The 56,799-nt window shown below is 75.0% G+C and carries 53 protein-coding genes, 2 pseudogenes and 1 riboswitch (1 of these 56 only partly in view); of the genes and pseudogenes, 22 read left to right on the top strand and 33 right to left on the bottom strand.

All coding sequences use genetic code 11. From position 1 onward, the window contains the following. From LCD33_RS09595 to LCD33_RS09585, 3 genes are all read right to left on the bottom strand, one after another. A protein-coding gene (locus tag LCD33_RS09595; protein ID WP_224956736.1) for an NAD-dependent formate dehydrogenase crosses the window boundary here: on the bottom strand, positions 1-288 show its beginning. Its footprint begins 729 nt before the window's first position; 288 of the gene's 1,017 nt are visible here — the first part of the coding sequence; it begins with the start codon at positions 286-288; its stop codon lies beyond the left edge, outside the window. Positions 289-462: 174 nt separating this feature from the next. After that, positions 463-1,674 (bottom strand): AGE family epimerase/isomerase, encoded by a 1,212-nt coding sequence (locus tag LCD33_RS09590; RefSeq protein WP_224956738.1) that lies wholly within the window; start codon positions 1,672-1,674, stop codon positions 463-465. A gap of 189 nt (positions 1,675-1,863) precedes the next feature. After that, positions 1,864-2,985, bottom strand: a complete 1,122-nt coding sequence (locus LCD33_RS09585) for an epoxide hydrolase family protein (RefSeq protein WP_224977739.1) — start codon at positions 2,983-2,985, stop codon at positions 1,864-1,866. Positions 2,986-3,068: 83 nt separating this feature from the next. Here LCD33_RS09585 and LCD33_RS09580 point away from each other — a divergent pair, with 83 nt between their 5' ends. From LCD33_RS09580 to LCD33_RS09565, 5 genes and pseudogenes are all read left to right on the top strand, one after another. Further along, entirely contained in the window at positions 3,069-3,623 is a 555-nt protein-coding gene (locus tag LCD33_RS09580; RefSeq protein WP_224956741.1) for an ABATE domain-containing protein, read from the top strand. 150 nt (positions 3,624-3,773) lie between these two features. Beyond that, positions 3,774-4,181: pseudogene (locus LCD33_RS28825) on the top strand (SMP-30/gluconolactonase/LRE family protein); the annotation flags it as partial. A gap of 67 nt (positions 4,182-4,248) precedes the next feature. Next, positions 4,249-4,677, top strand: coding sequence for an SMP-30/gluconolactonase/LRE family protein (locus LCD33_RS28820; protein ID WP_308011255.1), 429 nt, complete (start codon positions 4,249-4,251; stop codon positions 4,675-4,677). A gap of 271 nt (positions 4,678-4,948) precedes the next feature. Further along, positions 4,949-6,742 carry an acyclic terpene utilization AtuA family protein gene (locus LCD33_RS09570; RefSeq protein ID WP_224977738.1) on the top strand — a complete coding sequence of 598 codons (1,794 nt, stop codon included), beginning with the start codon at positions 4,949-4,951 and terminating at the stop codon, positions 6,740-6,742. Then, positions 6,729-8,210, top strand: a complete 1,482-nt coding sequence (locus tag LCD33_RS09565; protein WP_224956743.1) for a CoA transferase — start codon at positions 6,729-6,731, stop codon at positions 8,208-8,210. Before LCD33_RS09570 ends, LCD33_RS09565 begins: the two co-directional genes overlap by 14 nt. A 128-nt stretch (positions 8,211-8,338) precedes the next feature. Here the strand turns inward: LCD33_RS09565 and LCD33_RS09560 are convergent, their stop codons facing one another. The 10 genes from LCD33_RS09560 to LCD33_RS09515 form a co-directional block, all read right to left on the bottom strand. Beyond that, a complete protein-coding gene (locus LCD33_RS09560; protein ID WP_224966553.1) occupies positions 8,339-9,595 on the bottom strand; it encodes an MFS transporter in 1,257 nt (418 codons plus the stop codon). Beyond that, positions 9,592-10,695 carry a PLP-dependent cysteine synthase family protein gene (locus tag LCD33_RS09555; protein WP_224977737.1) on the bottom strand — a complete coding sequence of 368 codons (1,104 nt, stop codon included), beginning with the start codon at positions 10,693-10,695 and terminating at the stop codon, positions 9,592-9,594. Before LCD33_RS09555 ends, LCD33_RS09560 begins: the two co-directional genes overlap by 4 nt. After that, a complete protein-coding gene (locus LCD33_RS09550; protein ID WP_224977736.1) occupies positions 10,692-11,549 on the bottom strand; it encodes a hypothetical protein in 858 nt (285 codons plus the stop codon). Before LCD33_RS09550 ends, LCD33_RS09555 begins: the two co-directional genes overlap by 4 nt. Positions 11,550-11,702: 153 nt before the next feature. Continuing rightward, positions 11,703-11,888: riboswitch (cobalamin riboswitch) on the bottom strand. Between the two features lie 194 nt (positions 11,889-12,082). After that, positions 12,083-12,607 (bottom strand): DUF3558 family protein, encoded by a 525-nt coding sequence (locus LCD33_RS09545; protein WP_224956747.1) that lies wholly within the window; start codon positions 12,605-12,607, stop codon positions 12,083-12,085. 242 nt (positions 12,608-12,849) lie between these two features. Beyond that, a complete protein-coding gene (locus tag LCD33_RS09540) occupies positions 12,850-13,824 on the bottom strand; it encodes a 2-hydroxyacid dehydrogenase (RefSeq protein ID WP_224956749.1) in 975 nt (324 codons plus the stop codon). A gap of 76 nt (positions 13,825-13,900) precedes the next feature. Continuing rightward, on the bottom strand, positions 13,901-14,572 hold the full coding sequence (locus LCD33_RS09535) for a GntR family transcriptional regulator (RefSeq protein WP_224956751.1): 672 nt from the start codon (positions 14,570-14,572) through the stop codon (positions 13,901-13,903). Between the two features lie 22 nt (positions 14,573-14,594). Continuing rightward, positions 14,595-15,503 carry a ribokinase gene (locus LCD33_RS09530; protein ID WP_224956752.1) on the bottom strand — a complete coding sequence of 303 codons (909 nt, stop codon included), beginning with the start codon at positions 15,501-15,503 and terminating at the stop codon, positions 14,595-14,597. Next, positions 15,496-16,371, bottom strand: coding sequence for a dihydrodipicolinate synthase family protein (locus LCD33_RS09525; protein WP_224956753.1), 876 nt, complete (start codon positions 16,369-16,371; stop codon positions 15,496-15,498). The genes LCD33_RS09530 and LCD33_RS09525 overlap by 8 nt, the downstream gene beginning before the upstream one ends. Positions 16,372-16,394: 23 nt before the next feature. After that, positions 16,395-17,435, bottom strand: a complete 1,041-nt coding sequence (locus LCD33_RS09520) for an Ldh family oxidoreductase (RefSeq protein WP_224966556.1) — start codon at positions 17,433-17,435, stop codon at positions 16,395-16,397. Beyond that, a complete protein-coding gene (locus LCD33_RS09515) occupies positions 17,432-18,766 on the bottom strand; it encodes an MFS transporter (protein ID WP_224956755.1) in 1,335 nt (444 codons plus the stop codon). Before LCD33_RS09515 ends, LCD33_RS09520 begins: the two co-directional genes overlap by 4 nt. A 196-nt stretch (positions 18,767-18,962) precedes the next feature. Between LCD33_RS09515 and LCD33_RS09510 the strand changes: the two genes are divergently transcribed. Continuing rightward, complete coding sequence (locus tag LCD33_RS09510) at positions 18,963-19,856, top strand: hypothetical protein (RefSeq protein WP_224956756.1); 894 nt, start codon at positions 18,963-18,965, stop codon at positions 19,854-19,856. A gap of 269 nt (positions 19,857-20,125) precedes the next feature. Here the strand turns inward: LCD33_RS09510 and LCD33_RS09505 are convergent. Together LCD33_RS09505 and LCD33_RS09500 are read right to left on the bottom strand one after the other, a co-directional pair. Continuing rightward, positions 20,126-20,300, bottom strand: a pseudogene (locus tag LCD33_RS09505) (manganese catalase family protein); the annotation flags it as partial. Between the two features lie 3 nt (positions 20,301-20,303). Further along, positions 20,304-21,482, bottom strand: a complete 1,179-nt coding sequence (locus tag LCD33_RS09500; RefSeq protein ID WP_224956757.1) for an aromatic acid exporter family protein — start codon at positions 21,480-21,482, stop codon at positions 20,304-20,306. A gap of 139 nt (positions 21,483-21,621) precedes the next feature. Between LCD33_RS09500 and LCD33_RS09495 the strand changes: the two genes are divergently transcribed. From LCD33_RS09495 to LCD33_RS09475, 5 genes are all read left to right on the top strand, one after another. Beyond that, positions 21,622-22,881: an FAD-dependent monooxygenase gene (locus LCD33_RS09495; protein WP_224956758.1), complete on the top strand. Its 1,260-nt coding sequence runs from the start codon at positions 21,622-21,624 to the stop codon at positions 22,879-22,881. Continuing rightward, positions 22,874-23,572, top strand: a complete 699-nt coding sequence (locus tag LCD33_RS09490; RefSeq protein ID WP_224966557.1) for a TetR/AcrR family transcriptional regulator — start codon at positions 22,874-22,876, stop codon at positions 23,570-23,572. Before LCD33_RS09495 ends, LCD33_RS09490 begins: the two co-directional genes overlap by 8 nt. Before the next feature lie 134 nt (positions 23,573-23,706). Then, complete coding sequence (locus tag LCD33_RS09485; RefSeq protein ID WP_224977735.1) at positions 23,707-24,159, top strand: SPW repeat protein; 453 nt, start codon at positions 23,707-23,709, stop codon at positions 24,157-24,159. After that, positions 24,156-24,842, top strand: coding sequence for a HemK2/MTQ2 family protein methyltransferase (locus LCD33_RS09480; protein ID WP_224966558.1), 687 nt, complete (start codon positions 24,156-24,158; stop codon positions 24,840-24,842). The genes LCD33_RS09485 and LCD33_RS09480 overlap by 4 nt, the downstream gene beginning before the upstream one ends. Continuing rightward, positions 24,829-25,035: a CDGSH iron-sulfur domain-containing protein gene (locus tag LCD33_RS09475; protein ID WP_224956764.1), complete on the top strand. Its 207-nt coding sequence runs from the start codon at positions 24,829-24,831 to the stop codon at positions 25,033-25,035. The genes LCD33_RS09480 and LCD33_RS09475 overlap by 14 nt, the downstream gene beginning before the upstream one ends. A gap of 167 nt (positions 25,036-25,202) precedes the next feature. Here the strand turns inward: LCD33_RS09475 and LCD33_RS09470 are convergent, their stop codons facing one another. The 3 genes from LCD33_RS09470 to LCD33_RS09460 all read right to left on the bottom strand — a co-directional run bounded on the left by LCD33_RS09470 (position 25,203) and on the right by LCD33_RS09460 (position 28,338). Further along, the gene (locus LCD33_RS09470; RefSeq protein ID WP_224966559.1) at positions 25,203-26,219 is read right to left on the bottom strand and encodes an iron-containing redox enzyme family protein; all 1,017 of its coding nucleotides are present in this window, start codon (positions 26,217-26,219) and stop codon (positions 25,203-25,205) included. Next, complete coding sequence (locus LCD33_RS09465; protein WP_224977734.1) at positions 26,216-27,367, bottom strand: glutamate--cysteine ligase; 1,152 nt, start codon at positions 27,365-27,367, stop codon at positions 26,216-26,218. The genes LCD33_RS09470 and LCD33_RS09465 overlap by 4 nt, the downstream gene beginning before the upstream one ends. Before the next feature lie 86 nt (positions 27,368-27,453). Next, on the bottom strand, positions 27,454-28,338 hold the full coding sequence (locus tag LCD33_RS09460) for an MBL fold metallo-hydrolase (RefSeq protein WP_224966561.1): 885 nt from the start codon (positions 28,336-28,338) through the stop codon (positions 27,454-27,456). Between the two features lie 138 nt (positions 28,339-28,476). On the opposite strand from LCD33_RS09460, the gene LCD33_RS09455 reads away from it, so the two are divergent. From LCD33_RS09455 to LCD33_RS09445, 3 genes are all read left to right on the top strand, one after another. Further along, positions 28,477-29,547 (top strand): NAD-dependent epimerase/dehydratase family protein, encoded by a 1,071-nt coding sequence (locus LCD33_RS09455; protein WP_224966562.1) that lies wholly within the window; start codon positions 28,477-28,479, stop codon positions 29,545-29,547. 62 nt (positions 29,548-29,609) lie between these two features. Beyond that, complete coding sequence (locus LCD33_RS09450; protein WP_224956769.1) at positions 29,610-29,807, top strand: DUF2188 domain-containing protein; 198 nt, start codon at positions 29,610-29,612, stop codon at positions 29,805-29,807. Between the two features lie 44 nt (positions 29,808-29,851). Beyond that, a complete protein-coding gene (locus tag LCD33_RS09445; protein ID WP_224956772.1) occupies positions 29,852-30,100 on the top strand; it encodes a DUF6480 family protein in 249 nt (82 codons plus the stop codon). A gap of 3 nt (positions 30,101-30,103) precedes the next feature. Here LCD33_RS09445 and LCD33_RS09440 read toward each other — a convergent pair whose 3' ends face one another. From LCD33_RS09440 to LCD33_RS09375, 14 genes are all read right to left on the bottom strand, one after another. Then, positions 30,104-31,549: an MFS transporter gene (locus tag LCD33_RS09440; protein WP_224966563.1), complete on the bottom strand. Its 1,446-nt coding sequence runs from the start codon at positions 31,547-31,549 to the stop codon at positions 30,104-30,106. Between the two features lie 286 nt (positions 31,550-31,835). Beyond that, a complete protein-coding gene (locus tag LCD33_RS09435) occupies positions 31,836-33,152 on the bottom strand; it encodes a UDP-glucose/GDP-mannose dehydrogenase family protein (protein ID WP_224977733.1) in 1,317 nt (438 codons plus the stop codon). Positions 33,153-33,167: 15 nt separating this feature from the next. Continuing rightward, on the bottom strand, positions 33,168-33,815 hold the full coding sequence (locus tag LCD33_RS09430; protein ID WP_224966565.1) for a UDP-glucose 6-dehydrogenase: 648 nt from the start codon (positions 33,813-33,815) through the stop codon (positions 33,168-33,170). Next, positions 33,812-34,756, bottom strand: coding sequence for a glycosyltransferase family 9 protein (locus tag LCD33_RS09425; RefSeq protein WP_224966581.1), 945 nt, complete (start codon positions 34,754-34,756; stop codon positions 33,812-33,814). The genes LCD33_RS09430 and LCD33_RS09425 overlap by 4 nt, the downstream gene beginning before the upstream one ends. Further along, positions 34,753-35,442 carry an SDR family oxidoreductase gene (locus LCD33_RS09420; RefSeq protein WP_224977732.1) on the bottom strand — a complete coding sequence of 230 codons (690 nt, stop codon included), beginning with the start codon at positions 35,440-35,442 and terminating at the stop codon, positions 34,753-34,755. The genes LCD33_RS09425 and LCD33_RS09420 overlap by 4 nt, the downstream gene beginning before the upstream one ends. A gap of 18 nt (positions 35,443-35,460) precedes the next feature. After that, on the bottom strand, positions 35,461-36,822 hold the full coding sequence (locus tag LCD33_RS09415) for a PfkB family carbohydrate kinase (protein WP_224966566.1): 1,362 nt from the start codon (positions 36,820-36,822) through the stop codon (positions 35,461-35,463). A 2-nt stretch (positions 36,823-36,824) separates the two neighbouring features. Then, positions 36,825-37,400: an SIS domain-containing protein gene (locus tag LCD33_RS09410; RefSeq protein ID WP_224966567.1), complete on the bottom strand. Its 576-nt coding sequence runs from the start codon at positions 37,398-37,400 to the stop codon at positions 36,825-36,827. Then, positions 37,397-38,614, bottom strand: coding sequence for a glycosyltransferase (locus LCD33_RS09405; protein ID WP_224966568.1), 1,218 nt, complete (start codon positions 38,612-38,614; stop codon positions 37,397-37,399). The genes LCD33_RS09410 and LCD33_RS09405 overlap by 4 nt, the downstream gene beginning before the upstream one ends. Next, positions 38,611-39,576, bottom strand: a complete 966-nt coding sequence (locus LCD33_RS09400; protein ID WP_224966569.1) for a glycosyltransferase — start codon at positions 39,574-39,576, stop codon at positions 38,611-38,613. Before LCD33_RS09400 ends, LCD33_RS09405 begins: the two co-directional genes overlap by 4 nt. After that, positions 39,564-40,589: a glycosyltransferase family 9 protein gene (locus tag LCD33_RS09395; RefSeq protein WP_224966570.1), complete on the bottom strand. Its 1,026-nt coding sequence runs from the start codon at positions 40,587-40,589 to the stop codon at positions 39,564-39,566. Before LCD33_RS09395 ends, LCD33_RS09400 begins: the two co-directional genes overlap by 13 nt. Further along, complete coding sequence (locus tag LCD33_RS09390) at positions 40,586-42,076, bottom strand: HAD-IIIA family hydrolase (protein WP_224977731.1); 1,491 nt, start codon at positions 42,074-42,076, stop codon at positions 40,586-40,588. The genes LCD33_RS09395 and LCD33_RS09390 overlap by 4 nt, the downstream gene beginning before the upstream one ends. Continuing rightward, the gene (locus tag LCD33_RS09385; RefSeq protein ID WP_224966572.1) at positions 42,073-43,704 is read right to left on the bottom strand and encodes a carbamoyltransferase C-terminal domain-containing protein; all 1,632 of its coding nucleotides are present in this window, start codon (positions 43,702-43,704) and stop codon (positions 42,073-42,075) included. The genes LCD33_RS09390 and LCD33_RS09385 overlap by 4 nt, the downstream gene beginning before the upstream one ends. A 199-nt stretch (positions 43,705-43,903) precedes the next feature. Continuing rightward, entirely contained in the window at positions 43,904-44,812 is a 909-nt protein-coding gene (locus LCD33_RS09380) for an alpha/beta hydrolase (protein WP_224966573.1), read from the bottom strand. Between the two features lie 118 nt (positions 44,813-44,930). Then, positions 44,931-45,920, bottom strand: coding sequence for an NAD-dependent epimerase/dehydratase family protein (locus tag LCD33_RS09375; protein ID WP_224977730.1), 990 nt, complete (start codon positions 45,918-45,920; stop codon positions 44,931-44,933). 258 nt (positions 45,921-46,178) lie between these two features. Here LCD33_RS09375 and LCD33_RS09370 point away from each other — a divergent pair, with 258 nt between their 5' ends. The 3 genes from LCD33_RS09370 to LCD33_RS09360 are packed head-to-tail and all read left to right on the top strand — an operon-like array spanning position 46,179 to position 48,421. Beyond that, positions 46,179-47,096 carry a polysaccharide pyruvyl transferase family protein gene (locus LCD33_RS09370; RefSeq protein WP_224956789.1) on the top strand — a complete coding sequence of 306 codons (918 nt, stop codon included), beginning with the start codon at positions 46,179-46,181 and terminating at the stop codon, positions 47,094-47,096. Positions 47,097-47,099: 3 nt separating this feature from the next. After that, a complete protein-coding gene (locus LCD33_RS09365; RefSeq protein ID WP_224956790.1) occupies positions 47,100-47,558 on the top strand; it encodes a GAF domain-containing protein in 459 nt (152 codons plus the stop codon). Further along, positions 47,555-48,421, top strand: coding sequence for a glycosyltransferase family 2 protein (locus LCD33_RS09360; RefSeq protein ID WP_224966575.1), 867 nt, complete (start codon positions 47,555-47,557; stop codon positions 48,419-48,421). Before LCD33_RS09365 ends, LCD33_RS09360 begins: the two co-directional genes overlap by 4 nt. 22 nt (positions 48,422-48,443) lie before the next feature. Here the strand turns inward: LCD33_RS09360 and LCD33_RS09355 are convergent, their stop codons facing one another. Next, positions 48,444-49,343 (bottom strand): glycosyltransferase, encoded by a 900-nt coding sequence (locus tag LCD33_RS09355; protein ID WP_224977729.1) that lies wholly within the window; start codon positions 49,341-49,343, stop codon positions 48,444-48,446. A gap of 328 nt (positions 49,344-49,671) precedes the next feature. On the opposite strand from LCD33_RS09355, the gene LCD33_RS09350 reads away from it, so the two are divergent. From LCD33_RS09350 to LCD33_RS09330, 5 genes are all read left to right on the top strand, one after another. Further along, entirely contained in the window at positions 49,672-50,958 is a 1,287-nt protein-coding gene (locus LCD33_RS09350) for an acetyl-CoA carboxylase biotin carboxylase subunit family protein (protein ID WP_224977728.1), read from the top strand. Beyond that, positions 50,955-52,976, top strand: coding sequence for a CocE/NonD family hydrolase (locus LCD33_RS09345; protein ID WP_224956795.1), 2,022 nt, complete (start codon positions 50,955-50,957; stop codon positions 52,974-52,976). The genes LCD33_RS09350 and LCD33_RS09345 overlap by 4 nt, the downstream gene beginning before the upstream one ends. 31 nt (positions 52,977-53,007) lie before the next feature. Then, entirely contained in the window at positions 53,008-53,871 is an 864-nt protein-coding gene (locus tag LCD33_RS09340; protein ID WP_224966578.1) for an SDR family oxidoreductase, read from the top strand. Between the two features lie 61 nt (positions 53,872-53,932). Next, on the top strand, positions 53,933-55,267 hold the full coding sequence (locus tag LCD33_RS09335) for a cytochrome P450 (protein ID WP_224966579.1): 1,335 nt from the start codon (positions 53,933-53,935) through the stop codon (positions 55,265-55,267). A 4-nt stretch (positions 55,268-55,271) separates the two neighbouring features. Then, positions 55,272-56,798: a phosphatidylserine/phosphatidylglycerophosphate/cardiolipin synthase family protein gene (locus tag LCD33_RS09330; protein WP_224977727.1), complete on the top strand. Its 1,527-nt coding sequence runs from the start codon at positions 55,272-55,274 to the stop codon at positions 56,796-56,798. Position 56,799 lies beyond the last annotated feature (1 nt).

Here is a 56,799-nt window from a genome sequence, read left to right as displayed (position 1 = left end):
GTCGGAGCCGACGCCCGCGGTCAGCACCAGCTTCAGCCGCGGCGCGCGGCGGAGGTCGTCGCCGGAGAGGTAGGTCGGCCAGAACGGGGTCGTGATGAACACGTCGGCGTCGGGCAGGTGCTCGCGCAGCGCCTCGTCCCGATCGCTGAGCACGACGTACTCGTGGCCTTCGGATTCGAGCTGCTTGCGCAGCCCCAGCGCGCCTTCGGTGCTGCCGAGCACTTCCAGCCCGGAGTGGTCGACGTGCTGCTCGGTGGGGCCGGGGTACAGGACGGCAACGATCTTCACGGCCGCCTCCTTCGCGGGGTGGACGTCATCGCGCCCTCCCGGCTACCCGCTGCGCGCGGATCGACCCCGGCCGCCCGCGGATTTGATTTCAGTTGACACTGAACGAATTCGGATCGCAGAGATCTTCGGCCGAGAAGAACGCCCTGCCGCACGGGCAGGGCGTTCAGCAGGCGATCAGCCGGTCAGCGCGCCGATGAACGACGCGGCAGGCCGCAGCCGCGGCAGCAGCGTCGCCTGGTACGCGTGGTACAGGTCGGGCTTGCCCTCCCAGACCGTGGCGGCCGGCCGGTTGTGCTCGTCGAGCTCGTGGCGCCAGGACCCGAGCTCGCGGTCCACGAAGTGGCGCTCGGCGTGCTCGGCCCAGGTGGTGAACCAGCGGGCGTACTCCTCGTCGCCGGTGGCCTGGTGCAGCGCCCACGCGGTGGCCAGCGCCTCCGCGATCACCCAGTGCAGCCGGTTGCGCACCACCGGGGCGCCGTCGAAGTCGGTGGTGTAGACGAAGCCCGCCGCCCCGTCCACGTCCCAGCCGTCGCGGACGGCGGTGGCGAACAGCTCCCGCGCGTCGTCGAGCAGCCAGGCGGGCGCCCGCTCCCCCAGCGCGTGCCGCACGTGCAGGGCCAGCCGGGACCACTCCAGCAGGTGGCCGATGGTCACCCCGTACGGGCGGAACTGGTCGGCGGGCTTGTCCCGGTTGTAGTCCAGCCGCACGTTCCAGCTCGGGTCGAAGTGCTCCGGCAGCCGCCAGCCGCCGTCGCGGGCGAAACCGTGCACCACGTTCTCGACGATGCGGGCCGCGCGGTCGGACCAGCGGCGGTCGCCGGTGACGTCGGCGGCGGCCAGCAGCGCCTCCACGGTGTGCATGTTCGCGTTGACGCCGCGGTAGGGCTCCAGCTCGGTCCAGGAACGGTTCCAGGAGTCGGCGACCAGGCCGTGCTCGTCCTCCCAGAAGTGCGCGTCCTGCACCGCGAGCGCGTCGTCCAGCAGCTTCCGCCCACCGTCCGCGCCGATCGCGGCGGCGCTGGCGGCGGCGAGCAGCACGAACGCGTGCTCGTAGGCGCCCTTGTGGTCGGCGACCGGACCGGCGGCGGTGGCCGAGGCGAACCAGCCGCCGTGCTCGTCGTCGTGCAGCAGCCCGCGCAGCGCCGCCACGCCGTGCTCGACCCGCGGCCGCAGGTCGTCCCGGCCCTGCGCGACGGCGAGGGCGAGCACGTGCGTGGTGCGGCAGGTGATCCAGGTCTCCACCGGCCGCTCCGGCACCGGCGCGCCCGCGGAGTCCAGCCAGGCGAAGCCGCCGTCGGGGTGCGCGGCGGCCTCGGCGAAGGCGAGCACCCGCTCCGGCTCGACGCGCACCCACTCCGGCACGAACGCCTGCGATTGTTCGGTCACGACGCCTACCTTCCGACGTTTCGGGCGCGGGGCCCGTTCGATCCGACCGGTCCCGGGTTCCGCCGGGCGGTCGGTGGTCCGAACCACCAGCTTCGCACAGCGAAACACCGCGGCACCACGCCACCTCCGGCGGCGGACGCGTTCTGTCCACAGTGGATTAGTGAGTCGCGGCCGGGTGGCGACGGGCGGTCAGCGGACGAGGCGGAAGAAGCCGCGCACCTGCTCGACCAGCGACTCCGGCTGCTCCAGTGCGGCGAAGTGGCCGCCTCGCGGCAGTTCCTCGAACCAGCGCAAGTCGGTGAACCGCAGTTCGGCCTCCCGCCGCGACGGGCGGGCGAGGTCGCGCGGGTAGACCGACAGCCCGGACGGCGCCGTGACCACGTCCCGGAAACGGGCGAAACCCTCCCAGTACAGGCGCGCCGAGGACGCGGCCGACGCGGTGAACCAGTAGACCGAGATCTCGTCGAGGAGCTTCTGCAGCGGCACCGCGTCCTCGATGTCGCCGCTGTTGTCCGTCCACGCCCAGAACTTCTCGGCGATCCAGGCCGCCTGGCCCGCCGGGGAGTCGGTGAGCGCGTAGCCGAGGGTCTGCGGCCGGGTCGACTGGAGCGCCGAGTACCCCCGGCCGGTGCGCTGGAACTCCTCCGCGGCGGCGAGGTTCGCCAGCTCCGCGGGTGTCGGGTCGTCGAACGCGCCCGCCGCCACGGACCCCATGTTCAGGTGGACGCCGGCGACCCGCTCGGGCGCCACCTCCCCCAGCGCGCCGGACACCGCCGAACCCCAGTCGCCGCCCTGCGCGCCATACCGGCCGTACCCCAGCGACACCATCAACGCGTCCCAGGCGCGTGCGATGCGCGTGATGCCCCACCCGGTCGTCGACGGCTTGTCGCTCCAGCCGTACCCGGGCAACGACGGCGCGACCACGTGGAACGCATCCGCCGGGTCCCCGCCGTGCGCGCGGGGGTCGGTCAGCGGGCCGAAGACGTCCAGGAACTCGAGCACCGAGCCCGGCCACCCGTGCGTGAGCACCAGCGGGAACGCGTCCGGCTCCGGCGAGCGGACGTGCAGGAAGTGGATGCCCAGCCCGTCGACCACGTCGCGGTACTGCGGGAAGGCGTTCAGCCGCTCGGCGAACCCGAAGTCGTAGTCCTCGGCCCAGCTCCGGCAGAGCTCCTGGGCACGGGCCAGCGGCACTCCCTGCGACCAGTCGTGCACCGGCTCGGGTTCGGGCCACCGCGTCCGGCGCAACCGGTCGCGCAGATCGTCGATCTCGGCTTCGGTGATGCTGGCCCTGAACGGCTCGGCGGCCACGGCGGGCTCCCTCCCCGGATGCTGCGTGACAGGTGAAAGCGATGACGCGTGTAACATTAGGGCGTCGCGAGGAGGCACGCCAGATGCTCGATGGGCAGCACGATCCGGCGATCCGGACGGCCGTCGACCTCGCCAACACGGTCAAGCCGATCACGGGCGCGGACGAGCTGGAGACCGTGCAGCAGCTCGCGGACTTCCTCGACCGGCACGCCCCGGCCGCGCCAGGCCCGCGCCGCCCCACCCGCGCCGACCTGGCGGAGGTCCGCGCGCTGCGCGGGACGGTGCGCGCCGTGCTGGAACGGGCGAGCACCGACGCGGCCGGAACCGCGGCCCTGATCAACGACGGCCTGCGCCGCAGCCGAGCCACCCCGGCACTGCGCCACGAGCAGGGCCGCTGGTGGACCGAGACGACCTCCGACACCGACCGCTGCGCGGCGCACCTGGCCGCGACCACGCTCAGCGCACTGGCCGCCGTGATCGCCGCGCACGGATCGGCCCGCCTCGGCGCGTGCGCCGGGCTGCGCTGCCGGGCCGTGTTCGTCGACCTGTCGCGCAACGGCTCGAAGCGGTACTGCACCCGGAACTGCGCGCACCGGGCCGGCGTCGCGGCCTACCGGAGCCGGCAAGGCCGGGGCTGAGCACCGGCGGCGGATCGGATCCGGCTTCCGGCCGAGGTGAGCAGGGGCGGGCGTGCGGAGCGCCGCGGAACCTCCGCCGTCGCGGTCGAGGACACGGCGCGAGTCTGGGAGCGTGGTGATCGGCCACCAGGAGAAGAGGAGTCCCGCCCCATGCCCGAACTGCGCACCATCGCCGAAGGCCTGCGGTTCCCCGAAGGCCCCGTCGCCCTCGCCGACGGCTCCGTGCTGGTCGTGGAGATCCGCCGCGGCACGCTGTCCCGGGTGGCCCCGGACGGCGCGATCTCGGTCGTCGCGGACTGCGGCGGTGGACCCAACGGCGCGGCCATCGGCCCCGACGGCGCCGTGTACGTGTGCGACAACGGCGGGTTCCGCTGGCACGACCGGGACGGGCTGAGCGTGCCCGGCGGCCAACCCGACGACTACTCCGGCGGGCGCCTGCAGCGCGTCACCCTCGACGGCGAGGTCACCGACGTGCGCACCGAAGTGGACGGACGACCGCTGCGCGGGCCGAACGACCTCGTGTTCGACGCCGACGGCGGCTGCTACTTCACCGACTTCGGCAAGACCCGCGCGCGGGAGATGGACCTGGGCGGGCTGTACTACGCGCTGCCGGACGGCTCCCGGGGTGGAGGAACTGGTGTTCCCGCTGCACCAGCCGAACGGCGTCGGCCTGTCCCCGGACGGAGATCGGGTGCACGTCGCCGAAACCGGGTCGGGCCGGGTGTGGAGCTGGGAGGTGCTGGGACCTGGCCGGGTGCGCCGCGGTGCCGAGCTGCTGCACGGGTTCTCCGGGGCGCGGATGCTGGATTCGCTCGCGGTGGACTCGGCGGGCAACGTGTGCGTGGCGACGCTGAACACCGGCGAGATCAGCGTGCTCAGCCCGGACGGCGAGCTCGTCGAGCAGGTGCCGGTCCCCGTGCCGGACCCGCTGGTCACCAACATCTGCTTCGGCGGACCGGACCTGCGCACCGCCTACATCACCTCCTCGGGCCGGGGCGTGCTGTACGAGACCGAGTGGCCGCGCCCGGGCCTGCCTCCGCACTTCACCGCTTGATGCTCCGCCGCTCCCGCCGCGCAGCACCAGCTGCCCCCCGGGCCGGGATGGATTCCTGGTGCGCCAGTCCGCTCGCCCGCTCAGCGGCAGGCGGGCAGCGGCGTCGCCGCCGACCGGGGACCACCGGGCTCGCGGCGCAGGCGGCCGGGCGGGCGGCGTGCCGACCCGGCGGCGTGACCGAGGCGATCACGGCGGCCTTCGCCGAACGGTCGTGGCCGCGGCCCGGGGCCGGTCGTAGCGTGGAAACCGAGGAACAGCGAGGTGCACTGCCATGTCCGAACGCGCGATCCGCATCGGCGGGTTCTCCGGCTACCTCGGGGACCGGTTCACCGGAGTGGCCGAGGTGCTGGCCGGAGATCCGGTGGACGTGCTGATCGGCGACTACCTCGCGGAGATCACCCTCGCCGCGCTGTCGGTGCGCTACCGGCGCGACCCGGCGCGCGGGTACGTGGAGCACTTCCTCGACCAGCTGCGCCCGCACCTGGGGGTGCTCGCCGAACGCGGCGCCAAGGTCGTCACCAACGCGGGCGGCTTCCACCCGGCGGGGCTGGCCGCGGCGCTGCGCGAGGTGATCGCGACCGACGGCGCCGACCTGCGGGTCGCGCACGTGGACGGCGACGACGTGCTCGACCGGTTGCCGGAGCTGCAGCGGGCCGGGCACCGGCTGGAACACCTGGACACCGGGCGGGACCTGGCCGGGTGGGCGGCGGCGCCGATGGCCGCGAACGCCTACCTCGGCGGGTGGGGCATCGCCGAAGCCCTCGCCGCCGGGGCCGCCGTGGTGGTGTGCGGGAGGGTCACCGACGCCTCGCTGACCGCGGGCCCAGCCGCCTGGTGGCACGGCTGGGGCCGCGAGGACTGGGACGAGCTGGCCGGAGCGGTGCTGGCCGGGCACGTCATCGAGTGCGGCGCGCACGCCACCGGCGGCAACTTCTCCGGCTTCACCCGCATCCCCGGCATGGCGGTGCCCGGGTTCCCGATCGCCGAGGTCGCCGCCGACGGGTCCAGCACCATCACCAAGCACGCCCGCGACGGTGGCGCGGTCACCACCGACACCGTCACCGCGCAGCTGGTCTACGAGATCCAGGGCCCGACCTACCTGAACCCGGACGTCACCACGCACCTCGACGCGGTCGCGCTGGCGCCGGACGGCCCGGACCGGGTGCGGATCACCGGTGCCACCGGTTCTCCCCCGCCGCCGACGACGAAGGTCGCCGTGTTCGGCGGGATCGGGTACCAGGTGGTGAACACCGCGTTCGTGACCGGCCTGGACGTGGCCGCGAAGGTCGAGCTGCTGCGCACCCAGCTCGCCCGCGACCTGCCCGAGGGCATCACCGAGCTGGACGTCACCCCGCTCGGCACGCCCGCCGCCGATCCGGCGACGCAGTGGGCCGCGACGGTCCCGGTGCGGGTGATGGCGACGGCGGCCGAGCGGGAACCGCTGGAGCGGTTCGACGCGGCGGCGCGGCTCGGGTCGCTGTACTTGCAGGGCCTGCCCGGTTTCTTCCACGACGGCGCCGCCGGGCTCACCTCGACGCCGCGGCCGCGCATCGACCACTGGCCGGCGCTGCTGCCGATGTCCGAGGTGCCGCACCGGGTCGTGCTCGCCGACGGGTCCGAAGTGGACGTCGCGCCGCCCGTCCGCACCGAAGCCGCGGGCGCCCAGCCCGTCCACCCGGAACCGGCCGCGCCGGAGCTCGGCGAGGCCCGGTCGGCACCGCTGGGGACGCTGGCGCACGCGCGCAGCGGTGACAAGGGCGGCAACAGCAACGTCGGCGTCTGGGTCGCCGAGGACCGGGCGTGGCCGTGGCTGCGGGACACCCTGTCCACCGCCGCGCTGCGCGAGCTGCTGCCCGAGTGCGGCGGGCTGGACGTGGTGCGCCACGAGTTCCCGGAGTTGCGGGCCGTGCACTTCGTGCTGCGCGGACTGCTCGGCACCGGTGGCTCGTCGAACCTGCGCGTCGACCAGGTAGGCAAGGCGGTGGGCGAATACCTGCGGGCCAAGCACGTGCTCATCCCGGTGGAACTGCTACCGGACGGAGGAGGGAACCATGTCGCTGACTGACCGCGTCACCAAGGCGGTGGCCGAACCGTCCACTTCGGACGAGTTCGATCCGGCGGGCGAGCTGGCGGAGGTGCTCGGCGGCGTCGGCATGAGCGCCGCGGACACCGGCGGCTCCATCACCTTCCACGGCGCGGACCCGGTGGTGCCCAGCACCCTGCGCCTCGGCGGGGGTTCGGCGATCGCACTGGCCGCGAAGTCGGCGGCGATCGCGAAGCTGTGGCGGCTGCGCGGCGGCGAGGGCCAGGACATCGAGGTGGACCTGCGGTCCGCGCCGCACCGGCTGTGCCCGTTCTACGACCGCCGGTGGGAGCTGGTCAACGGCTACCCGGCGGCCTCGGCGGCGAACCCGTCGAACGCGCTCGGGTTCGCCTTCTACCGCACCGCCGACGACCGCTGGGTGATGCCGCTCAACCCCTACCCGAAGATCAAGATCGCGGCGCAGAAGCTGCTCGGCGTCCCGGACGACGCGCAGGCCGTCGCGAAGGCGATCTCCGGCTGGAACGCGCTCGACCTGGAGAACGCGGCCGTCGAAGCGGGCACCGTGCTGCCGATGCTGCGCAGCACCGAGGAACTGCTCGCCGAACCGCACTACCGCGACGCCCTCGCCGACCTGCCGCTGATCGAGATCACCAAGATCGGCGAGAGCGAACCGGAACCGCTCACCGGCGGTGGCTCGCCGCTGGACGGCATCCGCGCGCTCGGCATGGGCCACGTCATCGCCGGAGCCGGGGTGGGGCGCGCCCTCGCCCTGCACGGGGCCGACGTGCTGAACCTGTGGCGGCCCGGCGAGATGGAGCACGACACCACCTACGTGACCGCGAACGTCGGCACCCGCTCCGCGACCGTCGACCCCTACGGCGCGGACGGGTCGCGGCGCATCCGGGAGCTGCTGGCCGGAGCGGACGTGTTCTTCGCCAACCGCAGGCCCGGTTTCCTCGACTCCATCGGGCTCTCCGCCGAGCAGGCCGCCGAGGCCCGGCCCGGCATCGTCCACGCCACCACCACCCTCAACGGCGAGCGCGGGCCGTGGGCGGGGCGCGTCGGCTTCGACCAGACCGCGGGCAGCCTCACCGGCATGATGAACCTGGAGGGCGACGGGGAGACGCCGGCGCTGCCGCCGATCCTGGTGGTCAACGACTACATCGTGTCCTGGCTGATGGCGACCGGGGTGGCCGAGGCGCTGGCCCGCCGCGCCGTCGACGGCGGCAGCTACCGGGTGCACGTGTCGCTGACCCGCGCCGCGCTCTGGATCCTGAGCCTCGGCGTGTTCGACAAGGAGTACGCGGCGGCCACCGCGGGCAGCGACGCCCGGCACGCCTACCTCGACCCGGAGACGTTCACCGCCGAGACGCCGCTGGGCCACTACCAGGGCGTCACCGACCAGGTCCGGATGTCCGCGACCCCCGGCCACTACCGCACCGTTCTGGTCCCCCGAGGCTCTTCCCGCCCGGAATGGCTAGACCGCTGAGCTGCGGGTGGTCGAACTCGGGTTGCTCAGCACTCGGGTGGCGGGTGGTCGACCTGCGTACGTGGTCGGCGGCTCAGCGGCTTCGCCGCTGACAGGAGAGGGCCGAGACCCGCTTGGTCCTCGGGCGGTCAGGCCTCGGCCGGGGTGGTGGGGGTGAGCGCTCCCCGGCGTTCCAGCAGGCGGGTGCCCGCGCTGCCGGCCAAGCCCACCAGCACCAGCACCGCCCACGGCAGCCAGCGCATCCCCGGCTCGGCGAAGGCGTCCAGCAGCGCGCCCGCCAGCCAGCTGACCGCGGCCGCGACCAGGCTGGAGACCAGGTAGTAGAAGCCGTAGTAGGTGCCGGCGAGGCGTTCGCTGCCGACCGCGGGAAGCAGTTCCATCGCGAACGGGTTCGTCATCGCCTGCCCGACGGTGAACAGCACGATCGCGAGCACCACGGGCACGAACGCCAGCACCGTCCCGGCGATGCCGCCGACGGGCAGCCGTTCCGGCAGCACGGGTGCGGCCAGCAGGATCGGCACGAACGAGCCGCCCATGCAGGCCAGGCCGACCACGATGGACCGGCCGGAGCTCCACCGCGCCCGGCACCACTCGGTGATCCGCACCTGCCCGAACACGCCGATCAGCGTGGACACCCCGAACACGACGGCGATGGACCACGCCACCCCGGACACCCGCTGCGCCTCCAGCGGCAGCGTCAGGTAGAGCTGGTTGTAGAGCGCGAAGTACGCCGACAGCGCCAGGGTGAAGCCGAGGAACCGCCGGTTCAGCACCACTTCCCGCCAGCTGCCCAGCACGCTCTGGCGCTGCGGCTCGACCTCGCGGTGCGGCAGCACCAGCAGCTGCGCGCCGGTGAGCACCGCGAAGGCCACGCACGCCACCAGTGCGATGACCCGGAAGTCCACCGCCAGCAGCGCCGCGCCCAGCAGCGGCCCCACCAGGGTGCCCGCGTGCTGGAACACGTTGAACACGGCGAAGACCTCGGCGCGCCGCTCCCCCGCCTCGTGCATCAGGTAGGTCCGCACCGCCGGGTTGAACAGCGCCCCCGCCAGGCCGGTGAGGATCGCGGCGGCGAACAGGCCGGGCAGCGTGGTGAACACGGCGAACAGGCCGAACGACACCACGCGCAACGCGCAACCGGCGATGATCATCGGCCGGCAGCCGAGGCGGTCCGCCGCGGTGCCGCCGAGCAGGAACATGCCCTGCTGGCTCAAGTTGCGGACGCCGAGCACGAGCCCGACCACGGCGGCGCCGTAGCCGAGGTTCCCGCTCATGTACGCGGCCAGGAACGGCATCAGCATGTAGAAGCCGACGTTGATGCCGAACTGGTTGATCACCAGCAGCTTCGCCGCCGGGGACAACCGGGCGAACGCGGCGCGGTTCACGGCCGCACCTCGCAGACCGGGCATTCCGCCGGGCCGTCGGCTCGCCGGGCACACGGATCGACCACCTTGCGCGACCTCCTCCACGTCGTTCTGCTGTCCACTTCGGACGGTATGCCGTCCGCGTCCACCGGTTCGGCGGCGGGTTCCGGGAAGTCCTGCGCGGCGAGGAAGTCCGGGTCGTAGATCGTCCCCCAGTAGCGGTGCGGCCCGTCCGGGAACACCGCGGCCACCTGGTCCGCGCCGAGCTCCCGGGCGCACCAGGACGCCACCAGCGCCACCGCGCCGGTGCTCCAGCCGCCGGTGACGAACGCGCCGGCGGCGAGCCGGTGGCAGGCCGCGACGGACTCCGCCGCGCCGACCAGGTGCACCTCGTCGAACGCCGCGTAGTCCACGTTGCCGGGGTGGATGCTGCTGCCGAGGCCGCGCATCAGGCGCTTCGCCACCGGGTCGCCGAACACCGCGGACCCCGCCGCGTCCACCCCGACCAGCCGCACCCTGGGGGCGCGCTCGCGCAGCGCCCGCGCGATGCCGGCGCTGTGCCCGCCGGTGCCGACGCTGCACACCACGACCTGCGCGTCCGGCAGCTGGTCCAGCAGTTCGTGGCCGAGCGCGCGGTAGCCGGTGACGTTGTCCGGGTTGTTGTACTGGTCCGGCCAGTACGCCCCGGGCAGCTCGGCCAGCAGCTCCCGCACCCGGTCCAGCCGCGGGGGGGGCCAGCCGCCCACCGGGTGCGGGTCGCGCACCAGCTCCACCCGCACCCCGTGCGCGGTGAGCAGCGCGCGGGTCTGCCCATCGAGCTCCGCGTCGGCGACCACGACGACCGGGTGGCCCAGCGCGGTCCCCACGTATGCCAGGCCGATGCCCAGGGTGCCGCTGGTGGACTCGACGACCGTCCCGCCGGGGCGCAGTTCTCCGCGGGCCCGGGCCGCGGTGAGCATGGCGTGCGCGGCGCGGGCCTTCATGCCGCCCGGCGCGGTGCTCTCCAGCTTCGCCCAGAAACCCGGGTGCGGGAACGCGATCGGTGCGGCGACCCGCAGCAGCGGGGTGCCTCCGATCAGGTCCAGGGCCGAGTCGCAGCGGGCGGGCGCGCGACCCGTCACCGCACGACCTCGGTGGCGCGGGCGGCCTCGTAGGTGTGGATCGTGGTGTCCTCGCCGGAGAGCCAGAAGAACGGGTAGGGCTCCGCCGACAGCGCGCGCACCGGGCCGCCGAGCAGTTCCCGCAGCACAGCGGATCCGGTCTGCGCGAACAGGGTCAGCGGCAGGTCGCGGGCCGCGCAGGTCGCGGCGATGTCGTCGAAGGTGCCGTTGCCGAGGACCATGCCGGAGGCCAGCACCGCGTCCGCGCCGTCGATCGCGGCGGCGTGGTCGGTGCGGATCGGCTCGTCCCACTCGGTGCGGCCGCCCTTGAGGTCGCAGGGCACGTAGTCGAGCCCGCGGTCCCGCAGCGCGTCGAGCAGCGAGTTCACCACGCCGATCACCGCGACCCGGCCGCCATCGGGGACCGCGGTGATCGCGGCGACCGCGCGGGCGCGGGCGGTGGACTTGACCAGCGAGTCGCCCGTCGGGATCACCACCTGCCGGGACAGCGGGTGCGCGGCGTGCGGGGTGAGCGCGGCGAGGTAGGCGTCCAGCGCCGCGACCCGCACCGGCAGCAGCGGGTGCCGCAGCAGCTCGGCCGCGGTGCGGCCCACGGCGTCGCGCACCGCGTCCTCGTCCAGGGCGCCGGGTTCGACGGCGCACGAGCCGACGGCGTCGGCGATCCGGACGCTGAGCACGGTGTTGGTGTAGCCGGTGCCGCGCCCGGTGTGCCGGGCGGCCTGCACGGTCAGGAACGCGACGGCGGCGGAGAGCTCCGCCGGGCCGTTCCCGTCCGCATCGCGGACGTGGCCGGACAGCGCGGACTCGACCAGCGAGTCCACGTAGGACTGATCAGTGGTGGTGGCAGGACGCACGTGTCTCCCCGAGCTGGAACCGGAACGGAACGCACAGCGGCGGGACGAACCCGCGGGGACGACTAGTGTCCGATGTGGACGGTTTGCCGGACTTCCCGGCGCGATGCGGCGATGCGCGACACCACGTACCTCCTCCGGGGCTCCGCGACCCCGCACGAATCGGCACGACGGTGCCAGTCTCCTGGCTCGCGGATCGGCACCGGCCTCCGGCCTTCCCGCCGGGGACCGGCAGTGGCTCGGGTGGAGGACGACTCCCCACTCACAGTGGCGGGACCGCGCCGGATTCGCACCGGCTTCCTGCACACCGTCGTTCGAACGGCTCAGAAGTTCGCAGCCCCGGTGGCCGATGTCAAGGCCGCGGCCACCGCCCGGAACCCGCACCGCGGTCGGCGGAACCGGTGTCGCCGCAGGTGGCGGACACCGGCGCACGCATCGCCGTTCGCGAATATGACATCGGCGACTCCGGCTCCCGCGCCCGGTGCTGCCACCTCACCGGACGCGGGATCACCGCGACCTCGCCGTGCGCCCGGCGGCTAGGCGGCGGGCCAGGAGGGGACGGCCGCGTCGAGGGCCCGCTCCACCAGCTCGCACGGGTCGGCGGTGGCACCGCTGGGGATCTTCGACTTCGCCGACACCGCCTGGTCCGAGTCGGCGGCCACGACCAGTTCGCAGGTGCCGTCGGCCTTCGGGTCACCGGAGTTCGCGCGCACCGCCGGGTGCCCGCCGATGGTCAGCTCGCCGAAGTCGGAGTACTCCTCGGCCGCGTCCTGGAAGTCCTGCAGCGACCGGTCCGCGACCACACCGACCTCCAGCCGCACGCTGTCCCGCGGGGTGCTCCAGGTGCACGCGCCCGCGCTCTCCTTGCCGCCCAGGTGGAATCCCAGCTCGTGCACCGTCTGCTCGGGCACCAGGTCGCAGGGCTTCTCCCCGCTCGCGTCCTTCGGGGAGTCGACCTGCACGCCGCCGCATCCCGCCAGCGACAGCGCGGCGACGACGGCCAAGCCGACCGAGCCGAGCCGAACCGCGCCGATGCGGGGCACCGCAACCTTCTCGTTCACACTCATCACGCCTGCCGTTGATCCGGTCCGGATCGGGTCGATCCGGAGAACTCGCGCCCTCCCCGCTGGACGCGCTGATCATGTCCCGTGCGTCCAGCGCGCGGCTCCGGCAGCAACGCGGTTTCGGCCGTAGCGCCCAAGAATCGAGCGACCGGCCCGGCGCACCGGCTGCCCCGAGCGGACCAGGACCACCGGCGCTCCCACCCCCGAAAACAGCCCCCGATGACGAGAACCCGCCAACTTCAGCGGGGGCGCGGCTCGACCCCGTTGACCACGTCGGCGGGCCGCTCCCCGGTCAGCACGGCGGCGAGCTTCGCGAACAACCTCCCGCGGAGGTTGTGGTAGGCGTCCCAGGTCACGCCCGCGGTGTGCGGATTGAGCAGCACGTCCGAGCGGCCCCGCAGCGGCGAGTCCGCGGGCAGCGGTTCCTGCTCGAACACGTCCAGCGCCGCGCCCGCCAGCTGCCCGGAATCCAGGGCCCGCACCAGCGCCCGCTCGTCCAGGACGCCGCCACGCCCCGCGTTGAGCACGTAGCCGCCGCGCCGCATCCGCGCCAGCAGCTCGTCACCGACCAGGCCGTGGGTGGCGGTGTTCAGCGGCAGGTGCAGGCTCAGCACGTCCGAGGCGGCCACCGCCTCGGCCAGCGGCAGGTACTCCCGGCCCGGCTCGGACGGCACCGGGTCGTGCACCACCACCCGGGCGCCGAAGCCGTCCAGGCGACGGGCCACCGCGCGCCCGATGTTGCCGAAGCCGAGGATGCCGACCGTCAGCGCCGCCAGGTCGCGGCCGCGCAACCCCTCCGGTCCCCAGCCGCCGGATTCCACCTTGCGGTGCCCGGCCGCGTAGTGCCGCAGCAGGTACAGCAGCGAACCGACCGTCCAGTCGGCGACCGCGTCGGCGTTGAACCCGGGCAGGTTCGCCACCGGGATGCCGCGCTCGGCCGCGGCGAGGTGGTCCACGCCGTCGAAGCCGACCGCGACGGACTGCACGAGCTCGCAGCGCGGCATCGCGTCCAGCAGCTCGGCGCCGATCCGCCGCTCCTTCTCCAGCGGGGCCAGCACGATCGTCGCGGTGGCCAGCGCGTCCAGGTGGGCGGCGGGGTCCTGCTCCGGCCCGATCTCGGTGATCCGCAGCCCGGGCAGGTCCGGCAGGTGCTCGCGCAACGACGCCTCGGTGATGTCGTTGAGGTCGTAGAAGCTGACGATGTGACCGGTCATGGTTCCTCTCTCGGGGTGTTCCGGGCGCGCGGAACCCGCTCCCCGCCGGTGGCGAGGAGCCGGGTTCCGCGTGGTGTCAGGAAGTGGCGGCCCAGATGCGCTGGAGCGCGGCGAGCATCCGCTCCTCGGAGCCCGCCAGGTGCGCGGTGAGCAGCGAGGTGGCGCGCGCCGCGTCGCCGTCGGCGATCGAGGACCGCAGCTGCTCGTGCGCGGTGCACACCGGGCCCAGGTCCTCGTCCTCGCTGTTGGTGACCGCAAGCATGCTGGCGAACAGCGGCTCGATCTGCAGCCAGATCGTCAGCAGCCTGCGGTTGCCGCTGGCCTCGTAGATGCCGCGGTGGAACCGCAGGTCGTGCTCGGCGAACTCGGCGGCCCGGGGCGGCGTGGCCGTCTCGGACATGCCGCGCAGCCCGCGGAGCATGCCCGTCTCCGAGCGCTGCTCGCCGAGACCGATGGCGCTGGTCACGGCGAGCGTCTCGATGGCCTGCCGGATCGCGTAGAGCTCGCGGACGTCCGCGGCGCTCAGCCCGACCACGTGCACCCCGCGGCGCTGCGGTTCGACCAGGTTCTCCAGCCGCAGCAGCTTCAGCGCGTCGCGGACCGGGCCCCGGCTGACGTCGAAGCTCTCCGCCACGGAGTCCTCGACGAGGTGCGTGCCCGGCGAGATCTCCCCGCGCACGATCCGGTCCCGGAGCGTGCGGGCCAGCCGCTCCCCGAGCGAATCCGCGCGGACGAGCGAGTCGGACATGCATCCTCCCTCGATCACATCGTCAACCGTGGACAATAGTGGTCGCCGCCAGCAGCTCGGTCACCTCGTGCCGGTGCGGCATGCCGCCCGCGCCCGTCCTGGTGACGCTGAGCGCGGCGGCCGCGGCGGCGACCCGGGCGGCTTCGGGCAGCGCGGCCCCTTCCGCGAGCAGCGCGCCGAGCGCCCCGGCGAAGGTGTCCCCGGCGCCGGTGGTGTCCACGGTGGACACCGGCACGGCGGGCACGCGCCCGAGCGAGCGGCCGTCGGCGGCGAGCTCCACTCCGCGCTCCCCGACCGTGACCAGCACCGACCGTCCGCCGGTGGACAGCGCGCGCGCCGCGGCGGCCGGGTCCCGCTCACCGGTGAGCTCGGCGGCCTCGTGCTCGTTGGGCACCAGCACGTCCACCGCGTCGAGCAGTGCGGCGGGGAACGCCCGCACCGGGGCCGGGGTGAGCACGACGGTGCGGCCGAGCCCGGCGGCTTCGACGAGCACCGGCACCGGAACCTCGCCTTGCAGCAGCAGCACGTCCGCGGTCGCGATCGCCGCCCCGTCCGCGGCGCTGAGCTCGGTGAACTCGTCGTTCGCGCCGCCGCAGAAGACGATCGTGTTCTCCCCGGCGGCGTCCACGGCGATGTCGGCGGTGCCGGTCGGCGCCGAGGTGCGCAGCACGCCGGACAGGTCGAGCCCGTCGGCCGCCAGCCGCCGGGCGAGGAAGTCCGCTTCGCCGTCCGCGCCGACGCGCGCGCGGAAGTCGACGGTCGCGCCCATCCGGGCGGCCGCCACCGCCTGGTTCAGCCCCTTGCCGCCGGCGAAGCGGTCCCGGCCGAGGCCGCGCACCGTCTCCCCCGGCAGCGGCCTGCGCTCGACCCGGACCACGGTGTCCACGTTGGCGCTGCCGAGCACGCACACGCGCCCGCCGCGCTCAGCCATGGGCGGCGACCGCGCGTTCCAGTTCGGCGCGCCCGGCGGCGTCCACCGGGTCGAGCGCCATCCGGCTGGTGCCCGCCTCGACGCCCTGCAGCGCCAGGCCGGCCTTCATCCGCTCCGGGTCGCCGCGCACCGCGTCCACCGCGAGGTCGACGCCGTCCTGCGCCCGGGACACCGCGGCCGGGTCCCCGGCGGCGCCGGCGTCGGCGGCCGCCACGAACGGCTTGGGCAGCACCGAGGCGACCCCGGAGACCACGCCGTCGATGCCGCGCGCGGTCACCTGCGCGATGTCCCGATCACCACCGGTGAAGATCTGGAAGTCCGCCGGGACCGCGTCCCGGTAGGCGGCGACCGCGTCCAGCGACTCACCGCTGATCTTGGCGCCGACGACCGCGGGCAGCGCCGCGATCCGGCCCAGCAGCTCCGGCCGGACGGCGTTGCCGGTGCGGTCGGTGAACAGGTACGCGTACACGTCGAGCCCGTCGGCGTCGGCGGTGGCGGACCGGAAGAACTCCACGATCGCCTCGTCCCCGGCGGGCAGGTAGTACGGGGTGAGCACCGCGACCGAGGTGGCCCCGAGCTCGCGGGCGTCGGCGATCAGCCCCCGCACCTGGAACGCGCTGGGCGCGCCGACGTGCACGACGACCCGCTTGCCGCGCAGCACTTCCAGGCTGAGCCGTGCGAGGTCGTGCCGCTCCCGCTCGGTCAGCGAGGGGAACTCGCCGGTGGTGCCGAGCACGAAAGCCCCGTCGGTGCCGGAGGCGGCGATGAACTCGAGGATGCGGCGCGAGGCCGCCAGGTCCACCGACCCGTCCGCGGCGAAGCCGACGGGGGCGGCGGTGAGGATGATCGGCCGGTTCGGCGCGGTCATGTCGGTCCTTTCGGGGTGGTCGGTCACAACAGGCTGGTTTCGAGGGCGGCGAGTTCGGCGAGGGTTCCGGGCGGCAGCGCGACGGAGGTACCGGCTTCGGCGCGGCTGCGCCGTTCCAGGTCGCCGGGCACCAGCACCCCGTCGGCGCGCAGCGCGGCGGCGACCCGGCCGGTGGTCGCGGCGTAGGCGTCCCGCTCGCCGACCGCGCCCGGGTCGAGCGCGATGATCGTGACACCGCCGAGGCCCGCCGGGTCCTCGTCGGGTCCGCGCAGCCGCGCCAGGCCGCGCAGCGAGGCGGCGGACCCGTCGGCGTGCGCGAGGCCGCCGAGCAGCGCGGCGGCCAGGGCCAGCCCGTAGCCCTTGTGCCCGGCGAGCGCGCCACCGAGCGGGGTCAGCGTGCCGTCGGCGTAGAAGTCCTCCGGGTCGGTGCCCGGCAGGCCGTCCGCGGTCAGCACGGCGCCCTCCGGCAACGGATCACCGGTGCGCTTCGCGGCGTGCACCTTGCCCTCGGCGATGGTCGACATCGAACCGTCGAACACGATCGCGCCGTCGGCGGCGGGGACGCCGACCGACCACGGGTTGGTGTTGAGGAAGGGCCTGCCGCTGCCGCTCCCGAACGGCGCCATGCTGCCCACGCCGGGTCCGGCGGCGCCGACCTGCACGAGCGCGACGAGCCCGCGCGCGGCGAGCCGTTCGGCGTACTCGCCGAGGCGGCCGATGTGGGTGCTGCGGCGGACGGTGGCGGCGGCGACGCCGAGGCGTTCGGCGGCGACGGCGGCCTCCTCGGTGGCCAGCGCGGCGGCGTGGTGGCCGAAGCCGTGGTGGCCGTCGACGACGATCGCCGCGGGTGTCGCGCTGACGACTTCCGCGCGCGCCCCGGCGACGATCAGCCCGCGCTCGATCTCGGCGGCGTACTGCGGCAACCGCAGCACGCCGTGGCTGGCGTGCCCGGAGAGCTCGGCCCGCACCAGGTGGTCGGCGACCTCGGTGGCGACCTCCGCGGGGGCGCCGAGCGCGCGCACGACGCCGCGCACCCGGTCGGTCAGCTCGCTGATCTCGATCACGCGGTCTCCTCGGTGGCGAGCGGCCGCAGCCGCGGCATGAAGAACGCGTAGTTCAGCGCGCCGAGCACGGCCACCCCGCCCGCGATCAGCAGCGGCACCGCGAACGACGAGGTGATCCCGGTGATCACGCCGATCAGGATCGGCGAAACGATCCCGGCGCAGTTGGCGGCGGCGTTCTGGATCCCGCCGAGCGAGCCGACGTGCGCGGCGGTGGGCGCCACGTCCGCGGGCAGGCACCACACGGACGCGGCGGCGAACGTGCTGGAGAAGTACGACACCGACAGCGCCACCAGCGCCGTGCCCACCCCGGGCGAGACCACGGCCAGCGCGATCACCGAGGTGCCGAGCAGCCCGCCGACGAGGCAGCCCTTGCGCGCCGTCGTGAGGTCGGTGCCGCGGCGCACCAGCCAGTCCGACACGAGCCCGCCCGTCCAGCCGCCGAGCATCGAGGCGATGCCGGGGACCATCCCGAGGAACCCGAAGTTGAGCAGCGTCAGGTCGTAGGTGTTCACCAGGTACGTCGGGAACCAGGTGATGAAGAAGTACGCGACGAAGTTGATGCAGAAGAAGCCGATCATCATCGACCACACGGCGCGGTGGCGGAACAGCGACTTCCAGGACACCGCCACCGGCTGCTCGGCGTCCGCGCGTTCCTCCTGCCCGGAGCGGATGTGCGCGAGTTCGGCGTCGCCGACCCGCCGGGATTCGCGCGGCGAGCGGTAGAAGAACCACCACCCGACGGCGTAGGCGACGGCGAGGCCGCCGGTCACCAGGAACGAGGCCCGCCAGCCGAAGCTCGCGACGAGCAGCGCGACCAGCGGGATGCACAGCGTCGAGCCGATCGGGTTGCCGTTGTTGAAGGTGCCGGAGGCGAAGCTGCGCTCCCCCTTCGGGAACCACTCGGAGACCACCTGGGCGGCGGCCGGGAACGCGGGCGCCTCCCCGATTCCCAGCAGCAGCCGCAGCACGACCAGCGAGCCGACGCCCCAGGCGAGGCCCATCAGCATCGTGACCGCGCCGAAGACCAGCGCGGACAGCGCGATGAGCTTCCGCGGCCCGAGCCTGCCCGCGAGGAACCCGGCGGGCAGCTGGGCGGCCGAGTAGGTCCAGAAGAACGAGGACAGCAGCACGCCGGCCAGCGCGTCGGACATGCCGAGGTCGGCTTCCATGTCCGGCAGCGCGACGCTGATCGTGGCGCGGTCGAGGTAGTTGACCGCGATGCCCAGCGTCACCGCGGCGAGCACCAGGTAGCGGTACCGGCCGACCTTCGAGCCGGGGGTGGCGCGGCCGGGCGCGCGCTCGCCGCCGGAGGTCAGCGAGTCGGATTCCATGAACGGTTCTCCTTCGAAACCGAACCGGTGGCCGCGTCGCCACCGGGTTCGTGAACCGTAAACCGTTAACGAAGACCCCGCAAGAACCGCTTCCCGGCGGGGATCGACGACCGGGCGAGCACCCCGGAGCGTCGATATTAGGTTAGGCTCGCCTAAGATTCAGTTCCGTCCCCGCCGACCAGTGAGGACCTCGACGTTGCACCCACCTGATCCGTCCCGCGGCGCCGCGGGCACCGGCTCCCGGACCGACCTCGACCTGCTGCTGAACCGGCCCGGCTCGCACGGCGCACGGCTCGACCTCGACGTGGACGCGCTCGCCGCGCACCTGCCGCTGCTCGACGAGTGCGTCGCCATGACCGCCAACGGCACCGCGCTGATCAGCGACCTCGGCACCTACGCCCCGCCCAGCTTCACCGGGGACCCGCTGCCGCTCGTCCCGGACGCGGTGCTGCTGCGGCTGCACCGGCCGTCGGTGCGGGCGTTCGTCGCGATGGACGCCGACGAGGGGCGCCACGAACCACCGGGGCTGTGGATGTTCGACCACCTGCACCGCGTGGTGCACCGCGGCTACCTGGTGTCGCACCGCGGAACCTTCGCCATGGACCTGCTGCGGATGGCGCGGCCCGCCGCGGCGGAGGAATCCCGCGCCGAACCGGCGGGCGACTCCTCCGACCAGCTCGGCACCCTCGACGGGCTGCTCGCCGACGCCACCTCCGGAGCCGACGCGGGGGTCGCGGTCGAACCGGCGCAGGTCGTCGACCTGCTCTGCCACCTGTGCGACACCGGGGTGCCGCTGAGCATCGGCGTGCTCAACCGCGGCTGCCTCCAGCTGCACACCGGCGCGCTCGACCTCGTCGAGCACCGCGGCAACATGATCACGATGGTCTCCGGCGGCTGCAACGCCGCCTTCCACCCCGCCGACCTCGCCGAGGCCCGCATCACCCGGCCGCACGGCGTGCGCGGTCCCACCTCCGTGGTCCGGCTGCACGCCGCCGACGGCCGCTGCGTCGCCGTCCTCGCCCAACTCGGCCTCACCACCCCGGCCCTCGCCACCACCTGGGAGCAGACCATCAGCGGACTGGTCGGCTGAGCCGGATCCGGCGGCCGCCCGCGGGCCGTCCGTCCCGCCTTCCTCCATCCCGCCCGGTTTCCGGTCCCTCGACGCGGTTCCGCCGCCACGCCGAGGAATTCCGGCGGTCCACTTCGGACTCGGCCCCCTGGTCGCCGCAGCGGGCGACGCCCCGACGCGTCCAGGCCCGGCGGCACCCCCACGCGAACAGCGCCGCACAACCGGCAGGACGACGACGCGTTCCGCAGCCGGCGTGCGGCGTCCACCGCTGATCGCGATTCGCGACGGGCGCGTGGTGTCGCGGGCCGGCAAGAAGGACGGCAGGTCGCGAACACCCTTGTCGTCGGTCATGTGGTGGAGCCGCGCGACCTGCGCCCGTCCCTGCATCTCCGCGTCGGCGTTGGAGGTGAAGTCCACCAGCAGGTTCCCGCTCGCCGTGATGAACGCGCCCCTGACCGGCACCCCGCGTCAGCCGAGGCGCTTCAGGTCGTCGTGGGCGCTGATCAGGTCGTCGACCAGGCGGCGGGCGTCGGTGGTGAGCGCGCGGAAGATCGGCCACGGCGTCGCCGCGTCGATCCCCTCCGCCACTCGCCGCTCGGCGAGTTCCGCCCCGCACCGCCGGGCGCGTTCGACGCGGTCGGCGAGTTCCCCGCCGTCGCGCAGGTCGGCCGCGGAGTGCACCTCGCCGAGGCTGCGGCACGCTTCGCCGACCGCGGACAGCAGCTCCCCGAAGGACGAGGTCCACCGCCGCTGCGGCTCGTCCTCGGCCTCGTCGTCGGTGTCCAGCGAGCGCGCGACCGATTGCAACTCGTTGATCACCCGGGTGAGCGCGTTGACCGTGTAGTGGTGCCCGGTGAACGACCGCGGCGCCCCGGCCAGCAGCTTGCGCGGGTTGAACCGCTGGGTCTCGGCGGCGTCGTCGAGGCCGTGCCGCGCGCTCGCCGCGAGCCCTTGCAGGTCCTGCGCGCGAGACCACAGCTCCTGGGCCCGGTCCCGGGACGGCAGGCCGTCGTCCACGGCCTCGGCGAACTCGTCGAGGCAGTTCGCGACCGACCGGCTCAGCGCGCGCACGCCGTGCTCGGCCGACCGGTAGCGCAACGGCGGGACCAGCAGCAGGTTCGTGCCGACGCCGACGACCGAGCCGAGCAGCACCAACCCGCACAGGGCGCCGAGCTGCGCCCAGCTGGCCTGCTGGTCCTCGGACTGCACGAAGTACTGGTAGGCGAACATCACCGCGACCGCCACCTGCCAGCCCTGGCTGCCCAACCGGCGCCACTGCCCGATGAGCAGGGCCAGCGCCACCACGAGCGCGAACACCGCGATGCCCGCGCCGCCCAGCGTGATGACCACCCCGGCCAGCACGATGCCCGCGACCATCGCGGCCAGGTACCGCACCGAGTGGTTCAACGACCGCGAGACCGTCGAGTGCACCAGCAGCACCGCCGAGAACGGGGCGAAGGACGCGGCCTGCGCCCCCAGGGCCCCGGCCGCGATCCACCAGGACAGGGTCGCGGCCACCACGCCCTTGAGCAGCAGCAGCCAGGTGTCGGCGTGGTCCCGGACGTGCTCGGAGAGCGAGCGCAGCCAGCGCCGGAGCAGTTCCGGCCCGCCTGCGGCACCTCCAGGTCCGGGCTCCTGGGACGTCACCCTCCGCCTCCTCCCGACGGCGCGATCGACGAGCACGCGTTCACCGGCCATACCCGGACGCGGGCTCCGCGCACACGTGATGGTGAGACCCACATCACTGACTGACCGAATGAACATTTTGGTCAGTATGGTCTGAGGCATGGGCAACGACACCACCGCGGGCCGCGCGCTCGTGATCGGAGCGGGCATCAGCGGACTCGCCACGGCGGCGCGGCTGCACCGGGCGGGCTGGACACCGGTGCTCGTCGAACGGGCGCCCGCGCGCCGCTCCGGCGGCTACTTCGTCGCGTTGTTCGGCGCGGGCAGGCACGCCGCGCGGCGGCTCGGGATCCTCGACGCGATGCACGACCGGTCCGGCACCGCGCAGCACCTCGACCTCGATCGGAAGGGTCGGCGCCGGCCCGGCACCTCGTTCGCCGACATCCCCGGCAAGCCGTGGGTCATGCTGCGCGGCGACGCGGAGCGGGCCGCGTTCTCGGCGCTGCCCGCGGACGCGGAAGTCCGGTACTCGACGGTGCCGACCGCGATCGAGCAGGAGCCGGGCGGAGTGGACGTGACCCTGCTCGACACCGCGACGGACACCACGACCACCGAGCGCTACGACCTGGTCGTCGGCGCGGACGGGCTGCGCTCCACCGTGCGCTCCCTCGTCTTCGGCCCGCACGAGGAGCACCTGCACCGGCTGGACTACATGATCGCCGCGTGCGAATACCCGGGCACGCCCCCGGGACTCCTGCCCGGCCAAGGCGCCACGCTGCTCGAACCGGACCGCTCGATGTGGGTCTTCGCGTTCACCGACCACGACCCCACCGTCCTGCTGACCTACCGCACCGACGACGTCGACGCCGAGTTCGCCCGGCCGCCCGGCGAGAGCATCCGGGCCGCCTTCAGACCCCGGCCGCTCGGCGGCACCCTCGGCGACGTGGTGGCCACGGCCGAATCCTCGGACCGGCTGCTGTTCGACTCGGTCGAGCAGGTGCGGCTCGACACCTGGCACCGCGGCCGGGTCGTCCTCGTCGGCGACTCGGCCTGGTGCGTCACGCTCTACGCCGGGATGGGCGTCTCGGCCGGGTTCACCGGCGCGGACCTGCTCGGCGCCGTGCTCGAACGGCACCCGGACGACGTCGAACGGGCCCTGGGCGAGTGGGAGACGATGCTCCGCCCGCACATCGAGCGGTTCCAGCGCAACGCCTTCGAGCAGCGCAAGATCTTCGTCGCGGACTCCCGGCGCCAGATCCTGCTGCGCCGGGCGATGCCGAAGCTGGCGAAGACCCGGCCGGGCAAGCGCCTGGTGCAACGGCTGATGCGCCAGGACGACGCGGTCACGGGAGCGAGCGTCGATATCGTGGGCGACGTCCTGGGGGAACCCGCACCGGAACAGGAGGCACCCGTTGGCTGACCTGCCCGAGCACGCTTCGCCGAAAGCGGCGCGCATCCTCGCCGCCGCAGGCGAGCTGCTGCTCGACCGCGGGAGCAAGGGCGTCACGATCGCCGAGGTCGCCAAGCGGGCCCACATCGGCAAGGGAACCGTCTACCTGTACTGGAAGACGAAGGAGGACCTGCTGCTCGGCCTGGTGTGCCGGGACTTCCTCGCGATGGCCGACGAAGCGATCGCCGCGGTCACCGCCGACCCGGACCTGGCACGGCCGTCCCGGCTGTGCCCGCGGATGCTGCGCACCGCCACCGAACGCCGGTTCGTCAGCGGACTGCGCAGCGGGGACGACCACCTGCTCGGCGTGCTGGCCGACGATCCCCGGTCGGCGGAGCTGCTCGCCGCGCTGGGGCCGGACGCGGTGATGGCCGACGTGCTGCCGATCTGGCGGGACCACGGGCTCGCGCGCACCGACTGGCCGCTGGCCGAGCAGGCGTTGGCGCTGCACGCGCTGACCACCGGGTTCGCCGCCGCGGCCGTTCGCCCGCCGCGGCTGCCGGTCGACGACCCCGAACGGGTGCTCGCCGCGGCCGTCACCGCGCTGCTCGGCCCGGAGCAGGCCGGTCCGGAGCAGGTCGCGTCGGCCGCCGCCGAGGGGATCCGGCACCTCGTCGCCGGGCGCGCCCTCGCGCTGGAGGTCATCTCCCCCGGCGCCTGATCGCGGCACGCCGGGCCCGCCGGGGACCCGTTCCGGAGATCGGCGGTGCGCGGATCCGCGGAGGCACGTTTCCCCGGCCCGCCCGGCGGCGACCCCTGGAAGGCGAAGGAAACTCCTCGCGAAAGGGGTCCATCATGACCGAGCGGACGTCGCGCGAAGCATCGATGCGCGATCACCCCGACGTGGTGTCGTTGCAGCAGCAGTACGGCGGCGCTCTCGGCTCGCCGCAGACCGTCGTCGCCGACGGCGTGGTCGCGCTGGCCGGGCTGTGGGCGGCGATCTCCCCCTGGGTCCTCGGCTTCGACCTAGCCCAACCGGGCATGCGCACGCACAACCTGATCATCGGTCTGGTCGCGGTCGCCATCGGACTCGGGCTCACCGGCTTGTTCGAGCGCGGCGGCGGGCTGAGCTGGGTGCTGGTGCCGCTGGGCGCCTGGCTGATCGTGTCCACCTGGATCGTTCCGACCGCCACGCCCTCGGCGGGCATGGTGTGGAGCAACGTCATCGCCGGTGCGCTGCTGATCCTCGCCGGGGCCGGGGCGCTGGGCACGAGCCTGATGGGCGGCCGCGGCGGCCGGGCGCGATGACGCGCACCGCACCCGGGCCCACCGCCGCCCCACGCTGGCTCAGCGCACCGGGCGTCTACCGGCCGCAGGGCGACACGCGGCTGCTGGAACGGGCGCTGCGGCAGGAGGCGGTGGACGCCGGAACCCGGGTGCTCGACGTCGGGACCGGCACCGGGGCGCTCGCCCTGGCGGCGGCGCGCGCCGGTGCCGAGGACGTCACCGCGATCGACGTGTCCGCGCGGGCGGTGCTCACCGCCCGCGCCCACGCGCGCCTGCACCGGTTGCCGGTGCGGGCCCGGCGGGTGCGCTCGCTGGAACTCTCGGCGCACGAGCGGTTCGACCTGGTGCTGTCCAACCCGCCGTACGTGCCCTCGGCGCGGGAACGTCCGCCGCGGCACCGCGCCGCGCGGGCCTGGGACGCCGGCCCCGACGGGCGGGCGGTGCTGGACGCGCTGTGCGCCGCGGTGCCCGGGATGCTGCGGCCCGCCGGGGTGCTGCTGCTCGTGCAGTCCTCGGTGTCCGATGTGGACGAAACGGTGCGGCGGCTCGGCACCGCCGGGCTGGACGTGTCGATCCCGGCGCGCCGCACCCAGCCGTTCGGCCCGGTGCTGCGGCGCCGTGCCGGTTTCCTGGCCGAGCGCGGGCTGATCGAACCCGGGCAGCGCTGCGAAGAACTGGTGGTGATCCGCGGTGCCCGGACGTGACCCGGCGCGCCGGGTGCGCGTCGTACCGGACGGCCCGGTGCTCGTCGACGGGCCGGTGGAGCTGGTCGCGCCCGACGGCACCACCGTGCGCTGCGACCGGTTCGTAGTGGCCGTGTGCGCCTGCCGGCGCAGCCGCCGGTTCCCGCTGTGCGACACCAGCCACCGGCGCCGCACCCGGCGGGACGCCGGTTAGTCCGGCATCCGCGGGGACGTCGGCCGGCCCAGTGATCACCGGGAAACTGGCTGGCCCAGCGGCCACCGGGCCGCGGGCTGATCCAGCGCTCGCCGGGCCGCCGCTGGTTCAGCGGACGCCGGACTGCCGCTGCTCCAGCGGTCACCGGACGCCCGCCGGCTCAGCGGTCACCGGACCGTCGGCTGATCCAGCGGTCGCCGCAACGAGCTCACCTCCGCGCGCCACGACCCGAGCAGCCGCTCGGCGAGTGCGCCTTCCAGGAACTCCGTCGCCTGGACGCCGAAGACGACGTCGCCTGCCAGCTCCGGTTCCCGGTCGAGCAGGTCCCCGACCACGTCGTGGCGCATGATCTGCTCGTGCACGGCGTCGGCCTCGATGTGCTCGGTGAAGAACCGCAGGCAGGGCGCCGGTGCGTCCAGCCGCTCCAGCGCGGTCGCCAGCCGCTGCGCGCTCGGCGCGGTGCTGATCTCCGCGGCCGCGAAGTGGCCGACGAGCGCCCCCCGCGACGAGCGGTGCAGGCCGAGCATCGACATCAGGTTCACGATCGCGAGCTGCGGCGCGGGCACCACGTCCAGGTACCGCAGGTAGCCGGAATCCATCGCGGCCGCGTCCAGCAGGTCGGCGAACAGCTGCGCGTGCACGTCCTCGCCGCGCCCGCCGCCGAACTCGTCGAACTCGACGGCGACCAGCGCCGCCTTCGCCCGGCCCTGCAGGCGCGGGATGACCCAGGCGTGCGGGTCGGCCTCCTTCAGGTGGTAGATCGACCGGTGCGCGAAGTACTCGCGCATCTGCTCCCACGTCCCGTGGTCGCGGAGGTGGTGCGAGACGCCGTCCCCGGGCACCACCTCGGTCAGCAGCCCGTCGAGCTCGCCCGCCACGTCGTCCCCGCCCGCGACGTGCGCGCGCAGCGCGTCGTGGAACAGGTGTTCCAGGCTCGCGCGCCAGTGCAGCAACCCGGCGTTCCACTCCCAGTCCGGTGCCACGCCGCGGAAACCGCGGTAGTGCAGCTCGTAGCAGGTGTGCAGCGCGAGCGCCACGTCCTCGCCGAACGGGTCGGCGCCGTCCGGCTCGGGCAGCGGCGGAGCGGGCGGCGCGGACCCGAGGGCGGCGATGACCGCCTCGGACAGCGGCCCGCGCGGGCTCGGCAGGCGGGCCGAGGTGGTGCCGGTGGCGGGGGCGCTCATCTGCTCTCCTCTCGGACGTGCTCGGCGCTCGGTTCAGCGGTGCGGCGCGCCAGCGCGAACGCCACGGCGCGGGGTCCCCCGACCGCGGCGCGGCGCTGCCGGTCGGCGCCCGCGCCCCGGCGCACCAGGTTCGCGATCCCCTCGTGCACGACCGCGGCGTCCCCCGCGGCGCGCAGCGCGGGCTCGATCCACTCCAGCAACCGCCGCAGCAGGACGGCGGCGGGCGCGCGGGCCTCGCGGACCGGGTCAACGAGCGAACCGCCGATGCCGTGCCGCGCCGCCGCCCACACCGCGGCCGCCGCGACCTGGTCCCGGACCGCGGGTGGCCGCACGCCCGCCGTCACCGCCAGCAGCGCGGTCCGCACCGCCGCCCGAGCCAGCACCGCGTGGAACACGGCCTCCTCGGCGGTGGTCAGCGCGTCGGCGACCCGCAGCTCCACGGTCGGCAACCGGGGTGACGGGCGGGCCAGCCAGAAGGACATCTCCGGATCCACCAGGCTCCCGCAGTCCACCAGCCGCGCGACCTCGTCGCGGTGGGCCGCGGGGGAGTCGAACCGCGGTGGGACGCCCGAACCGGGGAAGCCCAGCTGCTGCACCATCCGCCAGCTCGCGCAGCCGGTGTCCCGGCCCCGGTGGAACGGCGAGTTCACCGTCAGCGCCAGCAAGGTCGGCAGCCACGGCCGCAGGTGGTTCACCACCCCGACCGCCGCCTCCTCGTCCGGAACCGCCACGTGCACGTGGCACCCGCACGCCTGGTACTCGGTCATCACGCTCGCGTAGGCGTCCGCGATGCGGGCGAAGCGGGCCTCATCGGTGATCCCGGGCGGCGGGCCGTCCAGCACCGGCGTACCGGCGGACACCAGCATCGCGTCCCGCCCGGCCGCCGCGGTGGCCAGGCGGCGGCGGTCGTCCACCAGCTGGGCGCGCAGCGCGTCCGCGGTCGTGCACCGGCCGGTCGCGGCCTCCACCTGGCTGCGGTGCAGTTCCGGCTGGAACGTGGCGCCCTCGGCGCGGCCCGGCAGCGCGCCCGCGTCCGCGAGCACGTCGCCCGCGCGCGGGACCGGGCGCGCCGAACGGGCGTCGAGCAGCAGGAACTCCTCCTCCACGCCCATCGTCACGCCGGGGATCGAGGTTCGAGGTTCGTTCATCCGGCTGCGCCCCCTGTCGTCGCCGCGGGCCGACCCACCGCGTACCCGCGGCCGCGGGATCGACACCTGGAACGCGTCCCGCTCCGTCACCGCCCGCCGAGCGGTGCGCGCCGCCGCACGGTCACCCGCGCCGGATCGGCGGTGGGGCCCGGTTCCTCACCCGGGGCGAACAGGGCGAGCGAGTCCCCGCGCACCACGTGCTCGACGCCGGCGATGCCGCGGCGGCGGACCTCGCGCTCGAACTCCGACAGCGGCGACTTGAACAGCCCGTAGTCGTCGTAGTGGATGGGGACGGCCTTGCTCGGGCGCAGCAGCTCCAGCAGATCGGCCCCTACCGGCCCGTCCATGGTGAGCAGCTGCCCGAGCACCCGGGTTCCGCCGAGGTGCACCAGCGCCACGTCGATCCCGGGAAACCGCTCCCCGATCGCGGCGAGGTCGTCGTGCACGAGGGTGTCGCCCGTCAGGTAGAGCCGGAGCCCGCGCCCCACCGGCGGCTCGTAGTCCACCAGGGTGCCCATCACCGGGGGCACCACGGCGCTCAGCACGCCCCGCGCGTGCTTGCCGGGCAGGGAGGTGATGGTCAGCCGCGCACCGCCCTTGGTCATCGTCTCCCGCCCCCAGCGCGGCAGCGGCACCGGTTCGGTGAACCCGGTCCGGCCGAGCCGTCGCGCCGCGTGGTGGGTGGTGAAGATCGGCAGGTCGCGGGGCAGCTCGCGCGCGGCGACCCGGTCGAAGTGGTCGCCGTGCAGGTGGGACAGCACGAGCCCGTCCAGCGGGGGCAGTTCGTCGATCGTCATCGCCGGTTCGGTGCGCCGCCGCGTGAGCAGCCCGTGCCCGATGTGCACCCACTGCCCCCGGCGCACGAAGTTCGGGTCGCTGAGCAAGGCGAACTCGCCGAGGCGCAGCAGCACCGTCGCCGTGCCCACGAAGGTGATCGTGCAGTCCTGCCCGCCGGTCGGATCGGCGTCCATGGCCGGCCTCCCGTCTCGCCGCGGCCGCGTCCTGCTCCCGGCTTGCCCCGCGGACCACCGTCGCAAACCGCGGCGCATGTGCCCGGCGGGTGCCGGGTACGCGGGACGGGACCGGAATCGACGACCGTGGAGACCGCGATGAGCACGTCACCCCGCCGCGACGGCCCGCACGTGGTCGTCGTCGGCGCCACCGGCAACATCGGCACGAGCGTCGTCGCTGCCCTCGCCGCCGACCCGGGCATCGGCCGGATCACCGGGCTCGCGCGCCGCGTCCCCGCGCGGGGGCTGCCGGGGGTGGACTTCGCGCGGTGCGACATCACCCGCGACGACCTGGCTCGCCGGGTGCGCCACGCCGATGCGGTGATCGACCTGGCGTGGATCTTCCAGCCGACGCACGACCCGGTCACGACGTGGCGCAACAACGTGCTGGGCCGGTTGCGGTTGTTCGAGGCCGTCGCGGCGGAGCGGGTGCCCGCGCTGCTGTACGCCTCTTCGGTGGGCGCCTACTCCCCCGGTCCGGGCCGCACCGTCGACGAGGACTGGCCCACCGACGGCTGGCCGGGTGCGGCCTACACCAGGGAGAAGGCGTACCTGGAGCGCTGCCTGGACGCGTTCGAGCACCGCGGCGGCGACACCCGGATCGTGCGGTTCCGGCCCGGTTTCGTGTTCAAGGCGGGGGCCGCGGCCGAGCAGCGGCGGTTGTTCGGCGGCCCGCTGGTGCCGGGCCGGCTGGTCCGCCCCGCCGGGTTCCCCGCCTTCCCGGACGTCCCGGGCCTCCGCTTCCAGGCGGTGCACAGCGCGGACCTCGCCGAGGCGTTCCGCGCGGCGGTGCGGAACCCGGTCCGCGGCGCGTTCAACGTCGCGGCCGACCCGGTGGTGGACCCGCGGCTGCTGGCGGAGCACTTCGGCACGCGCCCGGTGCGGATCCCGGCGCGAGCGGTGCGGGCGGCGCTCGCCGCGGCCTGGCGGCTGCACCTGGTCCCCGCCTCGCCGGACCTGTTCGACGCGGTGCTGCGGCTGCCGCTGATGGACGTCTCCCGCGCCCGGGCGGAGCTGGGGTGGTGCCCGTCCCGCTCCGGTCTCGAAGCGGTGCTGGAGATGCTGGACGGCCTGCGGCGCGGCACCGGCACGGCGACTCCGCAACTGGCCGCCCGCACCCCCGGCGGCCGGTGGCGGGAGCTCACGACCGGGGTGGGATCGCGCCAGTGATCGGGGTTTGGCGTCCGGTGCGGGCGGCAAGGCCTGGAGGGCGACCACGACGAGAGGATCACATGAGCGTGCTGCACGTCGTCCCCGCCGAACGCGACGGCTGGAAGGTCGTCGGAGGCGGCGCCGCCGAACGCCACGTTCCGTGCCAGGCCGACGCGGTCGAGGACGCCTGCCTGGAACTGCGCTACGAGGGCGGCGAAGTCGTCATCCACGACCTGCGCGGGCGGGTCCGCGACAAGCGCACCGTCCGGCCGGGTTGACCGCGCACCGTTTCGCGTCCGCGCCGCGCGGCTAGCCGGAGAGGATGCCGCACGACGAGACCACCCCACCGCCGGATCCCGACCCGGACCGCACGCCCGGTCTGGAACCGGGCGGCGGCGTGCCCGCCGGGGAGACGCCGCCGGAATCCGGGGAGGCCACCCGCGGGCTCGCGCACACCGAGAAGGCGACGGCCCGGCCCGCGAAGTGGGTGTGGTGGGCCGTCATCCTGCTGGTGGTGCTGCTCTTGGCGGGATTCTTCGTGACCAGGGCGCTGGACCTGCTGCTGTGGTGAGCCTCAGCGCTCGGCGGCCGCCGGGACCGCCGGTTCCGCGGAGCCGGTCCGCGCCCGTAGGCCGCCCGCCCGTAGGCCACCCGCCCGTAGGCCACCCGCGCTGCGCCGATGCACCGGCCGCGGGTTCCGCGGTCCGCGGGGCGGACCGGTGCCCGCCGCCGGTTCGGGGGTGCGCCCGGGGGCGGGGTCCTCGGTGCGCACGTCCACCAGCCGCACCCACTTGACGTGGGCGGGCAGCTCGCGGCGCTCGCGCATCTTCGCGAACCGGGACCAGGCCAGGGCGGTGGCCGCGACGGTCGCCAGCCCGGCGACCTCCAGCGCCCGCCCGGGCCCGGCGTGCTCGGACAGCCAGCCCAGCACCGGGCCACCGACGGCGCCGGAGGCCGCGGTCACCATGCCCTTGGCGGCGAGGACGCGACCGCGCATCTCCTCCGCGGAGTCCAGCTGCATGCGGGTGCTGGCCGCGGTGTCGATCACCACCGCGCCCGCCGCGATCGGCAGCAGCACCAGCGCGAACACCACCAGGTTCGACGCGGAACCCGCCACCGCCTGCAGCACGCTCGTCGCCACCGCCATGACCAGCAGCAGCCGCAACGTCAGCTCCTGCCGGGAGGCGGCCAGGAAACCGCCGATGACCGTGCCCACCGCGAACACCACGGACAGCACGCTGTAGCCGACGGGCCCGGCGCCGAGCGGTCCTTCGCTCATCGCCGCCATCGTGACCTGGTAGTTCCGGCCCAGGCTGGAGAGCACGAAGGTCAGCGCGAACAGCACCAGCAGCGGCCCGCTGCCGAGCACGTAGCGGGCGCCCTCCTTGACGCCGCTGCGCTCCGGCGGGCTCTCCGCGAGCGAGAACATCTCGTCCTCGCGCACGAGGCAGATCACCGCGATCACCCCGGCGAAGCTCGCTGCGTTGAGCACGAACAGCATCGGTTCCCCCGTGAACGCGACCAGCGCGCCCGCCAGGCTCATGCCGAGGATCCGGCCGCCGGAGCTCAGGATCGAGCCGAGGCCGAGCGCGTTGCCCAAGGTGTCGCGCGGCACCAGCTGGGAACCGAACCGCCCCAGCGCCGGACCGTCGAACACGGTGACCAGCCCGGTGAGCACGGCGCTGCCGTAGATCACCGCCAGCGGCGCGTCCCACATCGCCGCGCCCGCCAGCGCCAGCGCCAGCAGCACGTGCAGCGATTGGGTGACCACCAGGACGCGGCGCGCGGGCCAGCGGTCGGCGACGGTGCCGGCCCACGGGCCCAGCAGCAGCGCCGGAACGGCCTGGAACAGCAGGGAGAGCCCGAGCAGGCTCGCCGACCCGGTCTTGGTCAGCACCAGCCAGTTCAGGCCGAGGTTCTGCATCCACGCACCGGTGACCGACACGAAGTCGGCGGTCGCCCAGCGGCGGTAGTTGCGGTGGCGCAGCGCTTGGAACATCGTCGTCAGTGCAGAGCGCACGATCCAGTCCTCGGGCCGATCGGGGGTCAACTCCGGCCAGGGGCTCGACGTCACCGGGGGTGAGCAGGCACCTGGACCGCGCTCCACCGTGACGAGGCGACTCCCGAGATCGGCACAATTTGTGTTCGCGCTCTCCCGAACTCCCTGCTCGAAAGGGTGAAGCGGGACGCTGGCGGGGAGAATTGAGCACTGGGCGTGTTCGACTGCGGCGCGCGCTCAGCCCGGAGCCGCACGGCCTGCGCTCAGCCCGGATCGGCCACCTGCGTTCAGCCCGCGCGGCCCGCGTTCAGCCCGGATCCACCGGCGGACGCCCCACACCGCGCCAGCGCAGCCCCGCCCGCCGCAGCACCGCCGGATCGAGGTGGTCCCGGGTGTCGACGACCACCGGGCGCGCCAGCGATGCCGCGAGCCGCCGCCAGTCGAGCGAGCGGAACTCGGGCCATTCGGTGAGCAGCACCAGCCCCGCCGCGCCCGCCGCGGCCCGGTACGGGTCGGCGACCAGCCGCACGTCCGCGCCGACCTCGGCCCCGCCGGGCCGCAGCGCCGGGTCGCAGGCGACGAGCTCGGCGCCCTCGGCGGCCAGCGCCCGCGCCACCGCCAGGGCCGGCGAGTCCCGCAGGTCGTTCGTGCCCGCCTTGAACGTGAGCCCGAGCAGCCCCAGCCGCACCCCGCGCAGCGACCGCGCCGAGCCGGACCCGCACGCGGCGGCGACCTTGCGCACCATGCGCGCCCGCTGCCGCGCGTTGGCGTCGATCGCCGCGCGCAGCGCGGGAAAACCGGTGCCCGCGGCCTCCGCGAGCCGCAGCAGCGCCGCCGCGTCCTTCGGCAGGCAGGACCCGCCCCAGCCCGGCCCCGGGCGCAGGAACTCCGGGCCGATGCGGTGGTCCCGTCCCATCGCCGCGGTGAGGTCGGCGATGTCCGCGCCGGCGCGCTCGCACCGGGCGGCGACCGCGTTCACGTAGGACAGCTTCGTCGCCAGGAAGCAGTTCGCCGCGTACTTGACGAGTTCCGCGCTGGCCGCGCCGGTGCGCACCACCGGTGCGTCCACCGCCGCGTACAGCGCGGCGACCCGCTCCACGGCGGCCGGGTCGTCGGAGCCGAGCACGATCCGGTCCGGGTGCAGGAAGTCGCGCACCGCGGACCCCTCGCGGAGGAACTCGGGGTTGCTGACCACCCCCACGTCGTCCCGGCCGAGCAGCCGGGCCAGCCGCGCCGAGGTGCCCACCGGGACCGTCGACTTCGCCACCAGCAGCCCGCCGCGCGGCACCCGGTCGCCGATCTCCGCGACCACCGCCTCGACCGCGCGCAGGTCGGCGGCGCCGCCCGCGCCCATCGGGGTGGGCACGCACAGGAACACCACCTCGGACCGGGCGGCCGCGCGCGCCGAACCGACGGCGAACTCCAGCCGGCCCGCGGCGACCCCGTCGCGCACCAGGTCGGCCAGGCCGGGTTCGAGCAGGTCGATCTCCCCGCGGGAGGACCGCTCGACCTTCGCCGCGTCCACGTCGCTGCACACCACGCGGTGCCCCAGCGAGGCCAGGCACGCGCCGGTGGTCAGCCCGACGTAACCGGTGCCGACGACGAGGATCCGCTTGCCGCGCAACGGTTCCCGCCCCGCTCAGCTCGCCGGGCGGCGGTACGCGCGCTCGGCGAGCGCAGCGCCGTCGTCCACCGCGGGCGTCAAGGGCGCCCGGCCGGTGCGGGCGTCGTAGGACAACGCCTCCGCGACGCTGCCGATGTCGGCGCCGAGCGCCGAGCAGAGCGCGGTGAGCTCGTCGGTGAAGGCCCGCCGGACCGCGAGGTACCCGTCCACCGCCTGCGGCAGCAGGTCCGCGGTGGCCGCGTCGGTGCGCAACCGCGGCGCGGCCACGCCCCGGTACAGCTCGTCGGCCACATCGGCCGCGGCCGCGGTGGCGGCGCCGAGCACCACCAGCTCCGGGTGCAGGAACTCGGCGGCCGACTCGTCGGCGCGGTGCGGGTTGCTCACGGCGAGCAGGTCCGCCCGGCCCAGCCGGGACGCCAGCCGGGCGGTCGATTCCCACGGCGGGGCGCAGCAGTTCAGCACGACCGCGCCGCGCGGCAGGCGCCGCCGCAGCACGTCGATGCCCGCCCGGGCGCCGCACACCACTCCGAGGTCCGGCGCCGGTCCCTCCGGCGGCGGGTCCGCGTCGAACGGACCGGTGACGTGGTGGCCGAGGGCGGTCAGGGCGTCGGCGGTGGCTGCGGCCGGCGCGCCGCCGCCCGCCAGCAGGACGCGGGCGCTCATCGGCCGGCCTCCGCGACGGGAGCGGGAGCCAGGCGCGCGTCCGCGGCCGCCAGCACCTCGCCCACCGGGATCCGGAGCAGGCCGGGGTCGGGTTGCTCCGCGAACGTGTCCCCCGTCGTCCCGGCCCACAGCGCCGTGTGCGGCCCCTGCTCGGGCGGGCCCCAGCGGCGCGGCGGGACCGGGCCGAACAGCACCACCGAGGGCGTGCCGGACGCGGTGGCCAGGTGCGCCATCCCGGTGTCGCCGCACACCACGAGCCGGGCGCGGCCCACCAGCGCGGCCAGTTCGAGCAGGTCGGTCCGCCCGGCGACGGCCGCGGAGTCCGGGAGCCCGGCGCGGCGGGCGACCTCCAGCGCCAGCGACCGCTCCGCCCCGCTGCCGGTGATCAGCACTTCCGGCACCCGTCCGGCCAGTTCGCCCGCGACCGCCGCGAACCGCTCCGGCGGCCAGCGGCGGGCGCCGTGGGAGGCCCCGGGGTGCACGAGCACGACGTCGCGCCGCGCCCCGCCGGGGACCGGCAGCAGCAGGTCGTCCGGGTCGGCGGGCACACCGCCGTGGCGCAGCAGCCGGCACCACCGGTGCACCTCGTGCTGCTCGTCCAGCCAGCGGGGGCCGTCCAGTTCCGGGTGCGCGCGGTGCCGGTGGGTCAGCACCCGGCGGGCTCCGCTGGACAGCAGCGCGTCGATGCTCCCCGGCCCGCGGCCGTGCAGGTTCACCGCGAGGTCCGGCGGCGGCCGGTCCCAGCTGAACGCCTCCGGGGAACCGGTCGGGTGCACCTCGTCGACGGCTCCGGTGCGGTGCGCCAGCCCGGCCAGCCAGCGCGGTGCGGCCAGCACCAGGTGGTGGCCGGGGTGGGCCCGGCGCAGCGCGCGCAGCGCGGGGACGGCGGTGAGCAGGTCGCCGAGCCCCAGCGCGCGCAGCACCAGCGCGGTCCCCGTCACGGCCACGAGCCCTCCTCCGAGGAGCACACCACCAGCTCCCGCACCTCGCAGCCGGCCGGTTGGCGCAGCGCGAACAGCACGGTGCGGGCCACGTCCTCCGGCCGGTTGAGCTTCGCGTCCGGCGGCGGCTTGTACTGCTCGTCGCGTCCGTCGAAGAACGAGGTGTGCATCCCGCCCGGCACCAGCGTGGTGACCCCGACCGCGCCCGCGGTCTCCGCGGCCAACGCCCGCGAGAACCCGAGCACGCCGAACTTCGAGGCGCAGTACGCCGTCGCGTCCGGCACCGCCTTGAGCCCGAGCGTCGACGAGCAGGTGACCACCCGGCCCGCGCTCTCCTTCAGGTGCGGCAGCGCGCAGCGCACCACCGCGACCGTGCCCAGCAGGTTGACCTGGACGACGCGCTCCCACTCCGCGGCGGGCACCGCGTCCAGCGCGCCGCACGAGTCGATGCCCGCGGCGGTGAACACCCCGTCCAGGCGGCTCCCGGCGAGTTCCACCAGCCGGTGCACGGCCCGTTCGGTCGCCGCCCGGTCGGCGAGGTCGGCCCGGACGTGCGGCACGTCCAGCTCCGGCTCGACGCGGTCGAGCACGAGCGGCGTGCCGCCCTGGTCGCGGACCTCCTGCGCGGTGGCGGCGCCCAAGCCGGACGCCCCACCGGTGATGAGCACGTTCCCCACCGGTTCCATCGATCCTCCTCCCGTCGTTCACCCGGCCGACCGCAGCGAGGTCAGCAGCCGGCTCGTCGAATACCCGGCGATCTGCGGCACCAGGACCGTGCGCCCGCCGTGGCGGTGCACCACCTCGGCTTCGGGCAGCGTCGCCACGTCGTAGTCGTCGCCCTTGACCCACACGTCGGGCCGCAGCCGTTCCAGCAGCGCGCACGGCGAGCTCTCGTCGAACACGACGACCGCGGTGACCGATTCGAGCGCCTCCAGCAACCGTTTGCGGTCGGCGTGGCCGACCAGCGGGCGGTGCACCCCTTTGATCCGCCGCACCGAGTCGTCCGAGTTGAGGCAGACCACCAGCGCGTCGCCGAGCTCCCGCGCGCGTTCCAGCAGCCGCACGTGCCCCGGGTGCAGCAGGTCGAAGCAGCCGCCGGTGACGACGAGCCGCCCGCCGTCGCGCCGCACCCGCTCCGCCACCTCGAACGCGGTGCCGGTGCCGCCGTTGCCGGGGCGCGGTTCCGGTTCGGACAGCTGCGCGGCACCGCCGGAGGCGACGAACCGGCCGGCCCGCCGCACCCCCTCGGTCACCGCCTCCACCGGATCGGCCCCGTCGGCGAGGGCGAGCGCGGTGATCACCGCGAAGCAGTCCCCCGAGCCGCACGCGTCCGCGCCGGGCGGGGCCGGCTGCACCGGGATCCGGCCGGTGACCGCCTGCGGCACCACCACCGCTCCGGCGGCGCCGAGCGTGACCGCGACCCCGCCGCACCCCCACCGCCGCAGCAGGGCGCGGGCGAGCAGCGCGGGATCGTCCACCTCGGACCCGCCGGTGAACGCGACGGCCTCGGCCAGGTCCGGTACGACGAGGTCGGCGCGGCCGACCGGCACGCCACCGCGCGGGTGCGGGTCCCACACCAGCGGGACGTCCGCGGGCAGCTGCCGCAGCGCCCGCCGCAGGAACGGGTTCGCGGTGGCACCGCGCCCGTAGTCGGAGACCAGCACCGCGCCCGCGGAGCGGAGCAGCCCCGGCAGCTCCGGGTCCAGCGGCCCGTCCAGGACCCGTCCGTCGCCGGAATCGGCGCGCAGCAACGTCCGCCCGCCGGAGCGGATGCGGGTCTTGCCCGGGGTCTCCCCGGAGAACGGCAGACCGGCCAGCCGCACCCGGTCCCCGAGCAGCCGCACCACGTCCGCACCCGCCTGCCCGCCGACGCCGGTGACCAGCACGACCTCCGCGTTCGCGCGGGCGGCGATCGAGGCCGCCAGCCCGGCACCGCCCGGACGCCGCTCGCGGCTCGCCACGTCGACGACCGGCGCGGACGCGTCCGGGCAGGTGCGCCGGGCGCTGCCGTGCACGTCGACGTCCAGCAGCACGTCGCCGACCACCACCAGAGGTCCTCGCCGCACGGTCAACGCCCTCCTCCCGCGGTCACCCCGATCACCTCGTCGAACACCGAGCACAGCGCGTGGACCAGGGCCAGGTGCAGCTCCTGCACGGTGGCGGTGCTCGGCGACTCCACCGCCACGGCCCCGTCGCAGATCGCGGCGAGCGTGTTCGGCGCGGGCCCGGTCAACGCCCAGGTGGTCATGCCGATCTCGTGCGCGCTCTTGACCGCGGCCAGCACGTTCTGGCTGCGGCCGCTGGTGGACAGCGCGATGAGCACGTCACCGCGGCGGCCGTGCGCCCGGACCCCGCGGGCGAACATCTCCTGCTCGCCGTAGTCGTTGAGCACGGCGGTGAGCGCGGAAGTCTCGGCGTGCAGCGAGATCGCCGAGTACGGCCTGCGGTCGTGCAGGAACCGGCCCACGAACTCGCCGGTGAGGTGCTGGGCCTCGGCGGCGCTGCCCCCGTTCCCGCAGGCGAGCAGCCTGCCGCCGGAGCCGAGGACGTCGGCGAGCCGCCGCCCCCACTGCTCGATCGTGGCCGCCGAGGCGCTGGTGCGCGCAGCGGCGTCGGCCAGGTCCGCGAAGTGCCGTTCGATCATCGCGCGCCTCCCGTCCGCGCGGGCAGCGGCGCCCTTCGGCGCACCGCCCCCCGATAGGCGGTCTCCACCTCGTCGGCGAGGCCCGCCCAGCCGTAGCGTTCCCGGACCCGCGCCGCACCGGCCGCGCCGAGCCGGTCCCGGCGACCCCGGTCGGCGAGCAGGGACCGCAGCTCGCGCGCCAGCCCGTGGTGGTCGCGCGGTGGGACGAACAGGCCGGTGCCGTCCTGCACCACGGTGTCCAGGTGCCCGCCGACCGAGGTGACCAAGATCGGCGTGCCGCAGGCCATCGCCTCCAGCGGCACCGTCCCGAACGGCTCGTACCAGGGGACGCTGACCACCACGTCCGCCGAGCGGTACCAGTCCGGCGTCTCGTCGTGCGGCACCTGACCGGCGAAGCGGACCCGGTCGCGCACCCCGTGCCGCGCGGCGACGTCGCGCAGCCGCGCCACCTCCGGGTCGGCGTCCCACTCGGCGGCGCCCGGCCCGCCGACGACGACGAGCTCGGCGTCGGGGATCTCGGCGAGCGCGCGGATCGCGGTGTCCACGCCCTTGCGCTCCACCAGGCGGCCGATGCTGAGGACGCGGGGCCGCCCGCCGCGCTCCGGCCGCGGGCCGGGGGCGAACACGTCCAGGTCGATGCCGCAGGGCACCACCCGCAGCCGGTGCCGCGGCGCGCCCATCGCCACCAGCTCCCGGACCTCGTCCGAGCAGGTCGCCAGCACCAGGTCCGCGTCCCGGGCGAGCCGGGCCTCGACGGCCTCCCGCTCCGGGGGGCTGGTGTCCTCGGCACCCTGGTGGGCGCGCTTGACCCGGCCCAGCGCGTGGAAGGTCTGCAGCACCGGGACGTCGAGCCCGGCGGCACCGCGGTGCGCCGCCACCCCGCTCATCCAGAAGTGCGCGTGCACCAGGTCCGGTGGCCGCACCGCCCAGCGGTCGGCGAGGCGGTCGCCGAACTCGGCCATGTGCGGCAGGAGTTCGTCCTTCGGCAGCGGGCGGGGCGGGCCGGCGTCCACGTGCGCGACGGTCACCCCGGCGGCGGCGCGCACGTTCGGCGGCAGCTCCGGGGAGTCCCGCCTGGTGTGCACCACGACCTCGTGGCCGCGGCGCCCCAGTTCCGCGGCGAGCGCCGCCACCTGCACGTTCTGCCCGCCCGCGTCGGCGCCGCCGAGCGCGGCCAGCGGGCTCGCGTGCTCGGAGACCAGGTCGAACCTCATGCCGTCACCTCCTTGAGGAGCACGTCCCAGTCGGCCAGGAACCGGCTGAGCGGGTAGCGGCGGAGCGCCGCGCGGCGGGCGGCCCCGCCCATCTCGCGCGCCAGGTCCGCGTCCGCGAGCAACGCCCGCACCGCGACCACGAGCGCCCCCGGATCGGTGGACAGCACCCCGGCGTCGGCCGGGACCGCCTCGACCGCCTCGGTGGTGGCCAGCGCGACGACCGGCATGCCGAGGTGCATCGCTTCGACCAGCGCCAGCCCGAGCGACGTCCACCGGTACGGGTGCAGGTAGAGGCGGCGGCGGGCCAGCGCGCGGTGCATCTCCCGCTGCGGCGGGTCCTCGTGCGCGCGCACGCGCTCCGGGTCCAGGCCCAGGTGCCCGGGGAGCTCGGTGACGCGCATGCCGAACACGTCGAGCGGTGCGGCCACCGCGAACCGCGGCAGCAGGTCGGCGCCGGTGATCCGGGCCCGCCGCACCGGGTCGTTGACGACGACGCCCGCCCGCGGTTCCTCGCCGGTGTAGCGGGGTCCGGGGTCGACGACGCCGTGCTCGATGACGGTGGTGGGTGCGCGGCCGTTGTCCCAGAACACCGAGTTGAAGTGGGTGACGTGCACGAGCGGGATGTCCGCGCGCCCGGCCACCGGGTGCGCGGAGTCGACGGGGGCGCCGCGCGGGGTGTCGTGCTCCACGTACACCGCCGGGACGTCCACGCCGGGCTTGCGCCCGAGCCACCGCTCGGTGAGCTCCAGGTCGCGGGGCCGTTGCAGCACCACCACGTCGACCTCGGCGGTGCGCAGCTGCTCCAGGGCGACCTCGACGGCCCGCTCCGGCCACCGGTAGGTCCGCGCGCGGCCGCGGCCGTCGGCGTCCCGCCGCGGCGTCACCGGCACCAGGTAGGTGTGGTCGCCCTGCACGAACGACGTGGTCCACGCGCCGTGCACGTGCCAGATCAGGATTCGCACCGCACCGCCCCCCGCAACCGCTCCACGGCCCGCAGCACCTCGTCGGGGCCGACCCCGGCCAGGCAGGGGTGCCCGGGCACCGGGCAGTCCCGGGCCCGGGTGCCGCGGCACGGCGCGCCCTGGTCGCCGAGCAGCTCCACCGGCACCCCGTGCGGCGACCAGCGCTCGGCGGGCACCACGGGCGCGAACAGGGACACCACCGGGGTGCCGACCGCGGCCGCCAGGTGCGCGGGCCCGGTGTTGGGCGCGACGACGACGTCGGCGCCGTCCAGCACCGCGCCCAGCCCGGCGAGGTCGGTGCGACCGCCCAGGTCCAGCCCGTCCTCGCCCGCCACCAGCGCGGTGCGGGCCTTCTCCTGCGGCGCCCCGGTCACCACGACCCGGTGCCCGGCGGCGGCCAGCGCGCGCACGGCGGCGGCGCAGTGCTCGGTGGGCCACTGCCGCGCGGGCGCGGTCGCGCCGGGGTGCAGCACGACGTAGCCCGGTTCGCCCACCAGCCCGGACACGTCCGGCAGCGGCCGCCGCACCGCGAGCCCGCCGTCGTCGCCGGGCGGCGGCGCGTACCCGGCGGCCCGCGCCAGCGACAGGGCCCGCTCGGACTCCGGCGGATCGCCCTCGACGCGGTGGCGCAGGTCCAGCAGCGAACCCGGGTAGTCCTCGCTGATCGCGCCGATCCAGCCGACGCCCGCCATCCGCAGCAGCAGCGCCAGCGGCAGCGCCGACTGGTGGAAGGAGGTGAACACGAGCGCGGCGCGCGGACCGATGGAACCGATCAGCTCGACGAACCGCCGCACCTGCGCCGGGTCGACCGCGCCGGGCTCCGGGTCGATCCACGGGACGCACCACTCGACCACCCGGTCCACGCCGGGCAGCAGTTCGGCGCCGGCCCGGCCGCGCGGCCCGGCGAGCAGCACGACCTCCCGTTCGTGCGCGGCCACGGCCCGCACGGCGGGTCCGGCCAGCAGCACGTCACCGACGTTGTCGGAGCGCACGAGCAGGGCGGGGGCGCTCATCGCTCTGCCCCCAGGACCCGGTCCACGGCCTCGCCGAGGGTGGCGGCGACCTCGGCGCGCCGGTGGGCGGAGCGGATCTCGGCGGGCAGGGTGCGCGCGGTCGGCACCAGGATGGCGCGGGCCCCGGCGGCGAGCGCCGCTTCCACGTCGGCTCCCGTGTCACCGACGACGACGCAGTCCGCGGGCGCCACGTCGATCGCCGCGGCGGCTTCTTCGACCATGCCCGGCTCCGGTTTGCGGCAGGCGCAGCGCGCCGCGTCGTCGTGCGGGCACACCTGCCAGGTGCCGAACGGGCCGAGGCGCCGCTCCACCGCGTCGTTGACGGCGGCGACCTGCGCCTCGTCCAGCAGGCCCCGGGCGATGCCGGACTGGTTGCTGATCACGCCGATCCGCAGCCCCCGCTCGCGCAGCCGCCGCAGCGCCGCCTCCGCCCCGGCCACCGGTTCGACCAGCGCGGGTTCGCCGTTGTACGGCACGTCCCGGATGAGGGTGTCGTCGCGGTCGAACAGCACCGCGGCGGGCGTGCTCCTCCGGGGCCGCGACCGCGCCAGCTCGCCGCGGACGCGGTGCCGGACCGCGACCGGCGGGATCAGCGCGCTCGTCACCACCATGCGGGTGATCTCCGCCGCGGTGCGCGGCCCGGGGAGGATGCGCCGCAGCGCGAACTCGGCGGTCGCCAGCGCCCACACGGCGGCGGCGGTGCGGCTCGGCAGCGGGTGCTTGGCGGTGAGCAGCGCCAGCACCGCGGCGCCCGTGGTCAGCAGGTGCGCGGGCAACCTGCCGGGTCCTTCACCGATCCTGGTGCGCCAGCCGCGCCCGTGCTTGCGCCGCATCAGCACGTCGTCGGCGTTGCCGCGCTGCGCCCGCACGCTGGCGGTGAACCCGGCGGGCGGGACCGGGTGGCGGGTGGTGCGGCTCCCCGCGACCGGCCGCCTGCCGGTGGCGCGCACCCGCAGCGCCAGATCGGCGTCCTCCCGGTAGGCGCGCGGGAAGTCCTCGTCGAACCCGCCGGAGCGAACCAGCGCGTCCCGGCGGTAGGCCATGTCCGCGGTGATCCACCACGCCCCGGCGAGCCCCGCGACGTTGCGCTCCCAGTCCGTCGGCCGCCGGTCCCGCGGGAGCGGGACCTCGATGCGCGCCTGCGAGGCCGCGACCTCCGGGGGCAGCGCGGCGAGGTCGTGCTGCAACCGCCGCTTCCAGTCCTCGTCCGGCACGACGTCGTCGTCCAGGAACACCACCCATTCGGTGCCGGTCGCCCGCCATCCCGCGTTGCGGGCCCCGGCCGGCCCCCGGCCGCCGGTGCGGACGACCCGCAGCGGGGTGGCGCCCACGCCCTGCGCCAGCGGTGGCGCGGGGTTCGCGCGGTCGTCGACGACGACGATCTCCCGCGGTGGGACGCCGTCGGCGGCTTCCAACGCGTGCAGCAGGGTGCGTAGGCTCGGCCGCCCCACGGTGGGGACGACCACGGAGTACACCGCCTCGCTCATCGCGCCCACCTCCCGCGGTGCACCACGAACGGGCCGAGCGCGAGCACGTCGATCGGCGAGGAACCGAAGCACTCCAGCGCGTCCACCGGGCCGTCCACCATCGGGCGGCCCGCCGTGTTGAAGCTGGTGTTGACCACCACCGGCAGCCCGGTCTCGGCCTCGAACGCGCTCAGCATCCGCGCGAGCAGCGGTTCCCGGTCGCCGTCGACGGTCTGGATCCGCGCGGTGCCGTCCACGTGCACCACGGCCGGGATGCGATCCCGCCAGCGCTCGACGACGTCGTGCACGAACAGCATGTGCGGGCTGGGGATCGGCCCGCGGGCGAACAGCTCCCCGGCCCGTTCGGCCCGGACCATCGGGGCGACCGGCCGGAACTGCTCGCGCCCCTTGATCTCGTTGAGCCGTTCGAGGTTGTCCGCGTGGCCCGGGTGCGCCAGCAGCGAGCGGTGGCCCAGCGCGCGCGGTCCGAACTCCGAGCGCCCCTGGAACCAGGCGACGACCTCGTTGCGCGCCAACGCGGCGGCGACTTCGGCCCCGACGTCGTCGGGCTTCTCGTACGGCAGCCGCGCCGCCTCCAGGCAGGCCTGCAGTTCGGCGTCGGTGAAGCCGCGGCCGAGGTCGGCGCCGGCCATCGGCGCGACCGGTCCGCGTTCGGCGGCGACGTGCAGCGCGGCGCCGAGCGCGGTGCCCGCGTCCCCGGCGGCGGGCTGCACCCACACGTGCTCGAACGGTCCGTCGGCGGCGATCCGGGTGTTCGCCACGCAGTTCAGCGCCACCCCACCGGCGAGCGCGAGGGCGTCGGCACCGGTGCGCTCCCCCAGCCAGTTCGCCAGGTCCAGCAGCACTTCCTCGACGCGGGCCTGCGCGCTGGCGGCGAGCTTCGCGTGCACTTCGGACAGTTCGGCCCCCGGTGCGCGGCGCGGCGCCCAGCGGTTCCAGTCGACGGGGTCGACCTCGAAACCTCCGCCGCCGCAACGGATCCGCTCGGTGAGTTCGGGGAGGAACTCGGGTTCGGCGTAGGCGGCCAGCGCCATCACCTTGTACTCGTCGCTGGAGCGGCGGAACCCGAGGTGTTCGGTCAGGTCCTCGTACATCAGGCCGAGCGAGTGCGGAAGTCGTTGCTGTGCCAGCACTTCCAGCCGACCGCCGCGGTAGTGCCCGGCGAGCATCGACGTGCTCTCGCCCCTGCCGTCGACGGTGAGCACCGCGCAGTCCGGCCACGGCGCGGCGAGTCCGGCGGACGCGGCGTGCGCCACGTGGTGCGGCACGAACCGCACCCGCTCGGGCGGCAACCCGGGCAGCGCCGTCGCGAGGAACCGGGGCGCGTGCTCGGCGTAGGTCGTGCGCAGCCACTCCCAGGCCGGGTAGATGTCCGGCGCGTCCCGGTCGACCAGCGACGGGTCGTAGGAGCACGCGACCGCGTCGAGCTCACCGGGTTCGAGGCCCGCGTCCCGCAGGCACCAGGCGGCGGCCCGCACCGGTTGTTCCCAGGCCGCGAACGGCACCGGTTCCTTCCCGTGCTTGCGGCGGGAGAAGCGCTCCTCCTCCGCCGCCGCGACGACTTCCCCGTCCACCACGAGCGCGGCGGACGGGTCGTGGAAGACCGCGTTGATGCCGAGGACGCGCACGATCGGACCTCCGGGACTTCGGAAGGATTCCTGCCGCGTTCCTCCGGAAGTCGAAGGACCCGCACCACATCGCTACCCAACGAAGCGGCTCTCCCAAACCGCGGCCTCCGGCCCGGCACCGCCATTTTTCCCCGCACAGAGCGGAAATGCCGCGTTCCGGATCCGCGGCGTCGCGTCCCGACCAGGCGCGGAGCCGGGATCAGCGGGAGTTCGCCGCCCCGTCGCGCAGGAAGTCCACGGTCCGGTCGAGGGCGTGCCGCGCCTCCGGAAGCCGTTGCAGGATCCAGCCGTGGAACATGCCCTCGTACTCCTCGTAGTCGATCGCGGCACCGTTCGCGCGGGCGAGGGCCTCCAGCCGCCGCGCGTCGGACAGCAGCACGTCCCGGGTGCCGCTGAGCACCCGCATCGGCGCCAGGCCGCCGAGCCGCCCGTACAGCGGGCTCACCCGCGGGTCGTGCGGGTCGAGATCTCCCGCGTAGAGCAGCCCGGCCTCGCGCAGCCCGGCGATGGCCAGGTACGGGTCCTGTCGGTCGAGCGCGGGCATCGACGGGTGACTCACCGCGATGTCCAGCCACGGCGAGATGAGCACGAGGCGACCGGGTTGGGGGAGACCGAGCTCGGCGCAGCGCTGCGCGAGGTGCAGGCTCAGCGCGCCGCCGGCCGAATCGCCCATCACCACCTGGTCCTCCGGCGCGGCGGTGGCGGCGGTGCGCTGGAACGACGACCACACCATCGGCAAGGTCTCCGAGTAGCGGTACGCCGGTGCGAGCGGGTAGATCGGCACCGACACCGTCGCGCCGGTGCGGGCGATCAGGCGATCGATGAAATCCCAGTGGGCGCCCTCGATCTGGTGCACGTAGGCGCCGCCGTGCAGGTACAGCACGTGCCGCGGGCTGCGGGGTTCCGGCGGCGCGATCGTGTAGCAGGAGTGGCCGTCCACGTCGAGCTCGGTGACCTCGAACCGGTCGCGGAACGACGCGGGCAGCTGGGCGTGCTCGGATTCGTGGCTCTCGGCGCTGCGGCGCAGCAGTGCTGGGTCGGCGAACACGCGCTTGCGCCGGGTCAGCCGGTACTTGCCGATCGTCAGCCTGCTCTGCCAGCTCACCATCGCCGAACTTCCTCCGGTCGTGGTCGTGGAACCGTCCGCCGCGCGGGGTTTCCCGGCCGAGCCGCGGCAAAACCGGCCGGCCGCACCCGGTCGCCGGGCGGTCCGGTCGACGGCCGCGTCACCGGCGGACCGCGCTGCGTCCGGCGGCGGGCAGCGGTAGCCCCCACTCCGCGGCGAGCCCGTCGACGGCCCACCGCAGACCGGTGCGCAGCTCGACGCGCGGCGTCCAGCCCAGCAGCGTCGCGGCCAGTGCGATGTCCGGGCAGCGGCGTGCCGGGTCGTCGGTGGCGGCGCTGCGGTGCTCGATCGCCGAGCGGGTTCCGGTGAGCTCGCGGACGAGCTCGGCGACGTCGAGAACGGTCCGCTCGTCCGGGTTGCCGATGTTGATCGGGCCGGTGCCGCCGTGGCGCGCGAGGTCGAGGATGCCGCGCACGGTGTCGCCGACCCAGCACAGCGATCGGGTCTGCTCGCCGGAACCGAGGACCACCAGCGGATCGCCGCGCAGGGCGCGGCGGATGAACGACGGCACCATGCGCCCGTCGTCCTCGGCCATGCCCGGCCCGTAGGTGTTGAACAGGCGCACGATCCCGGCGTCCACGCCGCGCTGCCGCGCGAACGCGAGCGTCAACGCCTCGGCGTAGCGCTTGCCCTCGTCGTACACCGCGCGCGGGCCGATCGGGTTGACGTTGCCCCAGTAGCTCTCCCGCTGCGGGTGCTCGCGCGGGTCGCCGTAGACCTCGCTGGTGGAGGTGAGCACGAAGCGCGCTCCCTTCGCCGCCGCCAGTTCCAGCGCGTTCCGGCATCCGCTGCCGCCGACGAGGATGGTCTCGACCGGGAGGCGCTGGTAGTGCTCGGGTGAGGCGAGCGAGGCCAGGTGCGCCACCAGGTCCACCGGGCCGGGGACCTCCCACGGCTCGGTGACGTCGTGGCGCACCGCCCGGAAGCGGTCGGACCCGGCGAGGTCGGCGACGTTGCGCGGGTCGCCGGTGCTGAAGTCGTCCACGCAGAGCACGTCGGTGCCGGTCTCGACCAGTGATCGGCACAGGTGCGCGCCGAGGAATCCCGCGCCGCCGGTGACCACCGCGCGGCGGAAGTGCCTGTGGGACAACGGTTCCTCCTCCCCGGGCCGGTCGATCCCGGTCCGGTTCGCTCCCGGCCCGGTCCGCGACGAGCCGGTGCGCCCCGAGCCCGATGAGTCCTCGACCCGGTGAGCCCCCAGCCCAGTGGCCCCGACCTGATGAGCCCCGACCTGATGAGCCCCGACCTGATGAGCCGAGTACCCCCGCGCGCGCCGCGACGAAACCCGGGGGTAGCGCCGCCCGCGACCGGGTAGGCCCACGTGGGGGTCGAACCGGAGGGAGTGCGCATGCGGGTCCTGGTCCTCGGCTGGGCGAGCTTCCTGCACGGGGAGGCGACTGCGGGTGATGTCGCCGCCGCCGAGGCGGTTGCCGGTGCCGCCGCCTCGGCCGGGTTCCGCTGCGACGTCGCCTGGAGCCCCGGTTTCCGGCCCGGGGAGCTGACCGTGGCGGAGGCGGCGCGGCGCGACTACGAGGTCGTGGTGTTCGCGTGCGGACCGCTGCACGGCGCGCAGGTGCGCGAGGTCCACCGGCTGTTCCCGCGCGCCCGGCGCATCGCGGTGGGCGCGTCCGTGCTCGACTGGTCGGACCCGGTCGTGACCGGCTTCCACCGGGTGCTGCCGCGCGACGCACCCGGCAGCCCGCCCGTGGTCGACCTGGCCGCGGAGGTGGGGCGCGCCGAGGTCCCGGTGGCGGGGATCGTGCTCGCCGGTGGCCAACCGGAGTACGGCGGGCGCGGTCGGCACGAGGACGTGCACCGGGTGCTGCGGTCCTGGCTGGCCGGGGTCGCGTGCGCGCCGGTCGAGCTGGACACCCGGCTGGATCCGGGTTCGTGGCGCCACTGTGGCACTCCGGAGCGGTTCGCGGCGCTCGTGGCGCGCACCGACGTGGTGGTCACGACCCGGTTGCACGGCCTGGTGTTCGCGCTCGGCGCCGGGGTGCCCGCGCTGGCGGTCGATCCGGTGCGCGGCGGCGGGAAGGTGGCGGCGCAGGCGGCCGCCTGGGGATGGCCCGCGGTGGCCGTTGCCGAGGAGGTGCTCGCCGACGGTGGCGTGCTCGACGCGCGGTGGGCGTGGTGCACCTCCGCGGACGGTGCGCGACGCGCGGGCGAACTCGCCACCGGGGTTCGGCGCGCGGGGATCGCCGCCGTGCTGGACGAGCTGCGGGCCGCCGCCCCGGCGGTGCCCGCGCCGAGCGCCGGGCGCTGAGCGGTGGCGGCCGTCGTCGACTGCTCGGCGCTGCTGCGCGCCGCCGCGCCCGAGGCGGCCAGCGCCGGGGTCGTGGTCGTGACCGGCGGGGAGCCGGACCTGCGGTGCTGCACCGATCGGCGGGCGCGCCAGCTGGACCTGGTGCAGTTCCTGCTCGGCAGCGGGCCGTGCGTCGAGGCGGCGCGGGGCCGCACCGCCCGCGCCAACACCACCGAGATCCGCACGCACTGGCCGGATTTCGCGCTGTGCGCGCGCACCCTGCACGTGCACAGCTTTCTGTGCGCGCCGCTGCTGCTCGACGACGAGGTGGTCGCCACGCTCGACCTCTACGGCGACCGCTCGTACGCGTTCGACCGGATCGACGAGCACCGGATGGCCGGGCTGGCCGGGGCCGCCACCGCCGCGTTGCGCCGCGGTGCCGCTCCCCTCGCACCGCCGCGGCGGCGGAGAACGCTCCGATGAGCACCGCGACGGACACGACGATCGTGATCGCCACCCGGGACCGGGAGCGGGAACTGCTGCGCACGCTCGGCGCGCACGCGCGGTCCCACCCGCGCACCCCGGTCGTCGTGGTGGACAACGGATCCGCGGTGCCGCTGGCCCCCGCGGTGCACCGCGAATTCCCGGACGTCCGGGTGCTGACCTCGCCGCGCAACCTGGGCGCGGTGGCGCGGAACTTCGGCGTGCGGCACGCGGGCACGACGTACGTGGCGTTCAGCGACGACGACTCGTGGTGGGCGCCGGGCGCGCTGGCCGCCGCCGAGGACGTGCTCGACGCGCACCCGCACCTGGCGCTGGTGGCGGCCACGACCCTGGTGGGCCCGGAAGAGCGGCCGGACCCGGTGGTCGCCGAGATGGCGCGCAGCCCGCTGCGCGGCTCGCACCCGGTGCCCGGCCCGGCGCTGCTCGGGTTCACGGCCTGCTCGGCGGTGGTGCGCCGGGAGGCGTTCGCGGCGGTGGGCGGGTTCAGCCCGCTGCTGTTCTTCGTCGGCGAGGAGAAGCTGCTGTCCTACGACCTGGCCGCCGCGGGCTGGGACCTGGCGTTCGTGGCGTCGGTCGTGGCCCACCACCACCCGTCGCCGCACCGGCAGAGCTCGCACCGGCGGGACGCCACCGAGCGGCGGAACGGGGTGCTGATCAGCTGGTTGCGCCGTCCACTTCGGACGGCCGCCGCGGAGTCGGTCCGATTGCTGCGCGACGCGGTGCGCGACCCGGTGGCGCGGGCGGCGCTGCCCGGCGCGCTGCGGCGCCTGCCGGAAGCGCTGGCCCGGCGGCAGCGGCTGCCCCGTCGAGTCGAAGCGGCCGTCCGCCTGCTCGGCCACTGAGCCCTGCTCGCGGGTTGGCGGCTCAGCCGACGTAGCGGCGCGCCACCGAGGTGCGCTGCGGTTCTTCCAGCAGCCGCAGCTGCGCTTCCAGCTCCGGTGGGACGCACCGCCGTTCCCGCAGCAGCCACGGCAGCGCCCGCAGCACCCCGCCGACCGCCGCGACCGTGTGCCGGTCCTTCGGGCAGCCGGCCAGCACGCTCGCGCTGCGCCGCAGCGCCGCGCCGAGCGGTCGCCGCGCCCAGGTCGTCAGCAGGGTGTTGCGGATGCCGAGCCTGCGCCGCCCGCGCGAGTCGCGGCGCCCGGACGGGCGGTGGTGCACCACGACCTCCTCGGCCCAGCACAGCCACCAACCGGCGCCCACCAGGTCGATCGCCAGCAGCTCCTCCTCGCCGCCCAGCCACAACCGCTCCGAGAACCCGCCCGCCGCGCGGAACGCGCTCACCCGCACGGTGGTCAGCCCGGCCATCACGCTCAGCAGCGCGGTGCCCGGCAGCCACGGCGGCGCGGGCACCGGCGAGTCGCGCAGCTCCGGGGTCAGCGGATCCTCGACGAGATCGGGTTCCACCAGGCAGCGGCCCATCACCGCGCCGATGTCCGGGTGCCGGTCCAGCAGGTCGACCGCGGTGCGGATCGCCCCCGGCTGCCAGCGCACGTCGTCGTCGCAGAACGTCACGTACGGGGTGGTCGCGCAGCGCACCGCGTGGTTGCGCGCGACCGCACCGGCGTTGACCGGCTCCACCAGCACGGTCACCTCGGGGAAGCGGGCCCGGACGGCTTCCGCGCTGCCGTCGCCGGAGGCGTTGTCGACGACGATCACGGGCGCCCGTTCGGGCAGCGCGGTCATGTGTTCCAGCGTCCGCAGCAGTTCTTCCCGGCGGTCGTGGGTGATCACCACGCCCGTCGAGCGGGCTCCGGTGCTCACCCGACCGGCGGGTCGGGAAGTTCCGGTTTCGCGGGCGCCTCCGGCGCGTCCGGTTTCGCCGGCTCCCGGGGTGGTTCCGGTGCGGGAGCGGTCGGCGGGTCCGGGACCTCGGGGGCGTCGGGTTCTTCGGCGGGCGGGGGTTCGCGTCGCGGGACCTGCTGCAGCATCGCCTCTCCGATCGCTCGGCGTCCGCTCGGAGCCGAGGACTACCCGCGCGCCCGGCCGCGCACACCGGCCGGTGCCGACGATCACCGCTGGACGCCCGCGATGATTGCGGGCGGACCACGCCGGGTAGGCGGGTGCGAAGTCCCCGCACGGTGAGGAAAGCATGGTCTCCCACGTCTTCGTACTCGGTCTCGACGAGCGCAACCTGGACACGTTGCGCGGCCTGCCCGCACTCTCCGACTGCCGATTGCACCCGCTGCTGGACGTCGACCGGCTCGTGCACGTCGACGAGATCGACCTGCCCGCGCTGCTGGAGGAGGCCGATCGCGAACTGGACGCCTCCGGCGGGCCGGTGGACGCGATCGTCGGCTACTGGGACTTCCCGGTCAGCTCGCTGGTGCCGATGCTGTGCGAACGGCGCGGCCTGCCCGCCGCCGACCTGCGGGCCGTCGTGCAGTGCGAGCACAAGTACTGGAGCCGCGTGGTGCAATCGGAGGTCATCGACGAGGTGCCGCGCTTCGGCCTCGTCGACGTCGACGAGGACACCGCGCCCCCGGCGGGCGTGCGCTACCCGATGTGGGTCAAGCCGGTGAAGTCCTTCTCCTCGCAGATGGCCTACCGCGTCACCGACGACGAGGAGTTCCGCGCCGCGCTCGGCGAGATCCGGGAGGGCATCGACAAGGTCGGCAAGCCCTTCGAGGACGTCCTGGCCCGCATCGATCTCCCGGCCGAGATCGCCGACGCGGGCGGGCGCTCCTGCGTCGCGGAGGAGGCGGTCAGCGGGCGGCAGGTCACCGTGGAGGGCTACGACCCGGGCGACGGGGTGCGGGTCCACGGCGTCATCGACTCCGTGCAGTACCCCGGCACGTCGAGCTTCCTGCGCTACCAGTACCCGTCCTCGCTGCCGGACGAGGTGATCCGGCGGATCACCGACGCCACCAGGCGCGTCATCGAGCACATCGGACTCCGCCACGTCCCGTTCAACGTGGAGTTCTTCTGGGACGAGGAGTCCGGCGCCGTGCACCTGCTGGAGATCAACGCCCGGCACTCCCAGTCGCACGCGCCGCTGTTCGAGGACGTGGACGGTGCGCCGAACCACCAGATCCTGGTGCAGCTCGGCCTCGGCCGGGACCCGGACTTCCCGCACCGCCGCGGGGAGCAAGCGGTCGCCGGCAAGTGGTTCTACCGGACGTTCGAGGACGGCGTGGTGCGCCGCGCCCCCACCGCCGAGGAGGTCGCCGCGGTGGAGCGCGACCACCCCGGCGTCCGGGTGCACCTGATGGCCGAGCAGGGCGTCCGGCTGTCCGAGCTGCCCGACCAGGACAGCTACAGCTACGAACTGGCCCACCTCTACATCGGTGCCGCCGACCCGCAGGAGCTCCGGAAGAAGTACGAGCGCTGCGTCCACGACCTGCCCTTCGACATCGATCGAACAGGAGGAACCGCATGAGGGCGGTGACGAACCTCCCGCACGAGGTCCGCGCCGAGGAGCACGTGTGGATCCCGTTGCCGGACGGGACCCGGCTGGCCGCGAAGATCTGGCGGCCGGTGTCCTCCGACGACGAGCCGTGCCCCGCCGTGCTGGAGTTCATCCCGTACCGCAAGCGCGACCTGACCGCGCTGCGCGACTCGATCCACCACCCGTACCTGGCCGGGCACGGCTACGCGTGCCTGCGCGTGGACCTGCGCGGCAGCGGTGAATCCGAGGGCGTGCTCACCGACGAGTACCTGGAGCAGGAGCTGCGCGACGGCGAGGACGTGCTCGCGTGGATCGCGAAGCAGCCCTGGTGCACCGGCCGCACCGGGATGATGGGCATCTCCTGGGGCGGCTTCAACGCGCTGCAGCTGGCCGCGCGCGGGCCCGAGAGCCTCGGCGCGATCGCCGCGGTGTGCTTCACCGACGACCGCTACGCCGACGACGTGCACTACATGGGCGGTTGCCTGCTCAGCGACAACCTGTCCTGGGCGTCGACGATGTTCGCCTACAACTCCTGCCCGCCCGACCCGGCGCTGGTCGGCGACCGCTGGCGGGAGATGTGGCACGAGCGGCTGGAGGGCAGCGGCCTGTGGCTGCGGGAGTGGCTGGAGCACCAGCGCCGCGACGACTACTGGCGGCACGGCTCGGTGTGCGAGGACTACTCGTCGGTGCGGTGCCCGGTGCTCGCGGTCAGCGGCTGGGCCGACGGATATTCGAACGCGGTGTTCCGCACGCTGGAGAACCTCGACGTCCCGCGCAAGGGTCTGATCGGCCCGTGGTCGCACAAGTACCCGCACCTGGGCCAGCCCGGCCCCGCCGTCGGCTTCCTGCAGGAACTGGTGCGCTGGTGGGACCGCTGGCTCAAGGACGTCGACAACGACGTGCTGGACGGGCCGATGCTCACCACCTGGATGCAGGACAGCGTGCCGCCGTCCACCGCCTACGCCGAACGGCCCGGCCGGTGGGTGGGCGACCCGGAATGGCCGTCGCCGCTGGTGGAACCGGCGCGGCACCCGCTGCGCCCGCACCACGTCGGGCTGCCCGGCGCGGAACCGGAGGAGGCCGAGCTGGTGGTGCAGTCGCCGCTGTCGGTGGGCCAGTTCGCCGGGAAGTGGTGCTCCTACAACGCTCCCCCGGACCTGCCCTACGACCAGCGGGAGGAGGACGGCGGCTCGCTGGTGTTCGACACCGACGAGTTCACCGAGCGCGCCGAACTCCTCGGCGCACCGGTGCTGGACCTGGACGTGGAGGTGAGCGAACCGGTCGCGATGCTCGCCGCCCGGCTCTCCGACGTGCGGCCGGACGGTTCGGCGACCCGCGTCACCTACGGCCTGCTGAACCTCACCCACCGCGATTCGCACGACGAACCGGCGGAACTGGTGCCGGGGCGGCGGTACCGGGTGTCGGTGGCGCTCAACGGGGTGGCGCAGGCCTTCCCGCCCGGGCACCGGCTGCGGATCTCGCTGTCCACGTCCTACTGGCCGCTGGCCTGGCCGCCGCCGCGTCCGGTGCGGCTCACCGTCCACACCGGACGCAGCAGCGTGCTGCTGCCGTGGCGGCCCGGCGGCGCCGACGAACCGGAGGTGCGGCCGTTCGAGGAACCGGAAGGGGCGCCACCGGTCTCCTCCACCCCGCTGTCACCCGGGGAGGAGCGCTGGACGGTGTCCCGCGACCTCGTCGGCTACGAGTCGGCGTTGGAGGTGGTCAAGGACCTCGGCGTGGTCCGGCTCGACGACATCGACCTCGAACTGGCCCGCGACGCGTGGGAGCGCTACAGCTGGACCGGCGACGACTTCGACTCGGTGCGCGGCGAGAACGTGTGGCGGATGGGTTTCCGGCGCGACGGCTGGGACGTGCGGACCGTGACCCGCACCGTGCTCACCTCCACGCCGGAGGAGTTCCAGCTGCACGCCCAGCTCGACGCCTACGAGGACGACGAGCGGGTGCTGTCGAAGAACTGGCGGCACTCCATCCCCCGCGACCACGTGTGAGCACGCGAACGCACGACGAAGGAGGAGCACCATGTCCGCACGCAACTCTCCCCCGGCCCAGCAGCAGACCGCGCCCGGGGCGACCGAGGGGATGGTTCCCGCTCCCCGCGACGAGATGACCGAGTACCGCGGACGCGGGTTGCTCGACGGCAAGCGGGCCCTGGTCACCGGTGGCGATTCCGGCATCGGACGGGCGGTTTCGGTGGCGTTCGCCAAGGAGGGCGCCGACGTGGCCATCGCCTACCACGCCGATCTGGAGGACGCCGACGCCGAGCACACCGCCGAACTCGTCCGCGCCCAGCAACGGCAGTGCGAGCTGCACAAGACCGACCTCGGTGACGAAGCGGCCTGCCAGCGGCTCGTCGACGAGGTCGCCGCCGAGCTCGGCGGGCTCGACGTGCTCGTCAACCACGCCGGGACGCAGGCGCCGGTGGAGCGGTTCACCGACACCACCACCGAGCAGTTCGACCGCACCTTCAAGGTGAACGTCTACGCGCCGTTCTGGCTCACCCGCGCCGCCCTCGCGTACCTGCCGGCGGGGTCGGCGATCGTGAACACCGGATCGGTCAACGGGTTGCGCGGCAACAAGACCCTCATCGACTACGCGGCGAGCAAGGGCGCGGTGCACGTGCTCACCATGTCCCTCGCGCAATCCTTGGCGCAGCAGGGAATCCGGGTGAACTGCGTGGCGCCCGGTCCGGTGTGGACACCGCTGATCCCGGCCACGCTGCCGGAGGAGTCGGTGGAGGGCTTCGGCGAGCACGTGCCGATGGGGCGGATGGGCCAGCCGGACGAGATCGCCCCGTCGTACGTCTTCTTCGCCGCCGACCAGCTCTCCAGCTACTACACCGGGGAGGTCCTCGCCCCGGTGGGCGGGGAAACGCACCCGGGGTGAACGTGTGAGCCGATCTTGCGGCGGGTATCCGGGTGGCCCCGCACAGGACAGGAGGGAGATCGTGCTCGATCCCGCATCCCGTGCACCGCGGGCGTCGGTCCCGGACACCGCCCGGATCGCCGCCCGCGTGCTGCTGCCGACCTTGGCCGCCGGTGTGATCGTCCGCAGGCCGCGGGTGATGGCGTTCGCGGAGCGCAGGCAGCTCGACCGGTCCGCGATCCGGCTGCTCGCCGAACTCCGCTCCCGGTACGGGGACGGCCCGCTGCGGCTGCCGATCCCCGGCCGGGAGTTCGCCGTGGTGCTCGATCCCGCCCAGGTGCGGGACGTGCTGCGCGACTCGGCGGACCGATTCACCCCCGCGAACCTGGAGAAGCGCACCGCGCTGCGGCACTTCCAGCCGCACGCGGTGCTGATCTCGCGCGGGCGGGCGCGGGCGCGGCGGCGCGAGTTCAACGAGGACGTGCTGGAGATCGACCGGCCGGTGCACGAACTGGGACCGCGCATCGTGGAGATCACCGCGGAGGAAGGCGCTCGGCTCGCCGAGCAGGCGGGCGGGCGGCTCGACTGGGACGCGTTCGCCGCCGGGTGGTGGCGCGCCGTGCGCCGCATCGTGCTCGGTGCCGGCGCCCGGGACGACCGGCGGCTGGTCGAGCTGCTGAACGGCCTGCGCTCGGACGCGAACTGGGCGTTCCTGCACCCGCGCCGCACCGCCCGCCGCCGCGAGTTCGACCGGCGGCTGCGCGCGCACCTGTCCCGGGCGGAACCCGGCAGCCTCGCCGGGGTGATCGCCCGTGACTCGTCCGATGTGGACGGAGCGGATCAGGTGCCGCACTGGCTGTTCGCCTTCGACGCCGCCGCCATGGTGGCGTACCGCGCGCTGGCGGTGCTCACCGCGCAGCCGGAGCGGCTGCGCGCCGTGCGCGAGGAGGTCGACGGCGCGGACTCGCCGATGCTGCCGCTGCTGCGGTCCTGCGTGCTCGAATCGGTGCGGCTGTGGCCGACCACGCCCGCGCTGCTGCGCGACGCCGTCACCGAGGCGAGCTGGGGCGGCCGCACGATCCCCCGCGGCAGCGGCCTGTTCATCTACACCCCGCTGTTCCACCGGGACCGGCGCACCGTCCCCGACGCGGACCGGTTCGCCCCCGAGTCCTGGTTGGACGGTGCCGCCCAGCAGCACCCGGGTCTCGTCCCGTTCAGCGCGGGCCCCGGCCGCTGCCCCGGGGAGAACCTGGTGCTGCTCACCGCGAGCACCCTGCTCGCCGCCCTGCTGCGCGGCCACGAGTTCCGGCTGGACGGCGAGCACGAGCTGGGACCCGACGGGCCGCTGCCGCACACGCTGGACAACTTCGAGCTGGAGTTCCGCGTCGCGGCCCGCGCGGCCTCCGGGACGCGGTGAGCCGGTGCTGGAGGAGAGCGCGACCGCGGCGCCCCGCAGCCGCGCGGACCTGCCCGCGCACTGGCTGCTGACCGCGGCCGAACGCGGCAACCCGGCCACCGGCCTCGACGAACGGCACCCCGGCGGGATCGCGTGGTCCACCGGCAACTCGGTGCGCCCGCTGGTCGACGGCACCGAGTACTTCGACCGGCTCGTCCCCGCGCTGCGCGACGTCGGTGCCGGGGACCGGATCTTCTTCTCCGCCTGGATCGGCACCCGGGGCAAGCCGCTCGACGCCGAGGGCATCACCCTCGGCGAGCTGCTGCTGCGGGCGCTGCGCCGCGGCGCCTCGGTGCACGCGCTGTTCTGGTGGCCGTTCCTGACGCTGCGGCGGGACCTGGTGCCGGACAACCGCCGGTTCGCCACCGCGCTGCGCCGCCACGGCGGGGCCGCGCTGCTGGACCAGCGGGTGCGGCCGATCGGCTGCCACCACCAGAAGTTCCTGGTGGTCCGCCGTCCCGAGCGGCCGGACACCGACGTGGCCTTCCTCGGCGGGATCGACCCGTGCGCGAGCCGCCGCGACGACCACGAGCACCACGGCGACCCGGACGTGCAGACCTCCATCGACGACCGCTACGGCGCGCGACCGGCCTGGCACGACGCCCACCTGGAGGTGCGCGGCCCGGCGGTGCAGGACGTGGAGCACTGCTTCCGGGAGCGGTGGGCCGACGCCACCGCGTCCCGGCGCGGCCCGATCTCGCGGACGCGCCGGTTGTTCGCCCGGCGCGCCGACCCGCTGCCCGACCGGCTCCCGCCGCCACCGCGGTCCGGGGAGCAGGCGGTCCAGCTGCTGCGCACCTACCCGGCGAAGCGCCCGCGCTACCCGTTCGCGCCGGACGGCGAGCGCAGCGTCGCGCGCGGCTACGCGAAGGCGCTGCGCCACGCCCGGCGGCTCGTCCACGTCGAGGACCAGTTCCTGTGGTCCCCGGTGGTGGCCGAGGCGTTCGCGGCGGCACTGCGCCGGGAACCCCGGCTGCGCCTGGTCGCGGTGGTGCCGCACCGCCCGGAGAACGGCGGCGTCGTGGAGGCGGCGACCAACGACGTGGCGCACCGCGAGGCGCTGGACCTGCTGCGCGCGGCCGGCGGTGACCGGGTCGACGTGCACGACCTGGAGAACACCGCCGGGCTGCCGATCTACCTGCACTCGAAGGTCTGCGTCATCGACGACCGCTGGGCGGCGGTCGGCTCGGCGAACCTCAACCGCCGCTCCTGGGCCTACGACTCGGAGCTGACCGCGGCCGTCGTGGACGAGGGCGCGCACCCCGGGTTCGCCCGGGACCTGCGGGTGCGCCTGTGGTCCGAACACCTCGGCCGCTCCCCCGGCGACACCGCGGACCTCGCCGACCCGGTGCGCGGCGCCGCCGTGCTGCGCGAGTCAGCCGCCGCGCTCGACCGCTGGCACGCGCAGGGCCGGGCCACCTCCGCGCCCACGCCCGCCCGGACCCGTCCCCGCTCACCCGCCTCTGGGCGCGCCCCGCCCAACGCCTCCTGAT

The organism is Saccharopolyspora sp. 7B (assembly GCF_020177435.1).
Lineage (GTDB): Bacteria > Actinomycetota > Actinomycetes > Mycobacteriales > Pseudonocardiaceae > Saccharopolyspora_C > Saccharopolyspora_C gregorii.
The sequence above is the reverse complement of the archived record's forward strand: the minus strand, read 5'-3'. Positions and strand labels throughout refer to the sequence as shown.

Coding starts and splice junctions, on each gene's coding strand:
- LCD33_RS09580 (WP_224956741.1), top strand. CDS start 3,069: ATGCTCGATGGGCAGCACGATCCGGCGATCCGGACGGCCGTCGACCTC.
- LCD33_RS09570 (WP_224977738.1), top strand. CDS start 4,949: ATGTCCGAACGCGCGATCCGCATCGGCGGGTTCTCCGGCTACCTCGGG.
- LCD33_RS09565 (WP_224956743.1), top strand. CDS start 6,729: ATGTCGCTGACTGACCGCGTCACCAAGGCGGTGGCCGAACCGTCCACT.
- LCD33_RS09540 (WP_224956749.1), bottom strand. CDS start 13,824: ATGACCGGTCACATCGTCAGCTTCTACGACCTCAACGACATCACCGAG.
- LCD33_RS09535 (WP_224956751.1), bottom strand. CDS start 14,572: ATGTCCGACTCGCTCGTCCGCGCGGATTCGCTCGGGGAGCGGCTGGCC.
- LCD33_RS09530 (WP_224956752.1), bottom strand. CDS start 15,503: ATGGCTGAGCGCGGCGGGCGCGTGTGCGTGCTCGGCAGCGCCAACGTG.
- LCD33_RS09525 (WP_224956753.1), bottom strand. CDS start 16,371: ATGACCGCGCCGAACCGGCCGATCATCCTCACCGCCGCCCCCGTCGGC.
- LCD33_RS09515 (WP_224956755.1), bottom strand. CDS start 18,766: ATGGAATCCGACTCGCTGACCTCCGGCGGCGAGCGCGCGCCCGGCCGC.
- LCD33_RS09495 (WP_224956758.1), top strand. CDS start 21,622: ATGGGCAACGACACCACCGCGGGCCGCGCGCTCGTGATCGGAGCGGGC.
- LCD33_RS09485 (WP_224977735.1), top strand. CDS start 23,707: ATGACCGAGCGGACGTCGCGCGAAGCATCGATGCGCGATCACCCCGAC.
- LCD33_RS09480 (WP_224966558.1), top strand. CDS start 24,156: ATGACGCGCACCGCACCCGGGCCCACCGCCGCCCCACGCTGGCTCAGC.
- LCD33_RS09470 (WP_224966559.1), bottom strand. CDS start 26,219: ATGAGCGCCCCCGCCACCGGCACCACCTCGGCCCGCCTGCCGAGCCCG.
- LCD33_RS09465 (WP_224977734.1), bottom strand. CDS start 27,367: ATGAACGAACCTCGAACCTCGATCCCCGGCGTGACGATGGGCGTGGAG.
- LCD33_RS09460 (WP_224966561.1), bottom strand. CDS start 28,338: ATGGACGCCGATCCGACCGGCGGGCAGGACTGCACGATCACCTTCGTG.
- LCD33_RS09455 (WP_224966562.1), top strand. CDS start 28,477: ATGAGCACGTCACCCCGCCGCGACGGCCCGCACGTGGTCGTCGTCGGC.
- LCD33_RS09450 (WP_224956769.1), top strand. CDS start 29,610: ATGAGCGTGCTGCACGTCGTCCCCGCCGAACGCGACGGCTGGAAGGTC.
- LCD33_RS09445 (WP_224956772.1), top strand. CDS start 29,852: ATGCCGCACGACGAGACCACCCCACCGCCGGATCCCGACCCGGACCGC.
- LCD33_RS09430 (WP_224966565.1), bottom strand. CDS start 33,815: ATGAGCGCCCGCGTCCTGCTGGCGGGCGGCGGCGCGCCGGCCGCAGCC.
- LCD33_RS09420 (WP_224977732.1), bottom strand. CDS start 35,442: ATGGAACCGGTGGGGAACGTGCTCATCACCGGTGGGGCGTCCGGCTTG.
- LCD33_RS09410 (WP_224966567.1), bottom strand. CDS start 37,400: ATGATCGAACGGCACTTCGCGGACCTGGCCGACGCCGCTGCGCGCACC.
- LCD33_RS09405 (WP_224966568.1), bottom strand. CDS start 38,614: ATGAGGTTCGACCTGGTCTCCGAGCACGCGAGCCCGCTGGCCGCGCTC.
- LCD33_RS09395 (WP_224966570.1), bottom strand. CDS start 40,589: ATGAGCGCCCCCGCCCTGCTCGTGCGCTCCGACAACGTCGGTGACGTG.
- LCD33_RS09390 (WP_224977731.1), bottom strand. CDS start 42,076: ATGAGCGAGGCGGTGTACTCCGTGGTCGTCCCCACCGTGGGGCGGCCG.
- LCD33_RS09380 (WP_224966573.1), bottom strand. CDS start 44,812: ATGGTGAGCTGGCAGAGCAGGCTGACGATCGGCAAGTACCGGCTGACC.
- LCD33_RS09370 (WP_224956789.1), top strand. CDS start 46,179: ATGCGGGTCCTGGTCCTCGGCTGGGCGAGCTTCCTGCACGGGGAGGCG.
- LCD33_RS09360 (WP_224966575.1), top strand. CDS start 47,555: ATGAGCACCGCGACGGACACGACGATCGTGATCGCCACCCGGGACCGG.
- LCD33_RS09350 (WP_224977728.1), top strand. CDS start 49,672: ATGGTCTCCCACGTCTTCGTACTCGGTCTCGACGAGCGCAACCTGGAC.
- LCD33_RS09345 (WP_224956795.1), top strand. CDS start 50,955: ATGAGGGCGGTGACGAACCTCCCGCACGAGGTCCGCGCCGAGGAGCAC.
- LCD33_RS09340 (WP_224966578.1), top strand. CDS start 53,008: ATGTCCGCACGCAACTCTCCCCCGGCCCAGCAGCAGACCGCGCCCGGG.